Genomic DNA, 57,671 nt, shown 5'->3' with positions numbered 1-57,671 from the left:
ACAGCATCTTATCTTTCCTCTGCTTTACTCTACTTACAATTCGTTGTTGGCCTTTCCTGTAATAAATGGTCTTAAAGAAAGATTTCATAAAGAGGAGATAAAAATATCAATAGTGATATCATCAATACTAATTTTTTTATTGCTGAGCATTATAAATACCATATTGCTTTCAAAGAGCAGCACTCAAACCTCCCAGATGCCTCTTTTAAAAGTTGAAAAGAGTATTATTTTGCAGTTTATTCTTGTTACATGTGCATTTTTAGAAATACTTACAACAGTTCTTGCAAACTACATGGGACTTTGCTATTCTATCAAAAACTCAAAAGCTGAGTTTGTTATTATCATTATTTCGCTTCTTTTGGGCTTTAATCAGTTTCAGGTATTGCTGAGAAAATTGTACTCTCTCATGGGATATATAGGCCTTGGCATTATAGCAATGCTGAGCTTATCTACACTGCTCTTAAAAGATAGAAGGCTAAAATGACTGCAGCTAAGAAAAATCTGTAATATGCGAAAATTTTAAAACCGCTTTTTTTGACAATACCAAGCAAAAAATGAATTGCCAGAAAACCTACAACTGCCGATGTAAAAAAGCCAATTGCAAAGTTGGAAAACTCAGCAGACACATGATTGATGTTTTTTAAAAGCGACACAGCTCCTGCACCAAGTATAATAGGTGCTGACATCAAGAACGAAAATTTAGCTGCAGCTTCTTTTTTAAGACCAAGCAAAAGTCCTGTTGTCATTGTTATGCCAGATCGCGAAATCCCGGGGAAAAGAGCAAACGCCTGTGAGACACCAATTAGGGCTGCTTGAAACACATTCATCTTTGAAAGTTCTATTTTATTTTTTGCAATTGAGTCTACATAGTACAAGATAAAACCAAACACTGCAAGTACAATTGCAATCAAAAGATATTGTTTTCTGAAAACTTCTTCTACAATATTTTCAAATAAGTATCCAAAAAGTGCACCCGGAATTGTTGCAACTATTATAAACCAGAACAATTTTCCTTTTTCTGACTTTGGCTTTGCAATCCCTTGTACCACGATATCCAAGTAATCCTTCCAAAAATATACAAGTACCGCCAAGAGTGTTCCAAGATGCAGAGCAACATCAAATACAAGAGAGTGTTCTTTCCAGCCAAAGAGCCATGGGAAGATTATCAGGTGCGCAGAGCTTGAAATTGGCAAGAATTCTCCAAGCCCCTGCAATATTCCTAAGAAGATTGCTTGAAATGTTGTCAAAAGCCATACCCTCCTCTGTTTAAAAAAGTCTTAGACTAATCTATTATATCAAAAATATGTAATATGAAAAATTAAAATTCTATGAGAATTTGGTATAATAAAAGGGTATTAAACTTTATTCTTGGTTAAGGAGCTGAGAGATAAAAGATGCTTGTACTTGGGATTGAAACTTCATGCGATGAAACTTCTGCTGCAATTGTAGAAGATGGAAGAAAGATTCTGTCAAATGTAATATACTCCCAGATAGATATTCATTATCAATTTGGTGGTGTTGTCCCAGAGATAGCTTCTCGCAAACATGTTGAAAAAATTTCATACGTTGTTGATATGGCGTTCAAACAGGCAGGTTTGACTATAGACGACATTGATGGTATTGCTGCAACGTACGGACCTGGTCTTGTAGGTTCGCTTCTTGTTGGACTTTCTTTTGCAAAGGCACTAAGCTATGCAAAAAGGCTTCCGTTTGTTGCTGTGAATCACATTGAAGGGCATATTTATGCAAATTTTATAACATACCCTCAGCTTACACCACCACTGATTGTTCTGGTGGTCTCTGGAGGGCATACTAATCTAATTATTTTAAAAGATTTTGAAGAGTATGAGGTGGTTGGTAAAACTAGAGATGATGCGGCAGGCGAGGCTTTTGATAAGATTGCAAGATACTTAGGGCTTGGATATCCTGGCGGTCCTGCCATAGACAAAATCGCAAAGCAAGGTGATGAGGACAAATACAAATATCCTGTTGCTGATGTTGGTGGATACAATTTTAGCTTCAGCGGATTAAAATCTGCCGTGATAAACCATGTTCATGGGCTTTGGCAGAGGGGCGAAGAATTTAAAATAGAAGATGTTGCTGCGTCATTTCAAAAAACAGTTGTGAGCATACTTGTTGAAAAAACAATCAATCTATCACTTGAGACAAATATAAGAAAAATAGCAGTTGCCGGTGGCGTTGCTGCAAACTCAAAGCTAAGAAGTGAATTTTATAAAAAATGTGCCGAGCACAATATTGAATTTTTTGTGCCGGAATTTAAGTACTGTACAGACAATGCAGCTATGATTGCTTCGTGTGGATACTTTAAGCTGCAAAAAGGAATAGTATCATCTTACCGTGAAAATGCTGTCCCTTATATAAATCTTGTAAGCAAAAAAAGTTAATAGTTAATTACATCAATAATTTCCCTTTTATAATCTTGAGAAAGGTCCACAAAATAAGGAATGAGCACAGGTGGACCTTCTTTTCTTGCAACAACTTTCACGATTGGTCTTGTCTTGTTGAAAGGATTTTCTTCGTACACAATTGCAATCTCGCCAGTATTTAGAACAACAAAGCAACCCACCGGATATTTAACTACCATCTTTAAAAACTTTTGGACAATATCTTTGTCAAAATGAATGCCCGAATATTTTGTAAGATAATCTGCTGCCTTTGTTGGCACTATTTTCTTTTTATACACTCTGTCTGCTGTAAGCGCGTCGTAAACATCTGCCACTGCCACAATTTTGGCAAATAGTGGTATTTTATCACCTTTTAGTTTGAGAGGATATCCAGAACCATCAAGTCTTTCGTGATGCAAAAGTGCTACTTCTGCAACTTGTTCAGAAATCCCCTCCATGTTTTTTACAATTTGATATCCGTATATAGTGTGTTTTTTCATCTCTTCGAACTCTTCGTCGGTAAGCTTTGCGGGTTTGTTTAATATCTCATGAGGGATTTTCATCTTGCCAAAATCATGCAGAAGTGCTGCCAAAGCCAAATCTTCTATTTGTTTTCTGTCAAGTTCTAAAAGCTTTCCAATTATAGCGGCAAAAATGCTCACATCAACAGAGTGGAAGTATGTATAGTTATCCACATCTCTAAATCCAACAATTTTCAAAAATACATCTTCTTCTTCGATTATTTGAGAGACGATATCATTTACAATTTCTTTTGCGACAAATGGGTCAACAATTTCTCCTGCCTTTGCAGACAGCATCAGGTCCTGAATGGCAACAAAGGTTTCATGATAAATAACCTCTTCTTTCACATAACTTTCAGCTTTTTCATCTTCCACATAGACGCTGTCAATGTTGTGTTCTCTCAGCTTTTGAATAAATGAAAGTTTTATGATAAACCCTTCTGGAAGCAAAAGCTTGCCGTTTTCAGTAAACACATCCCGCGCAAGTTTCATACCTTCTTCGAGCTGATCAACTGTCACTTTTTTCATGTGATTTTAAAACCCCTTTATTTTTTAAAATCAGATTAAAAAGCCTTCTATATAAAATTTTACAGCAACATTTTTTGCCACGTCAATAAGATTTATATATTCTAACTCATTTTAAACTTCTGCTAAACATACCTTTTCAAATTTTTTCTGAAAAGATTAGCAAAGTAGCAAAAGGATTTTTAAAATCATTGTAGAATATCTTATTTATCGTACACAAATTTAAATCTTTTAAGTTACAAGGGGGAATGCCTGTATGAAAGATTATGCTCCGCAGTATATAAAGAATGTGGTTTTACTTGGTCACGGGGGGGATGGAAAAACAATCCTCACAGAAAGTATGTTGTTTGCCGCAAAATGTATAGACAGAATGGGAAGGATAGAAGATGGTACAACAACATCAGATTTTGACCCTGAAGAGATAAAAAGGCGAATCTCAATTTCAATGACAGTAGAACCTCTTGAGTGGCAGAACTACAAGATAAACATTCTTGACACACCGGGATACTTTGACTTTGTTGGAGAGGTATGTGAAGCATTGCATATAGCTGACTCTGCAGTGTTGGTGATCGGTGCAAAAACAGGTGTGCAGGTTGGGTCTGAGAAGGCATGGGAGCTTGCTCAAAAGCATAGTCTTCCGGTGCTTATATTTGTTAACAAGATGGATGAGGAAAATGCCAATTTTGATAAAGTAGTGGATAAAATTAAGCAAGTTTTAACGCCAAAGGCAATCCCAATTCAGTATCCGATAGTCGAAAATGGAAGGTTTGTTGGTTTTGTTGATGTGATTTCAAAAAGAGCTTATAGGTATGAAGATAACACCGCAAAGGAAATAGAAATTCCGAGCGGGTTGAGTGATAAAATTGAAGAGATAAGAAATAGTCTTATTGAGGATTCGGTCGAAAATGATGAAAATCTGATGGAAAAATATTTTGCAGGTGAAGAAATCTCTGAGGATGAAATCTACAGGGGACTTAGCGAAGGGGTAAAACAAAGGTCGGTCTTTCCGATATTGTGCGGATGTGCTACAAAGGGTCTTGGTGTTAAAGAACTTTTGGACAGCATCTCAAGACTCTTGCCGGCAGCTAATGAAAAGCAGTATAAAGCAAAGGATACGAAAAATGGAAATGAATTAAATATAAAAGTTGACAAAAACCAACCTGTCTGTGCTTTTGTATTCAAAACAGTTGCTGACCCGTTTGTTGGCAGAATTTCATATCTTAAAGTGGTAAGCGGTGTTTTAAAGCCGGAGATGACCTTGCTTAATACCATGTCAGAAAAGCCTGAAAAGATTTCACAAATCTTTATGATAAGAGGCAAAAAACAGATTCCTGTATCTGAGCTTGTGGCAGGTGACATTGGAGTTGTGACAAAGCTACAATCTACTTTGACAAACTCCACCCTGTGCGAACAGTCAAAACCTATCAAGCTTGAAGAGATTGATTTTCCACGTCCCTGGCTTATGCTTGCAATTGAGCCAAAGACAAAAGGCGATGAGGAAAAGATTTCAAACGGTCTTCACAGGCTCATGGAAGAGGACCTTACTTTCAGGATAGAAAAGAACAATGAGACTGGTCAAAACATCATCTATGGTATTGGTGAGATGCACATAGATGTGATCGTCAGCAAGCTTAAAAACAAGTTTGGTGTCTCAGTTGTCTTGTCTGACCCAAAAGTTCCTTATCGAGAGACTATCAGAAAAAAGGTAAAGAGCGAAGGAAAGTACAAAAAACAAACAGGTGGACATGGCCAGTACGGGCATGTGTTTATTGAATTTGAACCAAGCCCGGAAGAAGACTTAGTTTTTGAAGAGAAAATATTTGGCGGTGCTGTTCCAAAACAGTACATTCCTGCTGTTGAAAAGGGACTAAGAGAGTGTATTAAAAAGGGTGTACTTGCAGGCTATCCTGTTATGAATTTGAAAGCTACTTTGGTTGATGGATCATACCATCCGGTTGACTCTTCAGAGCTTGCGTTCAAAGTTGCAACATCTTTAGCCTTCAAAAAAGGTCTTGCGCAGGCAAACCCGGTGCTTTTAGAACCTATCATGAGCGTGAAGGTTGTAGTTCCACAAGACTATACAGGTGATATTATGGGTGATTTGAACAGGCGAAGAGGAAGAGTTCTGGGTATGCAGCCGCTTGACAATCACTTAGAAGAGATCTTGGCAGAAGTTCCTCTTGCTGAAATGTTCAAATATGCAACAGACCTCAGGTCCATGACACAGGGGAGAGGATATTTTTCCATGGAGTTTGCAAGGTATGAAGAGGTACCGAGCCATATTGCCCAAAAGGTAATAGAGGCAGCTAAAGCTTCATTGCAGGAGGAAGAAGAGGAGTAAAAAATTTTTAATTTGCTATTTACAAAATGCTAAAATGGGGTTATAATTAAGAAGACGTTGGTTGTTCGGCAAAGGAACAATAGGCGTCAGAAAAATCTAAATCCATGAAGTGAGGGGAATTTTAGAATGTATCAAGACAAGGTTTTAGTTTGCAAGGATTGCGGAAGAGAGTTTGTGTTCACAGCAGGTGAACAGGAATTTTACGCGCAGAAGGGGTTCAAGAACGAACCAACAAGATGTAAAGAGTGTAGGGACCAGAGAAAAGCTATGCAAAGAAGAGAAGGAAGACAAACCCAAAGACGTGAACTTTACGATGCAGTGTGCAGCGCTTGTGGGAAAGAGACAAAGGTTCCGTTCAGACCCAGAAACGACAGACCCATATACTGCAGTGATTGTTTCTCCAAGATAAAGGCAGCAAGATAACCACTGCAGGTTTTAAATAAAATGGGGAAGTTAAAAGCCGCATCAATGTGATGCGGCTTTTGTTTTAAACTGAATGGGTTTTTGTATCCTGTCAATTGTTTCAAATCTGTATCCTTGTTTTTTGAAAGTTCTGATTATACTTGGCAGAGCTTCTATTACATTCTTTTTAGAAGAACTGTCATGCATTAAAAGTACAACTTCATTTTTTTTATTAGCTGTTGAAGTTGTAATTTTTAAGATTTGATTTGGTGTAAGATTTTCATGATTTTTTATTGAGTCGCCAGTAATTGCGTTCCAATCGATATATACTATACCATTTGCATCAAGAAATTTTTTAATTTGTGGTGAAACTCTGCTTAAAGAGCCCCCAGGAAATCTATAATATTTGGGTTCTACTCCTATAATTTTATATATAGTAGCTTGTGCCTTTTTGAAGTCCTCAACAAAATGTTTAAAATCTTTATATATGCTATTATACTGATGAGAATATGAATGATTTCCTATCAAATGGCCTTTCTGATAAATTTCTTTTAAGTATTGAGGATATTTTATACAGTTTACACCTACAACAAAAAATGTAGCTTTAACTTTTTCCTTTTCCAAAATTTCGAGTATAGAAGGGGTGACAGGTGATGGACCGTCATCAATAGTAAGATAAATAATTTTTTCATTTTTTTCCTGCTTTTCAACTTGTACATCTTTATTTTGAGTATGAAGAAGATTTTTACTTTTACCATTTTTATTTAGACTGAGATTGGCTGAATTTTGATTATGTGAAGGTTTTGGTTTTTCAAAAATCTTAAGTTTCTCTTCTTGAATGTAGGTGTGATTTTGTTTTAAAATTATAGCTGAGAAAAAGTTTTTGCTAATATGCATGGATAAGAAGAAGGAAAATAACGCCAAAACTATCAAAGAGGTTACAAATACTAACTTTTTGAGGTTCAACCTTTTTTCTTACCTCTCAAACAAGCATTTTATACAAATGATTATAATATATTTGTTACATCTTAACAACAAAAAAATATTGCATTTTAAAGAAAAATGTTTTAAAATATATTTGCAAGGTCAAAGATAGTCAAAGTCAGCAAAGGTTAAAGCGGGGTGGAATTTTTATGCCAAGGCTTTCTGACATCATTGAGGAGTTCATAAAACAACTTATTGAAAAAAAAGATGGTGAGGTTGAGATTCAAAGAAATGAACTTGCAAACTTTTTCAACTGTGCACCATCTCAGATAAATTATGTGCTTTCCACCAGGTTTACTATTGAAAGAGGATATTACATTGAAAGTAAACGTGGTGGTGGCGGGTCTATTAGAATTGTAAAAGTCAAGTTTGAAAATTCTTCTAATCTGCTTGAAAATATTTTGAACAATATAAACTCACCTGTAAGCCAGCATCAGGCAAACGAAATTGTTGAGTGTTTACTTGAAAATGGTGTGATATCAAAAAGAGAAGCAAATATAATGAAAGCTGCGCTCAATGACAAGACAATACCTGTGAACCAGCCGTTGAAAGATACGCTTAGAATGTTAATTCTAAAAGCGATGATAATTTCTCTTATGAATGGGTAATATTTAAATGAGAAGAAGCTTTTCTTTTTAAAGGACGGTGAGAAATCATGCTTTGTGAAAATTGTGGGAAAAGACCGGCAACTGTTCACTATACTCAGATTATAAACGGAGTTAAGACAGAGATGCATCTTTGCGAAGTATGTGCAAAACAAAAAGGCAGTATAGAGTTTGACGCACCATTTTCTGTAACAAACTTTTTGGCAGGAATATTAGAGCCAACTTTTGGAACCCAAGTTTTGAAACCTTCTTTTGAGATTGCTCTTACATGTAAGGGTTGTGGTATGACATTTGATGAATTCAGAAGAGCTGGCAGGTTTGGTTGTGCTATGTGTTACAGCTCTTTTTCAGAAAAACTCTATCCCATTTTTCGCAGAATTCATGGTAATACCAAGCATGTGGGTAAAATTCCTACCAAGATGGGTGAAGATATAGCAATAAAAAGGGAAATAGACAGGCTCAAAATAGAGCTCAATGTGGCTATAAAGAATGAGGAATATGAAAAAGCTGCACAGATTAGAGATAAGATAAGAGAGCTTGAAAAAAAGCTTTCACGGGAGTGATTTTTCAAGATGAATGATATTGTTATTACAAGCAGAATAAGACTTGCAAGGAATCTTTCTGATGTGCCTTTTACCATAAAGATGAATGACTATGATGCCTCAAATGTTATAGACAGGGTAAGGGATGTAATTTTGAAAAACAAGCAGTATCATTTTGAGTTTTTTGAGATAAAAAAGCTACCTCTTATAAAACGGCAGGTGTTAATAGAAAAACATTTAATATCACCCGCACTTGCATCATCAAAAATAAAAAGTGCTGTGGCAATTGACCAAAATGAGAATATCAGCATTATGATAAATGAAGAGGACCATTTAAGAATTCAGGTTCTTTATAGGGGACAGCAGATACAAAAAGCATGGGAAGATGCAAACAGGATTGACGACTTTTTGGAACAGCATCTTCCTTATGCCTATGACGAAACATGGGGGTATCTTACTTCATGTCCTACAAATGTTGGAACCGGTTTGAGAGCATCTTTTATGCTTCATCTTCCTGCTTTGACACTTTTGGGATACATGAAAGGAATAATTGACACAATAACAAAGTTGGGGATTGCAGTGAGAGGATTTTATGGTGAGGGAAGTGAGGCAGCAGGAAATCTTTATCAAATTTCTAATCAGATTACCTTAGGTCAGCCTGAAGAAGACATTATAGCAAATGTAATTTCAATTACAAACCAGATAATAGAGCAGGAACAGCAGGCAAGATTGAAGCTTTTGAGCGAAAACAGAGCTTTTGTCGAAGACAAGGTTTACAGAGCATATGGAATTTTAAAATATGCAAGGAATATCTCTTCAAACGAAGCTTTAAAGCTCATATCTGATGTGAGAATGGGTATCAGTATGGGTATAATTAAAGAAACAACAATTGACAGGTTGGATGTGCTTTTGAATTTAATTCAGCCAGCCATTATCCAAGACTACTTTGGCAGGGAAATGACACCAGAGGAAAGAGACATAAAAAGAGCAGAACTTATAAGAAAAATTTTGGAATAGGGAGGGAAGAATTAATATGTTTCAAGGAAGGTTTACAGAAAGAGCTGAGAAAGCAATAATGCTTGCGCAGCAGGCTGCTGCCGAGCTTGGTCATAACTATGTTGGAACAGAGCACTTGCTTTTGGGACTTATAAGAGAAGGTGGTGGCATTGCTGCAAGAGTTTTGCAAAGCCAGGGTGTTACTGAAGAAAAGGTTATTGATGAAATTGAAGAGCTAATTGGAAGAGGCGATTATCAGCTTCCACAGCCACCGACAGGTTTTACCCCAAGGACCAAAAGAGTGTTTGAGATTGCCTTTATGGAAGCGCGAAGACTTGGCAGCAGTTATATCAGCACAGAACATATCCTGCTTGCGATAATGAGAGAAGGAGAAAGTGTTGCTGTCAGGATTTTAATGGACCTTGGTGTTGACCCGCAGAGACTTTTTGAAGAGATAATGAAGCTTTTGAACGAGGATGCAAAAAATGTTGGTGGTGTATCTCCTCAGCAGCAGATCAATTTCCAAACACAGAACACTCCAACGTTAAATCAGTTTAGTAGGGACCTTACACAGCTTGCGCTTGAGGGCAAAATTGACCCTGTAATTGGCCGTGAGAAGGAGATAGAGAGAGTTATTCAAATTTTGTCAAGAAGAACAAAGAACAATCCGTGCTTGATTGGTGAGCCGGGGGTTGGTAAGACTGCCATTGTTGAAGGGCTTGCACAAAAGATTGTTGAGGGAAATGTTCCAGAACTTTTGAGAAATAAAAGAGTTGTGGCTTTAGACCTTTCCGCTATGGTTGCAGGGTCAAAATTCAGAGGAGAGTTTGAAGAAAGGCTCAAAAAAGCTATGGAAGAGGTTAGAAAAGCAGGAAATGTAATTCTGTTTATTGATGAGATGCACACTATAATAGGTGCTGGTGCAGCAGAAGGTGCAATCGATGCGTCAAACATCTTAAAACCTGCTCTTGCACGCGGTGAGATACAGGTAATTGGTGCAACTACACTTGATGAGTACAGAAAACACATAGAAAAAGATGCTGCACTTGAGCGAAGATTCCAACCAATTTTGGTTGGTGAGCCAACACCTGAAGAGGCTATACAGATTTTAAAAGGTCTTAGAGACAAATACGAAGCTCATCATGGTGTAAAGATAACTGATGAGGCTATAAAAGCTGCTGTTGAGCTGTCTACTAAATATATTACAGATAGATACTTGCCGGACAAAGCAATTGACCTTATTGATGAAGCAGCATCAAGAGTGAGACTCAGAATGTACACACTGCCACCGCATGTTAAGGAGTTTGAAGAGAAGATTGAAAAGCTTGAAAAAGAAAAGGAAGAGGCTATAAGACTTCAGGAGTACGAAAAAGCTGCAAAGATAAGAGATGAAATAATGAAACTTCGCCAAGAGCTTGAAAAGATAAAAAATTCATGGACAAATGACCAGCAAAAGACACAGCCAATTGTTACAGAAGATGATATAGCGTACATTGTATCAAGCTGGACAGGGATTCCGGTAAATAAACTTACCGAAGATGAATCTGAAAGACTTTTAAAGCTTGAAGAGGTTTTGCACAGACGAGTTGTTGGTCAGGATGAGGCTGTTAAAGCTGTTGCAAGGGCTATAAGACGAGGAAGAGTTGGTCTCAAAGACCCGAAAAGACCAATTGGTTCGTTTATCTTCCTTGGACCTACTGGTGTAGGTAAAACAGAGCTTGCAAGGGCTTTAGCAGAAGCACTGTTTGGCACAGAGGATGCTATGATAAGAATCGACATGTCGGAGTATATGGAAAAGTTCAATGTGTCAAAGCTTATTGGTTCGCCTCCAGGTTATGTCGGATATGAAGAAGGTGGCCAGCTTACCGAAAAGGTCAGAAGAAGACCGTACTCTGTTGTGCTGTTCGATGAGATAGAAAAAGCGCACCCTGATGTTTTCAACCTGCTTTTGCAGATACTTGACGATGGAAGGCTCACAGACTCTCAGGGAAGAACGGTAAGCTTTAGAAACACTGTTATCATCATGACATCTAACATAGGAGCAAACCTCATCACAAACCCTAAAAAGTTAGGATTTTCAACTTCAGAAGATGAAAAACAAAGAACATATGAAAGAATAAAGGAAAATGTCATGGCAGAGCTTAAGAAAACTTTCAGACCAGAGTTTTTGAACAGAATTGATGAAATTATAGTCTTCCATCCGCTTGATGAAGAGGATGTTAAAAAGATTGTAGAGATAATGCTTAAAAACTTGCAGGAAAGGATAAAAGCAAGCGAGTACTATGCAGAGTTTACTTCTTCCTTAGTTGAAGCAATTGCTAAAAAAGGATTTGACCCTGTATTTGGTGCAAGACCGTTAAAGCGAGCAATCCAGAGTATGGTAGAAGACAAGATTTCAGAGGCTATCTTGGAAGGGAAGATAAAACAGGGCGATGAATTTATAGTAGACTTTATTGATGGAAATACAGAGATAATCAAAAAAGAAAAGGCATCTACATCTTCATCTGAAATGGCTCAGTCACAGTAAAAATTAAAGCGGGAGCAGTACTTTTGGTTTAAAGCTCCCGCTTTTTTTGTGATTTATACAACCTTCTTTGGAACCATTATCTTTCTGAGCTTTGCATATCGAGGAAGGCCTTTTTCGTACTTGACTTCAACTTCACCTTCAATTAGTGGCTGGATATAATTTAAAGCGTCTTCTTTTACATAGTTGCCATCATGAGAAATCCACGCAAGTGGGACAAGCTTTTCAGCATTTGCAACCTTGTTCAGCTCAACAAGTTCTGTTGAACTTGAATAAGGATTGTCACTGTCGCGTTTTATTGCTACCATGTATCCACAAGCACCTTCAACCGCATACCTTACTGCCATGCGTCCAACCATGTATGCTTCCTCAACGTCAGTTTTGGACATGATGTGAGCAGCACTTCGCTGTAGCACGTTGAATTGAATTGATTTTACTCTCTTTTCCACTTCTTCGCGGATGATATTCTCTAAAACAAATGCTGCTCCGCCAAGCTGTACATGTCCAAACGCGTCTATTCCAAACTTGTGGCTCATATCAGCAATATATTTGCCTTCTTTGTCTTTAATACCTTCAGATACAACAATGGTAATCTTTCCAGTTTTCTTGTGAATATTTCTTACATCATCCAAAAACTTGTCAATTGAAAATGGAACTTCAGGAAGATATATTAAATCTGGTGCACCTATATCTTTGGATGCCAGAGCAGATGCTGCTGCAAGCCAACCAGCATTTCTTCCCATCACTTCAATTATAGTAACAATGTTTGTCGGATACACAATTGCATCTCTTGCAATTTCCATCACAGATGTTGCAATGTACTTTGCAGCACTTCCAAAACCCGGACAGTGGTCTGTCATCACAAGGTCGTTGTCAATTGTCTTTGGAATTCCGATTATGCAGATGTCATACCCAATCTTTTGCGCGTATCGTGTTAATTTGTCAGCTGTATCCATTGAGTCGTTTCCGCCTATATAGAAAAAGTAGCGAATGTTATGCGCCTCAAATACATTAAAAATCTTGATATAGTCTTTTTCGTCATGTTCAAAAGGCTTGAGCTGATACCTGCAAGAACCTAAGGCAGAGGATGGAGTTGTCTTTAAGAGTTTTAGCTCTTCAGGGTCTTCCATTCTGAGGTCATAAAGTTCTTCATCAATAAGTCCAATGATTCCATTTTTAGCACCATAAATAGCACGAATTGGGTGCTGTTTCATAGCTTCTTCAATAACACCCAAAAGCGATGCGTTGATGACAGCAGTTGGTCCCCCTGATTGCGCAACCACGCAGTTACCTTCTTTTGGCATTCAAAATCCCTCCCGTCCGTATTTTTAGTTTATCTAAATTGTTAAACATAGAAGCCATTACTCAACTTTGTTGAAGTTATCAATATTTTCAGGTGAATCAACAATGATAGTTTTAAAGTTGTCGTATATAACAAAACCTGGCTTGGATTTAGGTGGCTTTTTTACATACTTTACAAATGTATAGTCAACCGGCACTTTTGTTGAATGCTTGGCTTTGCTAAAGTAGCTTGCAAGAAGTGCAGCTTCAACCAAGGTTGTTTGCGGGACTTCTTTGTTGTTTGTTCGAATTATAACATGAGAGCCGGGAATCTTTTGGGTGTGAAGCCAGATGTCATGGCTTGAAGCAAATCTTATGGTGAGAAAATCGTTCTGCAGATTGTTTCTTCCCACATATATGTCAAATCCATCTGAGCTGATAAAGTGGTGAGGTTTTGATTTTTGATTTTCTTTTTTCTTTTGCTGACCTACGTTTTCTACCTGAGTTTTGATATAACCTTCTTTTTCTAACTCTTCTTCTATACTCAAAAGGTCTTCTATCTCTTGGCTTTTTTCAAGCAGTGCTTCTAAACTTTGCAGAAATTCAATTTCTTTTTCAATTTCAGCAATTTCATTTTTAGCATACTCTTCAGCTTTTTTGAGCTTATTGTAAAGCTTATAATACCTCTCGGCATTTTGTTTCAAATCTTTGTCTTTTTCAAGCGGAATCTTCATAGTAGATAAATCTTCACTGTAATAATCAATAACCTCAACAAAATCCTCATTTGTTTCTCTGAGCTGGTAAAGATTTGCTAAAATTAGGTCACCATATTTTCTGTACACCTCAGCATTTTTAGCCTCTTGTATTTTTTGAATGTTCTGATCATATTTTTGACTCAGCTTTTTTACATTTTGTTCTATAATCTTCTGAAGGTGTTGACGTTTTTCAATAAATACTGTATGTTGCTCTTTTTTAAAATAGTATTCGTCTATACACAAATTTAAATTTGAAAAATGTTTTTTGGGAAAAGAAGAAAAACATTTCAGGTCAATCACATAAAAATCAACTACATTTCCTTTTTCAGTATAGAGTGTTGGAAGTATCTCCCCTTTTTCGACTATACAATATAATAATTCTTTTAAAGAATCAAAAATCCTTTTAATTGTATCCTTATTTTCAAGACTTTTTTCAAAAACTTGTGCACGCAAGATAACTTCATTAGCAAATTGTTTGCTAATTCCTGAAAGATTGTCGGTCAGTATATTTTCTGGACTTTTATTTGAGGATTTAAAAAATGATATAAATTCATCAAACGAAACTTCAATAGGATTTTTCTTTGTCAAAACTGGCGGCAATGTATATTTGACTCCGGGTAAAATTGGTCTTGGTGAATCTTCGAATGACAATCTTCTTATAGCATCAATAATTTTATAGTTGGAATCTACCAAGAATATATTGCTGTGTCTCCCCATCATTTCAAATATAAGATACTTTACTTCTGTGTCACCAAGTTCACTTTTTGTTTCAAATTCTATTTGCAAAATTCTTTCTAAACCTTGCTGATAAATTCCGACAAGCCTTGCTCCGAGCAAATTCTTGCGCAAAATCATGCAAAAATTTGGAGCAACTTCTGGGTTTTTCTTTTGCCTTTCTGTGATGTATATCCTTGGCAAAGAGGGATTTGCGGAGATAATGAGTTTTTTTGTTTTTCCGAGCTTATAAACATAAAGATTGACTTCAAACTGATTTGGCTGATATATTCTTTCAACTTTACCATCTACAAGCTCCAAAATTAATTCTTTTTTAAGAGCACTTAGAACAACTCCGTCAAATGGCATCTTTTAGCTTCCCCCATTGTTGCAAATATTGCTTTGTTCAGAAAATTGGCTTTTATCTTCTGCTGATTTGAGAGCAAACAAAAATCCCAAAAACAGCCAGAAATATGTTGTCATCATTGGGACTTCAAAAATGTTTTCAACCACGTTATGCATCAAGACTGTTGCAAGACCAATGAGCACTCCGCTTGCTATATTCTTAAGTTCTTTTGAGCGCAGATGTTTTACAGTTCTTGCAGCAAGCAAAAGCCCTACTATAAACACCAAAATCATAATACCTACTCCAATGATTCCCATTTCGACAGCACTTTTAAGATAAAAATTATCTACGTAAAACGCATTGGCTATATTTCTCTTTGCAACCGCACCGCCAAATCTTCCAAATCCAACCCCAAAGAGAGGATGCTGTGTCAAAATATCGTATGCTTTTGTCCAGCGGGCAATTCTTCCTGCCCTTGCGCTGCTTTTGGCATACTCAGAGCTTAGCATATAAAGCACTCTCATTACAATTGAAGGTGCCAAAATAGGAACTGATGTAAAGATGGCAAAGAGAATACCCAAAACTTTTTTGTCTATGAAAAAACCAAAAAGAAGCATTGAAAACAAAAATGCAAGCCATGCTCCTCTTGAAAATGTAAACCCAAGGCAGGCAATCATTGAAATTAATACAACCGAATAATAAATTCTCTTTTTAATATTTTTCTCATAAAGGACGTAAGGAAGAACAAAAGGTATTGACATTGCCAAAAGACTTCCAAGGACATTTGGACTTCCTATAATTGAAAATACCCTTGTTCTTATATACGTTTCTCTACTGCTATCAATCCAACTTGAAGGTATTTCAACACCAATAATATACTGGTATATGCCGTAGATGGATATTATAAACATCATCAGGATAAATATTGTAATAATCCTTTCAAATTGCCTTGCGTCTTTTAAAAGCCACAGTCCTACGAAAAACCATAAAGCGTACTCTGCATATACTCTAAATCCTTCTAATGCTATTCTCATATCAGGCGAATTTTTAAACAGTAAAAACACACAGACAAGCAAAAAAATCAGAATATATACATCTAAAGGGGAAAATCTCAAACTTGATTGATTTTTTATAATTGACTTTAATAAGAACGCAAAGACAATTATCAAAAATAGCGCTTCATCCCATACAGAAGCAAAACTGCTTAAAATAGAAAGTTTTCTGAAAAGAAAATCCACAAAAGCATAAAGTACAACACCATATATCAACTTAGATGGGTCTTCTAACATTATCAGCACAAGCAAAAACAGACCAAGTACAAGTATACCTAACTTTACAGAAATTAAACTGCTTGCAATTCCCAGCACAAATATCAAAAAAGAGGTGATATATAAAGATTTCTTTTCAACCATCCTATTTCACCTTTCAACAATTCTATTTTCAAGCAAAAATGTCTTTAAAGAATCTGATAATTATACTTTCTTTTGAAAACTTTTTCTTTATATCTTGAAAGCTGAAAAAATTTAAAAGTAGCAAGATTGCCCATAAAGATAAACTATTTATTGAGAGTATACCTTTTACAATTTTTCCAGCTACAAAGCCAGTGTAGAAGATAAAAGCGTAAAGAATGCAGAAAAAAACAGGTTTTCCTTTCATAAATCTTATCTGTTCACGGACAACATAAACCAAAAAACTGTGTGACAACAGACTTTTTGAGAATAGCAGCCTCCGATGCATAATATTAATAATTTGGTTATAAAAGTTCAAAAGAACCCTTAAAATAAGGGATTGTTGTATGTAGTCTTCTTTTGGCTTTTTTCTAACAAGTTCAAAAACTGCTGAGTATCTTGAAAAATAAAATAGCTTGGAAACAAGCTCATATATTCTGCTCTCCTTCAAATATCTTGCTAATAACATAGCTAATTTATAGAAATAACTTTCTTTAATCATGTTTCCACCAGCCTTATTCTTTCACAATTTTCACTCCAGTAACAACTCCAACAAGTTCTGTAGTTCTTGTCTTTACATAAAATGTCTTTCCAACTCTGACTGTTTGCTTGTCAAGCTTTATTGTTGCCCCTTGCAAAGTTACATAGCCATAGATAGTAAGATAGACATCTTTCTTGTATGGGTGGGTTGCGACAACAATTTTGCCGTCTGATGATGTTCTTTCATATATTCCATCTTTTATTTGAATGTCTTGAATGTATGATTTTGTCAAAGTGTCGCCAGTTACCAAATAATCGTTTTTGTGAAGAGACTGAGCCATAACAGGGTCAGCAAGAGGAATTTTTACATTGATGATTGCTTCACCCGGCTTGATTTCCACAAACTCATTTTCTGCTGCATTGTCGGATGATTTTGCATGTGATGAAATTTTGGCAAACCCTACCCATGCAATTGCAACAATCAGCACTATCAAAATGAGGTCAACAATATTAATGATGCCAAATAGTCTTCCCTTTTGGTCCACTATTTTCATATTTGTTTCTCCCTCCACCACAATAGTTTATCAAGACCATAGTATTACAAATTATTTAGCTTGGTCAAGAGATTTTAGAATTTTTTGTTGACTGGACTGCCAGAAATATTGTATCTTAAGATTTGTAAAAAGAGTTTCAAAAAAATTACTAAGGGACTGGGATAAAGATGATAGATATAATTTGTTTTTCAACAACACCATGGGATCCTATACCAACACGTAAACAACAGATAATGAAAAGAATGCCACAAAACTGTAGAATATTTTATTTAGACCCACCTGTGACCTTGATAGGTCCATTAAAAGACCCTAGTTTGAGACCTTACCTAACAAGATTTAGAAAGTCTCCAAAAAGAATAAAGGAGAACCTTTTTGTATTTGCTCTGCCACCAATTATTCCCTTTTATAACAAGAAAAGGTCCATCAATAAGTTCAATCAAAAAATGATAGCAAATTTTGTAAAAGAAGTTATCTATCAAAACTTTGATTTAAAGTCACCTATAATATGGACCTACATGCCAAACACTGTTGATCTTCTTGAACATCTTTCTTACAGTTTTTTAGTTTACGACTGTATAGACAAACATTCAGAGTTTCAAGGGTTTATTGACAAGGCTTTGGTTGAAAGCATGGAAGATGAGCTTGCTCAAAAGAGTAATGTAGTTTTTACAACAACCCATGGATTATATAATAAGCTCAAGTTATTAAATCCTCACACATATCTTGTGCCAAACGGTGCTGAGTTTGAACACTTTAATAAAGCTTCAAATAAACTGCCTGTACCCGATAAGATGAATAATATACCCCGTCCTATCTTTGGCTTTGTGGGTGTTATCCACACATGGATAGACACTCAGCTTATAGAATATTTAGCAAAAGAAAAAAGAGAGTGGTCTTTTGTTTTGATAGGACCTGTGGGTGCTGGTGTAAGCGTGGATAATTTAAAGAAGCTGAGCAATATTTATTTGCTTGGAAGGATTGATAACAAGGATTTGCCGCAGTATGTATCTCAATTTGATGTTTGCTTAAACTTATTCAGAACAAACAAGCTCTCAGAGAATGTAAGCCCGCTAAAATTTTATGAATATTTGGCAACAGGAAAACCAATTGTTTCAACTTCAATGCCCCAAGTAGAACAATTTTCCGATGTTGTGTATATTGGCAAAAACTATGAAGATATGCTTGTAAAATGCATTCAAGCTCTGCAGGAGGCACAAAATCCTAATATTGAAAAGATAGAAAAAAGAATAGAGTATGCAAAGCAAACCTCATGGGATAGCAGAGTAACTCAAATTATTGATATACTAAAGAGGGAAGGGATAAACATTGAATAGCGTATGTGTAATTGGCCTTGGATATGTTGGTCTTCCCCTTGCTCTTTCGTTTGCAATGAAAGGTTTCAAAGTCTTTGGTGTTGATAGCAATGAAAAATTGATTGAGGAGCTTAAAAAGGGAGAGACTCACCATTTAGAAAGTTACAATGGAAAGACTATACAGGAGATTTTAAAGGAGCAGCTTGAAAATGGAAAATTTATTCCCATGGTAAATTACAAGCTGGCACTTGAAAATGTAGATGATGTAATAGTCACGGTTCCAATACCTGTTTACGGTGGAAAACCTTACTTTGATTATCTCGTTTCGTGTGCAAAAGAGATAAGCAAAAACTTGAGAAAAAATCAGCTGATACTTTTGCGTTCAACCGTTGTTCCAGGTACAACAAGAAATATATTTTTACCAATATTAGAAGAGAGTGGTTTGAAATGTGGAGAAGACTTTTATTTAGCCTATGCTTCAGAGAGAATTGCAGAGGGGAAGGCTTTTGAAGAATTTGAAAATATGCCTACTGCTTTGGCGGGATTTTGTGAAAATAGCGTAAAAAGAGCTGTTGATTTGATTAAGGTGATTTGCAAGGAAGAGATAATTGTTGCATCTTCGTTTGAAGTTGTTGAGACAGCAAAGGTGATTGAGAATCTGCAAAGAGATATAAATATTGCGATGGTAAACGAGTTTGAGAGATTTACAAAGGCAATGAATCTTGATATATTTGAGGTGATAAAGGTTGCAAACACTCACAAAAGAGTAAATCTCTTGTATCCCGGGCCTGGGGTTGGAGGATTTTGCATCCCTAATGCATTTTATTATTTAAATGCAAAGGCACAGGAGCTGGGTATTGAGCTTAAACTTTCTAAAACCGCAAGAATGTTCAATGAAGGCATTCCTAATTATATTTCCGACCTTGTTATGAAAACTATTGAAAAATATAATTGTGATAAAAAGATTGCAGTACTTGGCATTGCGATGAAAGATTATTCTTCTGATGACAGGCTCAGCCCTGCCATTGAAATAATTAAGAATTTAAAAGTTCGAGGTGTTGAGGTTAAAGCGTTTGACCCTGCGGTAAAAACCAAATATGATTTTAAAGTTGAGAGTTTGCAAGAGGCTTTGAAAGATGTACAGCTTGTTTTGATTTTGGCAAAGCAGCACGGGATAGAATTTGAAAAAATTTTTGAGTATATATCTCCTTCTAAGGCAATTATTATTGACACCCGAAATGTGTTTTCTTACAATGATGCAAAAGAAAAAGGATTTGTGTTGGAAAAGATATAAAGAAAAAGAGGTCATGGCACCTTGCCACGACCTCTTTTTTTGGATATAGACCTTCAAAATAAAATTTGGGGGTTTTGCAGATATGATTATATAAAAATTTTTGTAAAAAAACAATATTGTCTTGTTATTAATATTAACCTGTGCTATAATATTCTCGGCTTTGTAAAAAAGCAGAGTCGGAAATCTTCGGTGGAAGGCATAAAAGGCCTTCTTATTATCCGGCTCGAAGAAAAACCGAATTGAGGGAGGTAAGACAAATGCCAGTTTTAACAATGAAACAGCTTCTTGAAGCAGGTGTGCATTTCGGTCATCAGACACGCAGATGGAATCCCAAGATGGCTGAATACATCTTTACTGAAAGAAATGGAATTTATATCATTGACCTTCAGAAGACAGTAAAGAAAATGGACGAGGCTTATGAGTTTGTAAAGTCTCAGGTAGCAGAAGGTAAGATTGTACTCTTTGTTGGGACAAAGAAACAAGCTCAAGAGACAATCAAAGAAGAAGCTGAAAGATGTGGAATGTTTTACATCAATCAGCGATGGCTTGGAGGACTTTTGACAAACTTCAGAACAATCAAAACAAGAATTGAGAGGTTAAAAGAGCTACAGCGAATGGAAGAAGACGGAACATTCGAAGTTCTGCCAAAGAAAGAAGTAAATCTCTTGAGAAAAGAAAAAGAAAGACTTTTGAAATATCTTGGTGGAATTCAAAATATGCCACGCATTCCTGATATCCTGTATATTGTTGACCCAAGAAAAGAAAGAAATGCTGTGCTTGAGGCAAGAAAACTTGGGATTCCAATAGTTGCGATTGTCGATACAAACTGTGACCCTGACGAGATTGACTACGTAATTCCTGGAAATGATGATGCAATCCGTGCTGTAAAGCTCATCACATCCAAGATTGCAGATGCTGTGATTGAAGGAAGAGAAGGTGAGCAGTTTACACCTGCTACAACTTCGTCTCAAGAAGTTGACAAAGCGTCTGAACAGGTGGAAATAGCAGCTGATGATATAGATGAAGAATAATATGTATTTTATCAAACAATTGTAGGAGGGATTTTTCATGATTACTGCTGAGATGGTAAAAGAGCTCAGAGAAAAAACTGGTGCTGGTATGATGGACTGTAAAAAAGCTTTAGAAGATGCAGGCGGCGATATGGACAAGGCAATAGAACTTTTGAGAGAAAGAGGTCTTGCAAAGGCTGCAAAGAAGGCTTCACGTGTTGCGGCAGAAGGGATTGTTGAAAGCTATATCCATGGAAATGGCAGAATTGGTGTTTTGGTTGAGATAAATTGCGAGACAGACTTTGTTGCAAGAAATGAAGAATTTAGACAATTTGCAAAGGATATTGCTATGCAGATTGCAGCAGCAAATCCAAAATATGTTTCAAGAGAAGAGGTACCTCTTGATGTAATTGAAAAAGAAAAGACAATTTTAAGACAGCAGGCTTTGAATGAAGGAAAGCCGGAAAATGTTGTTGACAGGATTGTTGAGGGTAGGCTTGAGAAGTTCTTTGAAGAGGTTTGCTTACTTGAGCAACCTTGGATTAAAAACCCTGATATGAAGATAAAAGACTTGCTCACAGAAAAAATTGCAAAAATTGGTGAAAATATTGTTATAAGAAGATTTGCAAGATTTGAAAGAGGAGAAGGAATTGAAAAGGCTGCTTCATGTTAAAATTTTAAATATGGCAGAGGAAGGGAACACTATTTTATTGAAAAGTGGTGTTCCCTTTTTTTGAGCAAAAACTCTTGATATAAGTGTATCTTTGTTTGTAAAATATTATCGTAAAGAAGGAGAAGATAAAAATGGTTAAGCCAAAATACAAAAGGGTAATATTAAAATTAAGTGGTGAAGCTTTGGGCGGTGAAAAGGGCTTTGGAATTGACTGGCAGGTTGTTGAAACCATCTGTGAAGAGATTGAAAAGGTAAGGGAGCTTGGAGTGGAAGTTGCTATTGTGGTCGGTGGTGGCAACTTCTTCAGAGGAAGAAGTGCTGAACACATAGACAGAGCAACAGCCGACTATATGGGAATGCTTGCAACTGTTATTAATTCACTTGCACTTCAGAGCATTCTTGAAAAAAGAGGCATTCCGACAAGAGTCCAGAGCGCAATCGAGATGAGACAGATTGCAGAGCCGTACATCCGACGCCGAGCAATTCGCCACTTGGAAAAGGGCAGGGTTGTGATTTTTGCATGTGGCACAGGCAATCCTTTCTTCTCAACAGACACTGCAGCAGCTTTGCGTGCTGCTGAGATTGATGCAGAGGCAATCCTTCTTGCAAAAAAAGTAGACGGTGTCTATGACAGTGACCCGAGGAAAAATCCAAATGCTAAAAAGTATGACTTTATAACTTACTTAGATGTCATCAATCAGCGACTTGAGGTTATGGACTCAACAGCAACATCTATGTGCATGGACAATGAAATTCCTATTTTGGTGTTTGAACTTGCAAAAGGAAATATTCTTAAAGCTGTTATGGGCGAGAACATAGGAACAATTGTAAATGTAAAGGAGGCAAAGTAAAATGGCAGAACCTATTCAGGTTGCAGAGGAGAAGATGAAAAAGGCAATTGAGACTTTGAAAGAGGAATTTGCCACAATCAGAGCAGGAAGAGCAAATCCTCATATTCTGGACAAGGTGATGGTGGACTATTATGGTGTTCCAACTCCCATTCCTCAGGTTGCAAGCATAACCGTTCCCGAAGCGAGAATGATTGTTATCCAGCCATGGGAAGCAAGAATGCTCAAAGAAATTGAAAAAGCTATTCAAAAATCTGACCTTGGAGTAAATCCAACAAATGACGGAAAGGTTATAAGACTTATTTTCCCTGAACTCACAGAAGAAAGAAGAAAAGAGCTTGTAAAACAGGTCAAAAAGATGGCTGAAGATGCAAAGGTGGCAATTAGAAACATAAGAAGAGAGGCACTTGATGAATACAAAAAAATGAAAAAGAACAATGAGATTACAGAAGATGACCTTAAAGATGCCGAAGAAGATGTCCAGAAGCTTCACGACAAATACATAGAGCAGATTGAGAAACTTTTGAGTGCAAAGGAAAAAGAGATTATGGAGGTATAGACTTTTAGTTACAACAGTGGGAAATTTCAAGGGTTTGGCGGGGGCAGCAACCCCGTTATTTTTTTAATCAATAAAAAGGGAGTATGGAGTCAAATGTTAGAATTTTTGAAAAGGGAAAAAATAAAAATAGAAAAAGAAAAGATGCCACAGCACATTGCAATCATTATGGATGGAAATGGTAGATGGGCAAAAAAAAGAGGTCTTCCACGTTCGGCGGGGCACAGGTTTGGTGCGCAGAAACTAAAAGAGATAGTCCTTTTTGCTGATGAGATAGGGCTAAAATATCTTACAGTTTACGCTTTTTCGACAGAAAACTGGAAAAGGCCTAAAGAGGAAGTTGAAAATCTTATGAATCTTTTGAGAGAATTCTTTGATACAGAGATAGAAAACCTCATACACAAGACCCAGATAAGAATCAGGGTTATAGGGGATATTTCAAAGCTTGATAAAGATATTCAAGAGAGAATTGTAAGTGCTGAAGAAAGAACCAAAGACAAACGTGGACTTTGTGTTGTTATAGCTTTGAATTATGGTGCAAGACAGGAGATAATAAATGCGGTAAAAAATTTGGCTTTGGACATAAAGAGTGGTAAAATTGATATCGAAGATGTTGATGAGGACCTCTTTAAAAAATACCTTTACACAAATGAGATCCCTGACCCTGACCTTTTGATAAGACCTAGTGGAGAGATGAGGGTTTCAAACTTTCTTTTGTGGCAGATATCATATACAGAATTTTGGTTTTCAAATGTCCTGTGGCCAGACTTCAAAAAGGAGCACCTTTTAAAAGCTATCGAAGACTATCAAAAGAGAGAAAGAAGATTTGGCGGTGTTAAATAGCCTTTTTGGAGGAAATAGAATGAAACAGAGGATAATCACTGCTATCTGGGGAATAGCGTTGGTTGCTGCAGCAAACTTTTTTGGTGGTATTTGGCTGAAGATTTTTGGTGCTCTTGTTGCAGCAGTTGCTTTGTATGAATTTTTCAATTTGTTTAAGATAGAAAGATATATGCTGTATTTGAGCATAGCATTGAGCTGCATTGTTGTTTTCAGCGATGTTAATATTGGTAACAAAATGTTCGTTTTATTTATGCTTCTTTTTCTACTTGCCCTCATAGAAAGCTTTAAAAACAGGATAGCTTCACAAAGCATAATTTATGTGGCATTCTCTTTTATTTATATAGTCTTTCCCATTTTGTTTTTAGTGCTTTTGGGCGAATTTAGAAATGGGAAAAAGCTAATATGGCTTCCTTATCTTGTATGCTGGCTTTCAGATACTTTTGCGTATTTTGCTGGTCTCGCACTTGGCAAAAGGAGAATATGGAGTAATATAAGTCCTAAGAAAAGTTTAGAAGGCTTTTTTGGAGCAATGGTTGGAGGTGTGCTTGCTGTTTGGTTTTATCAGTTTGGATTTTCAGGCAAAAATTTTGATTTATCAACTATGGTTATAAGTACAGCAGAAGGTATGATGCTATCTGTAGTTGCACACACAGGTGATTTGTTTGCTTCAATGCTAAAAAGACAGCAGCAGAAAAAGGATTTTGGCTCTATTTTACCAGGACACGGCGGTGTGCTTGACAGGTTCGACAGCTTAATCATGGTCACACCAATAATCTATTTTCTTGCAAAATTTGGATTATTTTAATAATTGCTTTTAAGGGAGCGAAGTATATGACAAAGAGCATTTGCATCCTTGGGTCAACTGGGTCTATAGGTGTTCAGACAATAGATGTTGCAAAAAAGCTTGGGATTAAAGTTGTGGGACTTTCAGCGCACAAAAATGTGGATCTTTTAATTAAGCAAGCAAGAGAGCTTAACCCTGACATTTTATGTATTGTAGATGAAAAGTACTACACTGTATTAAAAGAAAATTTTCCTGATAAGATAGTTGTAACAGGTCATGAAGGGCTAATTAGCATTGCAACATATCCAGCAGCAGATTTGATTGTAAATGCACTTATTGGTATATCTGGTTTGGTGCCGACAGTTGAGGCTATTTTGGCAGGTAAAAGAGTTGCTCTTGCCAACAAAGAGACGCTTGTGACAGGTGGAAAGATTATAAAAAGGATTCTTTCCCAAAAACAAGCAAAAGATTCTATCCCTGTTCTTATTCCTGTTGACTCAGAACACAGTGCTATTTTCCAGTGCCTTGTAGGTGAAGACAAAAAAAATATAAAAAAGATAATTCTCACAGCATCAGGAGGACCTTTTAGGGGCAAAAAACTCAAAGACTTACAAAGCGTCAATGTAGAAGATGTGCTGAAGCATCCTACGTGGAACATGGGTAGGAAAATCACGGTTGACTCAGCCACCCTGATAAACAAAGGCTTTGAAGTGATAGAAGCCATGTTTTTCTTTGATAAAAAATGTGATGATATTGATGTTGTTATACATCCTCAAAGTATTATTCATTCAATGGTTGAATTTATTGATGGATCAGTAAAAGCACAGCTATCTTATCCTGATATGCGTCTTCCGATTGAATATGCGCTTACTTTTCCCGAAAGAGGCAAAGCAGTAGCTGCGCCACTTGACCTTGCAAGAGTAAAAAACCTTACATTTGAAGAGCCTGATTTTGATACATTCTTTTTGCTCAAAATTGCATATGAGTGTGCAAAAAAAGGAGAAAGTTACCCGATTGTGCTCAATGCTGCCAATGAAGAGGCTGTAAAATATTTCTTGGAAGGGAAAATTGGCTTTGTTGATATTATGAAGTATGTAGCTAAAAATATTGAAAGTCACAGGGGGCAAAAAGTGGAATCCATTCAGGACGTTTTGGAAATTGATGCAGAGGCAAGGCAGAAGTTTAAAAATCTTGTGGAAGGTGAGAAAAACTAATGAATCTTATACTGGCTTTAATTGTGCTGACAATAGTGATACTTGTTCATGAATTTGGACATTTTATTATATGTAAACTTTCAGGTGTACTTGTTGAAGAATTTGCCATTGGTTTTGGTCCCAAACTCTTTAGCATCAAAGGCAAAGAGACAGAATATTCTGTGAGGACATTTTTGATAGGAGGGTATGTAAAGCCTCTTGGTGAAGACCAGGATGTTGACCACCCACGAGCACTCAATAACGCAAAGGTTCACAAAAGGATTTTGATGGTTTTGATGGGACCTGTTATGAACTTTGTTCTTGCCATAATAATCATGATAGGGATTGGTTATTTTATTGGTTTTGGAACAAACACAATTGGTAGGGTGGAGCCAAACATGCCTGCATATGAGGCTGGGATTAGAAGTGGTGACAGGATTGTTGCGCTTGACAAAAATAGAGTTTATGTCTGGGACCAGGTAAACTTTTATTTGGCTGTTCACAATATGCTCTACAAAGACAGAGAAGTAAAGATAAAAGTTTTAAGAGATGGCAAACAATATACTTTCAGGGTAAAGCCTAAGTATGACCCGAATACAAAAACAAAGCGAATAGGCGTTTTGTCAAAGATATCACGAAAAAATTTATTTGATAGCATCTATTATGGAATATTTGGGACATATGCTGAGATAAAAGAGACTATATACAGTGTTGTGCTGATGATAACAGGAAAAGTTTCTGGTTCTGAGATTATGGGACCTGTTGGTATGGTGAAAACAATTGGAGAGGCTGCGAATGCCGGATTTAAACAGAGCGTGCTCAGAGGTCTTTTGAATATTCTGTGGCTTATGCAGCTGATTTCAGTGAACTTGGGTGTTATAAATCTCATCCCATTTCCTGCTTTAGATGGCAGCAGGCTTGTGTTTTATTTGTACGAAGCTGTGGCAAGAAAACCTTTTAATAGAGAAAAAGAAGCACTGATTCACACAATTGGTTTTGTACTTCTTCTGTTTTTGCTGGTGATAGTTACCTTCAATGACATAAAAAACATAATAATGCCTGGAAGGTGAAATTATTGACAAAAAAGGTTAGAATAGGCAATCTTTATATTGGTGGCGGTGAGCCAATTAGAATTCAGTCAATGACAAATACAAAGACAAAGGATGTTGAGGCTACAGTTGAGCAGATACTGAGCCTTGAGAGTTTGGGATGCGACATCATAAGAGTTGCTGTCCCTGATTTAGATAGTGCTAAGGCCATAAGTAAAATAAAGTCAAGAATCCACATTCCACTTGTTGCTGACATTCATTTTGACTATAAGCTCGCGCTTGAAGCTATATACAATGGCGCTGATAAGATTAGAATAAATCCTGGGAACATTGGAAATGAAAGAAAAGTCCAAGAAATAGCTAAAGAGGCCAAAAGATATGGGATTGCCGTCAGAGTTGGTGCAAATTCAGGTTCGCTCCCAAAGGATATTTTGCAAAAATACAAATCTCCTGTACCAGAGGCTATTGTGGAGGCTGCAATTTATCAGGTAAAACTTCTTGAAAAGTTTGACTTTGACAATATTGTTGTGTCTGTCAAATCTTCAGATGTTTTAACTACAATTAAGAGCTATGAAATACTATCCCAAAACCTAAACTATCCTCTTCATGTTGGTCTTACCGAAGCAGGAACTTTTGTTGCAGGAACTGTTAAGTCAAGTATTGCAATTGGCTATCTTCTTTTGAGGGGAATTGGTGATACAATAAGAGTTTCTCTTACAGATAGTCCAGAGAAAGAGGTTATTGTGGCAAAAGAGATTTTAAAAAGTTTAAATCTCAGAAAAGGTGTGAAGATAGTATCATGTCCCACCTGTGCAAGATGTAATGTTGACCTTTTAAAGATTGCAGATGAGGTTGAAAAGAGAATACAAAATTTGGACTTGGACATTACAGTCGCAATAATGGGCTGTGCAGTAAACGGCCCTGGTGAGGCAAAAGAAGCTGATGTAGGTGTGGCATGTGGCGTTGGTGAAGGACTTCTGTTTAAGAAAGGCAAGATTATAAGGAAAGTGAAAGAGAATGAGATTGTAGATGAGCTTGTAAAGGAAATCTATTCTCTTTCTTAATTTTTCGATGAGGTGAAAATATGTGTAAGAAGGTGGTTTGTCTTATTCCTGCTTACAACGAAGAAAAGAGAATAGGTGCTGTGCTTAGTGTTGTAAAAAAGTGTGAACTTGTAGATGAGATTTTTGTAATTGACGATGGTTCTGAAGATAAAACAGCTGAAGTAGCAGCAAAAAATGGTGTGAGTGTCTTAAGACTTGAAAAAAACAGGGGAAAGAGCTATGCTATTTTTTACGGTGTGGAGAATACAGAGGGAGATATAATATTGATGCTTGATGCAGACCTTGTAAATCTCAAGGTTGAAGATGTTGAAAATTTAATTAGACCTTTGCTTGAAGACCAGGCTGACATGACAATTGGAATTTTTTCTGACGGCAGGTTTTCCACCGACCTTGCCCAGAAGATTTCGCCTTTTTTGTCAGGCCAGAGAGGGATAAAAAGATGGGTTTTTGAAAAAATTTTAGAGTCGCGCGAGGATATAAAAGATTTGGGGTATGCAATAGAGATTATTTTAACTGAGTATGCCAAAAAGTTTAACTTAAGAGTATTGACAGTACCACTGCCAAAGGTTTCGCATGTGATGAAAGAAGAAAAACTGGGTTTTATAAAAGGTGCTCAGCACCGGATGAAGATGTATTCAGATATAATAAAAGGTTATGTCAATCTCAAAAAAAGTAGGGATGGGCAATGAGCGAGACTCTATTTTTGCCGGTAAAGCCTGTCAAGATTGAGTTTGATAAATCAAGTAAGGACCTTAAAGTTTATGTGGAAAGCCTTGATAGTCTTCAAGGTACAGACCTTATAGGCATTGAACAAAGGTTTAAGTCTCTTTTAGAAAGTTGCAGGGATGTTGAGATAAAACTTTTCAAAACCAGAAACCTGACGTTGGAAGAACTTTTGAAGAAATATAGATGGTTTTTATTTTATAAGATTTCAAAAAGATGTAACGGTCTTAGTCATTTTTTGAGAGAATGTGAGATTGTGCCAAGTTCAAACGGCTTAGATTTTCTGGTTCCAAATGGTATAAGAGATATCCTTTTTGAAAGAAAGGTAGATGTGCTTGTAAAGCAAATACTGTCTGAAGAGTTTGGAATAGTATGCGACGTGGATTTTAAGATTAAAGACTTTTTTATCCAGTTTGACACAGACCAGGAAGTAGAAAAATATCTAAGGCTTATCGAGGAAAAGAAAGAAGAAACTGAGAAAATTACAACTGAAAAGAGTGAGGTTGAGACAGACCCGACCATTATATTTGGCAAAAAGATAGATGAAAAGAAAGAGGTAATTCCTATTTCTCTTATCAAAGTTGGTACTGATTGTGTGATTGAAGGTGAAATTTTTAATCTTGAGATAAAAGAGACTAAAAACCAGAATGTGCTCATACACAAGCTTTACATCACAGACTATTTAAATTCAACCTTTGTAAAAATTGTTGCCAAGAAAGATAAAATTCCTACTTCAATTTCTGTTGGAGATTATGTTAAGGTTGAAGGCAGGGTAGAATTTGACGATTTTGAAAAAGCGGTTGTGGTGAATGCTAAAAACATAAACAAAAGTCAAAAACCTCAGCGACTTGATACAAGCAATAACAAGAGAGTAGAACTTCATGCTCATACTAAAATGTCTGCTATGGATGCTGTGTGCTCTGCAGAGGAGATTATAAAATTGGCAGCTTCAATGGGGCACCGAGCAGTTGCAATAACAGACCATGGAGTTGTTCAGGCGTTTCCGGAAGCACAGGAGGCTAGCAAAAGCTGTAATATCAAAGTTATCTATGGGATGGAATGCTATCTTATTGATGATGGCGTGCCAGTTGTTTACAATCCTAAGGAAGGACAAGGATTTGACTCTACCTTTGTGGTTGTTGACATTGAAACAACAGGGTTTGACAGTCAAAGAGATAGAATAATAGAAATTGGTGCTGTGAAAATAGAAAACGGTCAAATAACAGAAAGATTTTCTACATTTGTTGACCCCGAAGGCAAAATCCCTGTCAGAATATCAGAGCTAACAGGCATATACCAAGATATGGTTGATAAAGCCCCAAAGCTGAGTGATGCCATTTTGGAGTTTGAAAAGTTTGCAAGCGGCAGCGTTCTTGTTGCGCACAACGCTCAGTTTGACATTGGATTTTTGAAAAAGGCGTACCAGGAATGTGGAATTATATTCGACTATACATATATCGATACGCTGGAACTTTCAAGAAGGCTTTTGACAGATCTGTCTTCTCATAAGTTAAACAAAGTTGCAGAGTTTTTAAATATAGAGTTAAAACATCATCACAGAGCTGATTCTGACGCAGAAACAACAGCTGGTATCTTTATTTCTCTTGTGGAAAGATTAAAAGCAAGAGGATACAAATGGTTAAAAGAACTTAATTCAATTGAGTCAAACGCAAAAGCAGACCTCAAATCTCACAGCTATCATGCAACTATACTTGTAAAGAACCAGCAGGGGTTAAAAAATCTCTACAAACTGGTATCGTATTCTCATTTAGAATACTTCTATAAAAGGCCAAGGATACCCAAAAGTCTTTTGATACAATTAAAGGATGGACTTTTGATAGGAAGTGCGTGTGAGTCTGGTGAAATTTTCAGGGCCTTTTTGGAAGGAAAAAGTGAGGAAGAGATAGAAAAGATAGCAGCATTTTATGATTTCCTTGAGATAATGCCGGTTGAGAATAATTCTTTTTTGATTAGAGAAGGATATTTAAAAGATGAAGAAGATTTAAGAGAAATCAATAGGAAGATTTACAATCTTGGCAAAAAACTTGGCAAGCTTGTTGTTGCGACATCTGATGCGCACTATTGTCATCCACACCAAAGAATCTTGCGCCAGATTTTGAAACATAACCAAGGATACGATGATGTTGAAAATGACCCATTACTTTATTTCAGAACAACAGATGAGATGCTAAAAGAATTTGAATATCTTGGCAGTGATTCTTGTTATGAAGTTGTTGTAGAAAATACCAATAAGATTGCCGATATGATAGAAGATGTAAAACCAATACCCGATGAGACTTTTCCACCCAAGATTGAAGGCGCTGAGGAAGAAATATACAATATGACAATGAAGAAAGCTCACGAAATATATGGGGACCCTCTTCCGGAGATTGTAAGAGCACGGCTTGAAAAGGAACTGAATTCGATAATCAAGAATGGTTTTGCAGTAATGTATTTGATTGCTCAAAAGCTTGTGTTCAAATCTTTGTCAGACGGTTATCTTGTTGGTTCGCGAGGTTCTGTTGGTTCTTCTCTTGTTGCAACAATGTGTGGGATAACCGAGGTAAATCCGTTGCCCCCACATTATATTTGTCCAAACTGCAAGTATTCTGAATTTATAACAGATGGTTCTGTTGGATGTGGTTATGACTTGGAAGACAAAAACTGTCCACGCTGTGGGGAGAAACTTAAAAAAGATGGGCACGACATTCCGTTTGAAACGTTCTTGGGATTTGATGGGGATAAAGAGCCTGATATTGACCTTAACTTTTCTGGAGATTATCAACCAATAGCACACAAGTTTACAGAAGAACTTTTTGGACAAGGTTATGTTTTCAGAGCTGGTACAATCTCAACAGTTGCTGAAAAGACTGCGCACGGGTTTGTGACAAAATATGCTGAGGAAAAAGGTTTGAGTCTTCATCCTGCAGAGATTTTAAGACTTTCTCAGGGTTGCACAGGAGTAAAAAGAACAACAGGCCAGCATCCTGGTGGGCTTATGATTGTTCCAAGAGACAAAGAAATATTTGATTTCACACCTATTCAGCATCCAGCAGATAGCACTGACAAAAGTGTTATTACAACGCACTTTGATTATCATGCTATATCAGGAAGACTTTTAAAACTTGATATTCTTGGACACGATGACCCGACTGTTATAAGAATGCTCCAGGACTTAACAGGAGTTGACCCGCGCTCAATACCACTTGACGATAAGGCTACCATGTCAATTTTTACAAGCACAGAAGCTCTTGGAATTTCTCCTGAGGACATAGATTGTGAAGTAGGGACTTTCGGTATACCTGAGTTTGGGACAAGGTTTGTAAGACAGATGTTAATTGAGACAAAACCAAAGACGTTTGCTGAGCTTGTTCGTATTTCAGGTCTTTCGCACGGTACAAATGTGTGGACAAACAATGCTCAGGATTTAGTAAGAAATGGAATTGCAACGCTCAAAGAGGTAATTTCTACAAGAGACGATATTATGTTATATTTAATTCAAAAGGGTGTTCCACCAAAAGACAGTTTCAGAATCATGGAAGATGTTAGAAAAGGTAAAGGACTAAAACCGGAGGATGAGCAACTTCTAAGAGCTCACAATGTTCCAGACTGGTATATAGAGAGTTGTAAAAAGATAACCTACATGTTTCCAAAAGCACATGCTGCAGCTTATGTAATGATGGCGTTCAGGATTGCTTATTTCAAGGTACATTATAAGGAGGCATTCTATGCAACATATTTTACAGTCAGAGCAGACGATTTTGATTATGCAACAATCCTCAAGGGGAGAGATGCTATAAGGCAAAAGATAAGAGATTTGGAAAACAGGATAAGTAGTCTTTCTCAGAAAGACAAAAACCTTCTGACAGTGCTTGAGATTGCAAATGAGATGTTAGCACGGGGTTTAAAGTTTTACCCTGTTGATTTGAACGAGTCTGATGCTGAGAAGTTCATTATAAAAGATGGAGGGCTTTTAATACCCTTTAATGCTCTGCCAAATGTTGGGGTGGCAGCTGCAAAAAGCATTGTAGAGGCGCGCAAAGAAGGAAGATTTTTGTCTGTGGATGACCTTATAAGACGTGCAAAGCTAAACAAGCAGGTTATAGAGATTTTGACTCAGTATAAAGTGTTAAAAGACTTGCCACAGACAAGTCAGCTAAGCTTTTTCTAAAAATTTATTATCAGGAAAGGGAAAAAAGACATGAAGGGTGTTATAATCTCAAATGGCAAGGTTGCAGACAAGTCATTTTATGATGAACATATGAAAGATGCTGATTTTATAATTTGCTGTGACGGTGGAGCAAACGTAGCATACAAATATGGTTTTGTGCCAAACTTGATAATAGGCGATTTTGACTCTGTAGATAAAAAAGTTTTGGAATATTTTAAAACTAATGGTATACAAATAATAGAATTTCCTTGTGAAAAGGATAAAACAGATACACAGATTGCCATTGAGTATTTAGCTGAGAATGGGTTTGACGAGGTGGTAATGCTTTCTTGCACTGGCAAAAGACTTGACCATGTTCTTGCAAACATAAGTCTTTTGTATTATCTGCTTGAGCACGACATAAAGGGCGCAATAGTAGATGAAAATAACATAATCATGATGACAAGAAACAAAATAAAAATCCATGGGAAAAAAGGACACTTGCTTTCTTTACTTCCATACACACAAACTGTAAGTGGTATTTGTACCAAAGGTTTGTATTATCCTTTAGAAGATGGTATGATGGAGTTTGGAAATCCTTATGGTGTGTCAAATGTTATTATTGAAGATGAAGCAATTGTTGAGGTAAAAGATGGGGTATTGTTGGTAATATTATCAAGTGATTAAATTCGATAAAAGTAATCATACTAATGAGTAGATGCTCCATCAAAAAGGGGGTCAAAACTTATGCTCGGATTTATAATGACCCTGATTGTTGCGGCAATTGCAGGATATATAGGCGATGCGCTGACCAAGTATAAAATGCCAGGCGGATTTATTGGAGCTATGATTGCTGGACTTGTCGGGTCTTGGATTGGAGCATATATTCCGTTTTTCAGGAAACTTGGTCCTGTGATTGCTGGTATTCCTATTATTCCAACCATCCTCGGTGCGGCAATATTTATATTTGTGCTGGGACTTTTCAGAAAAGAGATTGATACGGCAACCAAACAACAGCAGTAGTAAAATTTGGCTGATAAGGAAAGGCTCCTTATCAGCCTTTGTTTTTGGTAAGATAGTTTAGACATGTTATCTAAAAGGTTTTTGAAAAGTTTGTTTAAAAAATCAATAGTTTTTAATCGCAAATAATTGTATAGTCTATATTAGAAGAAGATTTATTACAAGTTTATATACAATACTGTGTAGGAGGTAAAAGAAAAGTGGCAAGTGTAAGATTAAAAGGTGTTTACAAGAGATATCCTGGTGGTGTTACAGCTGTTTCTGACTTTAACTTAGATATTGAGGACAAGGAATTCATAGTTTTGGTTGGACCATCTGGTTGTGGTAAGACAACAACACTGAGAATGATAGCAGGCCTTGAAGAGGTAACAGAAGGCGAAATCTACATAGGGGACAAGCTGGTAAACGACGTCCCACCAAAGGATAGAGACATTGCAATGGTTTTCCAGAACTATGCTCTGTATCCTCACATGACAGTTTTTGAGAACATGGCATTTGGTCTCAAGCTCAGAAAGTTTCCAAAAGATGAGATAAAAAGACGTGTACATGAAGCAGCTAAGATTTTGGGAATTGAGCACCTGCTTGACAGAAAACCAAAGGCTCTGTCCGGTGGTCAGAGACAGAGAGTGGCTTTAGGTCGTGCTATTGTGAGAGAACCAAAGGTATTCCTCATGGATGAGCCTCTTTCAAACTTGGACGCAAAGCTCAGAGTCCAGATGAGAGCAGAGCTATCCAAACTTCACAAGAGACTTGGAACAACATTCATCTACGTTACACACGACCAAACAGAAGCTATGACAATGGGTACAAGAATTGTTGTTATGAAAGATGGATTTATCCAGCAGGTTGATACACCACAGGTTCTGTATGAGCAACCTGCAAATCTGTTTGTTGCAGGTTTCATTGGTTCGCCACAGATGAACTTCATTGAATCAAGGATTGAGCAAAAAGATAAAAACTTATATGTTGTATTTGGAAACAACGCAATAAAACTCCCAGAAGGAAAGGCAAAGAAAGTTGAAGAGCTCGGCTATGTTGGGAAGGAAGTTATAATGGGTATTAGACCAGAAGATTTGCACGATGAAGAGATATTCCTGCAGACAGCTCAGGATGCTGTTGTTGATGCAGATGTTGATGTTGTTGAGATGCTTGGTTCTGAAACACTTTTATATGTTGTTGTTGATGGTCTTAACCTCATTGCGAGAGTTGATCCAAGGTCAAAGGCAAAAAGTGGCGACAGAATTAAACTTGCATTTGACGTTAACAGAATTCACCTGTTTGATAAAGAAACAGAGAAGGCTATTGTTCACTAAGATTAAAATTAAGCCCTTGCCATGTGGGAAAGTGTGGCAGGGGCTTTTTGTTTTCAAAAACCTTTTACAACTTCAGAGAAAAAAAGTATAATAGAGTTATAAAATACTATTGAGAAAAGGGTGAGGTATTGCGTTATGATGACACAGAAGGTTATTGATGTTTTAGAGCAGGCAAAAGACATCATCGACGATGAATTTGGATATATTGAAGCTGATGGTAGAGTTATCTACAGCTCAAATCCACTTTCTCAAAACAGAATCAACACAGTTGCAATTGACATGATAAAAACAGACACTGACCTTGAGATATTTGAGGGTCGCACATACAAGGTTTACAGAAGCCAGACAGACACCTATGTTCTTTATATAAACAACACAGAACCTCATGCTGAAAAGCTTTTGGATATGTTAAACCTTGTTGTGATGAAGGCAAAAGAGCCGGCATCTGCGTATGATAAAAAGCTCTTTATAAAAAATCTGTTGTATGACAATATTCTGCCAGGGGAGATTTACACAAAGGCAAGAGAACTTCACATTGCAACAGGTGCAACAAGGGTTGTATTTGCTATCTATATTCCAAATGCAAAAGAGATTAAAGACCTGAATATCGGTGAGATTTTGACAAGCATATTCCCAAAGAGCACAAAAGATTTTATTATCCAGCTTGACAACAATATTCTGGTATTCATAAAAGAGTTAAAACCAGGTTCAAATGATGAGGATGCATACAAGGTTGCAAGGATTATACTTGACACGCTCAACTCAGAGCTTTTGCTCAAAGCGTATATTGGAATTGGATCTGTTGTTGATGACATAAAAGAACTTTCGATGTCTTATAAGGAGGCAGAAGCAGCGCTCAAAATAGGCTACATCTTTGAAAAGGACAAGTATATTGTGAGTTATCACAAGCTCGGCCTTGGAAGACTTATATATCAGATGCCGACAAAACTTTGTGAGATGTTCTTGGAAGAGGTCTTCAAGGATGTAAAACTTTCTGATTTTGACCCAGAACTCATACAGACTGTTGAGATGTTCTTTGAATGCAACTTGAATGTCTCAGAGACAGCAAGACAGCTTTATATTCACAGAAATACCTTGGTTTACAGACTTGACAAGATAGAAAGAATGATAGGGCTTGACCTTAGAAAGTTCGAAGATGCTATTATCTTCAAAATGGCTATGCTTGTAAATCAGTATTTAGAGTATACAAAGGGTAACATTACATTTTAAAAAACATTGCAGGTGAACAAAGAATGGTAAAGTTTATAAATGTGAGCAAAAGATATCCAAATGGGGTGCTTGCGCTCACAAATATCAATTTGACCATTGAAAAAGGTGAATTTGTATTTTTGGTTGGTTCAAGCGGGGCAGGAAAATCTACAATCGTAAAGCTTCTTTTGAAAGAGATTGACCCAACTGAAGGAGAGATTATTGTTGGTGAGTACAAGCTCACACAGCTTCCAAAAAGGGAGATACCATATTACAGAAGAAAGATTGGAATAGTATTTCAGGATTTTAGACTTCTTCCCAACAAAACTGTATATGAAAATGTGGAGTTTGCTATGCAAATAACAGGAGCACCTGCAAAAATCATCAGAAGACAGGTTCCTTATGTTCTGTCTTTGGTAGGGCTTGCGCACAAGGCAAAATGTTACCCGCACGAGCTTTCAGGCGGTGAGCAGCAGCGGGTTGCCTTGGCGCGAGCAATTGTAAACAAGCCCACCTTGCTTGTGGCTGATGAGCCAACAGGTAACTTAGATCCTGATACATCATGGGAGATAATGAGACTTTTAGAAGATATTAACAAGAGAGGAACAACTGTGCTTGTTGCAACACATGCTAAAGAGATTGTTGATAGCATGAGAAAAAGGGTTGTGGCGATTGACTGTGGCAGAATTGTAAAAGATCAGCATAGAGGAGTTTACAGCTATGAGTCTTCAGACAATCAAGTACTTTTGCAAAGATGGATTTAAAAACATTTTTTTAAATAAGACCATGGCTGCTGCTTCTATTTCTATAGTGGTGGCAGCCTTAACTGTGGTTGGGATATTTATTGCAATCGGGATTAATCTGGAGTATATCTCACAGCAGATAGAAAAGACGGTTGATATAAGGGTGATACTGCAAAAAGGTCAGGAAGAAAAAGTGGTTGTGATTGAGGAGTATTTGAGGAAAAATGCTTTGGTTCGAGAGTTTAATTACATAAGTCCACAGATGGCTCTTCAAGATTTGAAAAATAAGCTTGGTAAAAATGCGTTTTTGCTTGAAGGACTTGAAAAAGACAATCCTCTGCGGGGATACTTTGTAGTAAAGCCTGTAAAGATTGAATACACTAAAAAACTTGCTGAAGAATTAGAAACCTTAGATGGTGTTGCTCAGGTTTATTTTCCTTCTGAGACGGTTGAAAAGCTTAAAAGGATTTTGAAGATAATAAATCTTTTTTGCTTACTTTTAATTTTGGGTCTTTATATAGTTGCTATATTTATAATTGCCAATACTATCAAAATAACCCTCTTTGCAAGGCGAAGAGAAATCTCAATTATGAGATATATTGGTGCAACTAACAGGTTTATAAGCGGACCTTTTGTGGTTGAAGGATTTATTATAGGCATTTTAGGTTCGATTTTAGCATATGCCATTGTTCTGTTATTTTATCACTATGCAATAAGGTACCTTTCACAAACTATTACCTTTGTTGATTTTGTCAACATTTCTATTTACAAGTACAAAATATTAGGAGTGTTTATATTTACAGGAAGCATGGTAGGCATACTGGGAAGTTTAATTTCTCTAAGAAGGTACTTAAAAGCCTAAAAATCAAGCCTCTTTTGTCTTTTGTAAAAGAGGGGGTTTGCCTGTTGAAAAATAAACTAAAAATTTTCTCTATTTTGCTTGTATTTATTATTTTTTTTGAAACTGCTGTATCAAATACCTTAAAAGAGTATCAAAGCAAGCTAAGGTCTATTGAAAAGAGCAAGCAAAAGACACAGCAGAAGATAGTAGAAGTTAAAAAACAGCAAAAGCAGGTCTTATTACAAATAGATAATCTTGACAAAAAGATTGATAATGTAGAAGAAAAAATAAGAAATTTAAAAGCAAACATTGCATCTGTTGAAAACAAGATTTTGCAGACAGAGGCTGAACTTAATGAAGAAGAAAAAAGAAAAGAAATGTATTATGAAAAGTTTAAAGATAGAATAAGATGTATTTATGAGCTAAATACTGTCTCTGTATCGTATATTGAAATGCTACTTGACTCTCAAAACCTTTCAGATTTTTTTACAAGAATGTATCTTTTTAACGATATAATTGAATATGATAAGCAAATACTAAATGAGTACACAAAGAGCATTGAGACTATCAAAAATAAGAAAGAAGAACTTGTACTGCTAAAGGAAGACTTAAATAGAGAAAAGAGGGAGCTTGAAAACTACCAAGCTTCTCTTTTGGCGGAGCAAAATGAAAAGAAAAAACTTTTGTTGGAACTTGAAAAAGAGCAAGATAAATTGGAAAAGATGCTTGATGAACTTGAAGAGATTTCAAATGAGCTTTCCAAGAAAATAAAGGAGATTTTGGCAAGACAGAAGACAAAACGCATATATAAAGGTGGCAAACTCTTGTGGCCGCTTGAGGGGTATTATGGGATAACATCATATTTTGGTATGAGATTTCATCCAATTTTGAAGAAAAACAAAATGCACACAGGGATAGACATTGCAGCACCATATGGAGCAAGTGTTTTAGCAGCAGCAGACGGTGATGTGATTTTAGCCGGATGGGTGTCTGGTTATGGTAAGACTATCATTATAGATAATGGTAGTGGTATTTCAACTTTATATGCTCATCTTTCTTCAATCAACGTAGCTGTGGGTCAAAAAGTGAAAAGAGGCGAAAGTATTGGCAATGTTGGTGCAACTGGGTATGCTACCGGTCCGCACCTTCATTTTGAAGTTAGAATAAACGGCGATGTTACTGACCCGCTTAATTTCCTAAGATAAGGAGCTGAAAAGAGAATGAAAAAAAGACTTCAAACTTTTGCAATAGTTCTCATAACTGCAATTGTAACATATATTGCGACCACTTATGTCTATTTTGGAAGTCCTATATATACAAACAAATTAGTAACTAATCCTAAATTATCTAAGGTTATATGGCTTTTGAAAAAATACTACTATGAGCCTAAGGATATAAGTGACCAGAAAATTGTAGACGGTGCAATAGATGGGATTGCCGCAAGTGTTGGTGATCCGTACACTGAGTATTTTACTAAAAAAGAATATGAAGAGTTCATGATACAAAGTAAAGGTACGTATTTTGGGGTAGGAGTAACAATAGAGCCTGGCGAACATTATATCGAAGTTGTAACACCCTTTGAAGGTTCTCCGGCGTACAAGGCGGGGATAAAACCAGGGGATAAGATTATAAAAGTAAATGGAATAAGTTTGACATCAAAAGATATAGAAAAGGCTGTAAGTTTGATGAGAGGGCCAAAAGGAACAAGCGTGACAGTTACAATTTTGCGCGATGGCAGCTCAAAGCCTATTGACCTTAAGATTGTCAGAGACGAGATAAAAATAAAGACTGTATCTACTTCCATTTTTGAAAACAACATAGGTTATATCAAAATCACTAACTTTGATGAAAATACTCCTCAGGACTTTTACAATAGCTATGACAAACTCAAAAGCTCTGGCTGCCGTGGACTTGTCATTGACCTGAGATTTAACCCTGGTGGGCTTTTAGAGTCTGTTGTTGACATTGCAAGCAATTTTCTCAAGAAAGGACAGCTTATAGTGTATCTCAAGGACAGATACAATAACAAAGAGTATTTCAAATCATACAAAAATGGTGACACGGTAACACCGCTTGTGGTGCTTACCAATAAGTATTCAGCGTCAGCTTCAGAGATATTAGCTGGATGTTTAAAAGACCAAAAGAGGGCAAAAATTGTTGGTGAGAAGACTTTTGGCAAAGGCGTTGTTCAGCAGGTATTTGACCTGGGAGATGGGTCTGCAATAAAAATAACAGTAAGCCAGTATCTTTTGCCAAGTGGAGCATATATTCACAAAAGAGGAATAAAGCCAGATATTAAAGTAGTTCAACCCAAAGAGTATCAGGACAAAATGAATGTTCCAATGGATAAAGATTTGCAGCTGAAAAAAGCTATTGAGATATTAAAGAGTGAAATTTCAAAGAGCAAGTTTTGAAATTTGAGGTGCATATAATGTTAAAGTTTTTCTGGCAGATATTTGAACTGACAGGACTTAGTATATTTCAACTTCTTTTTAGCTGGAACTTCTGGGTGGTAGTAATCTTGATTTCTTTTTTGTACAGAAGAGAACAAGAATTTGAACAGGCTGTGATTGGACACAACCGAGTCAGCCTTCTATACAAGGTTGTAGAGTCTTCTATCGCGGGACTTGTAGGAGGTTATATAGTTAGTTTAATTACCTTATTTTTTGGCATAGTAGTGGATGTGGATAGTTTTATGTATCTTTGGTATATTGCTTTGATTCTTGCACTAATAAATCCAAGATATCTCTGTTTTTCATATGCTGCCGGAATTATTTCGGTGATATCTCTCATCTTCAAAAAACCAATTGTTGATATCTCAGGAATATTGGTAATTGTGGCAATACTTCATTTTGTTGAAAGTCTTCTAATTTTCTTGGATGGTTTTCGTGGGGCGATACCTGTTGTGATTGAGAGAAGAAAAAAAGAAGGCATTTTTTCAACCTCAGGTGCTTATCTTATGCAAAGGTTCTGGGCTATACCGATGGTAATAATTGCGTATAACTATCAGACTACCGCGCAGGTTGTCAAAATTGAGCTGTTTGAACCTTCCTGGTGGCCTCTTTTCAAGCCACAGAATCTTTTGCCAAATGCTATGCTTCTTATGACTCCTATTGTGGCTGCACTTGGATACGGAGATTTGGCGGTAGAAGATGAACCTGCTGTGATAAGCAAAAAAAGCGCTGGGATTTTAAGCATTTTCAGCGTTGTTTTGTTTGCTATGAGCGCACTTTCATACAAGGTCTATGCTTTTAAGTGGGTGGCAGCTTTGTTTGCCCCAATGGCTCATGAAGGGATTATACTGTATCAGCAGAAGAGACAAAAAGAAGGAGATTCAATATTTGAAGCAGAGGAAAATAAAATAAAGGTGTTGTATGTCGAAGAAAATAGTGTAGCAGCCAAGATGGGAATAAAACCGGGTGATGTTATTCTTTCAATAAATGGTATTCAAGTTCAAAAAGAAGAGGATATAGAAAGAATATTTTCTGATGCACAGATTTACCTATGGGTAAAAGCTATGGACAAAAGAGGAAAGATGAAAGAGCTATATTATCAGGACTATGAAAATGGAATAAGAAATCTTGGAATAATTGTTATTACTAAAAATGTGAGTGCTAATTATCAGCTTGAGTCTGATGGATATTTTATGTTTATAAAAAGTATAGCAAGAAGAGTAAAAAATTTTTTGTTCAACAGAAGCTGAACTCTGGTAAAATTAAAGGGCGAAGCTATTGAGTCTTTGCCCTTTAATTTTTTGTTTTTGAAAGAAAGTCCACCAAGATTGCTGCACCCAGTCCTTCAACGAATATGTAAACAGAATTTTGCAAAAATCCTTGGGCTAAGATTTTTAAGTCTATTTTGTCTGATACATAGTGCAGCGACAAAATATAAAACTTTATTCCAATTAGTGCCATCACAATAGAAATAAGGCTTATCACAAGCAAAATTTTTTTTGAATAGATAGAAATTTTTTGAATAAAACTTTTCCTGCTCTTTTCTTTTTCCCTTTCTCTTTCCACTTCTCTGCACCTTCTTTTTGTTCTTAAATCTTGTTTTGTAAGGTTATGATATCAAACTGCAGGGAAATATTCAAAGAAAATTTATGGATATCAATTTCTATATATGTATAAACAAAGCAATGGATGGCAAAAATACTTTTATAGAAGGAGGTGCGAAGGTGAACAAGAAAAACTGGAAAGAAAAACTTTTAGACTTTTTTGACACTAAAGGTTTTTATATTATCGTAGCTGTATGTCTGCTGGTAATAGGATTTTCAGTTTATACCATTGCCACCACAGACTTTACAAAATATGAAGTTGAAGAAAGTCAAGGTAGTAACCAATCTTTAGAAGGACAAACCAAACCTGCTGAAATACCAGTGCCACAAATTACCACAGAAGAGGTAACCAAACAGGATAATTTGAAAAAGAATGCCTCTAAATCTTCCACTATAAGCTCACAAGAGAAAAATGTAGCCCAAAATAGTGGTAAATTAAATGTCAATGAGCACTCTACGAAATCCAGCAGTAATTCAAAAAGTGGTAGTTTAAAAAATAAAAGATCTTCTGCTTTACACCAAAAGCACGAGAGCCAAAATCAAAGTGCAAACAAAAATATTCAGATTGGAACTGATACCGGCCAGGATGATGTTGAGGTTATAAACCCTGTTGACTTCAAGCCTATCTTTCCTACCATTGGGAAGGTAATAAGAGAGTTTTCTGACCAGTCGCTTGTATACTCAAAAACTCTTGATGAGTGGACAGAACACCCTGGAATTGACATAGAAGCTCAGGAAGGTAGCGCTGTAAAAGCTTGTTTTGATGGTACAGTTATTGATTTAGGAGAAGACCCTCTTTACGGGAAATATGTTGTAATAGACCATGGAGATGGATATATCTCAAAGTACTACAATCTCAAAGACTTAAAGGATATTCAAATAGGAGACATTGTAAGGCAGGGAGAGAAAATAGGAGAGGTTGGAACAAGTTCTAACATAGAGTATATGGATCCGCCGCATCTTCATTTTGAGATAATTTACAATGGAGAAAATCAAAATCCTCTGAAATTTTTACCCAAAACAAATTAAAAAATCGAAGGGGAATGGGTAGTTTACAGGACCATTCCCCTTATAAATTCTGCAATGTCGAGTGACGAGTTTGGCTTTCCCAAAAACGAACAGGCAAGTTTCATATGCTCTAAACGTTGGGGATTATTTAATATCTGACTAAATACTATATCAAAGTTTTCGGTATTTTTTACATATGCAGCTGCTCCATTGTTTATGAGATAAAAAGTGTTTCTTTCTTCTTGTCCAGGAATGGGCGATATCAATATCATGGGAAGTTTGCATGACAGTGCTTCTGCACAAGTCAGTCCCCCGGGTTTTGTGATGAGAATATCACTTATTGCCATGAGTTTGTCTATGAAATCAATAAACCCGTATACTATTATCTTTCTTCCAAAATCTTTTTGTTCCAAAGAATTTTTGAGGGCCTTGTTTTTCCCAGCTACCACAATTATTTGATAGTTTTCATCACAATTTGAACACACTTTTTCAACTATCTCTTCTATATTACCAAGTCCTAAGCTACCGCCCATAACAAGGATGGTAGGCTTATCTTCCAGGTTTAAATTTTTAATGACCTCTTTTTTGTCATATGTTTGAGCAAACGAAGGGTTAATAGGAATACCAAGTGGCACTACTTTATCTTTTTGAGCACCTTTTTTTATCGCTTCATACACAAGGTTTTGATGATGAACAATAATATAATCGGCAAAATGGTTTATCCAGTATGGATGAATAGTGAAATCAGTAACAATACTTATAATTGGCACATTTATATTACCTCTTTTTTTGAGCTGGGCAACCATGTCAACTGGTGATGGATGAGTACCAATTACTATATCCGGCTTGAAATCTGAGATAATATTATAAAGTTTATAAAATGCGAAGTAGAACTTTTCATACAAAGCTCTACTCCATCTGGTTGGAGGTTCTTTGTCAGTAGAGTCATATACAAGACCATAAATAAATGGCACTGACTTGATTGCTTTTAAATACGTTCCCACGGCAAGCTTGTCAAGTACAGGACTTATAATTTTTAGTGTATCTACAATTTCAACATTTGAGTCAGGATATTTTTGTAAAATGGCAGTTTTTAATGCATTTGAAGCAGCAAAATGTCCACCGCCTGCGTCAAGGCTTAGTATCAAAACCTTCATTTGTTTTTTCCTCCACCCTTGCAAGTCTTTAAGTTTATTTTACCGCTAATTTTGAATAATAAAAATGAGCTTACAAAAAATAATTTTAGAAAAATTTATATTTGGGGGTTTGAAGCATGAGTAAAATCTTAAAAAGATATTCATTTTTTCTCCTGCTTCTTTTTATAAGTTTTATCCTCAGCATTTATTCTGCAAAACTTATTTATGATATAAAAAGGTCAAGTTACGAAAAAATTGAGAAAAGACTTGAAAAGGCATTGGAAAGTACTGACAAAGAAGTTTTAAACCAATCTATTGAAACACAGAGTTCAACAAGCTACCAAAACAAAGATTTATATCTTTTGGCCAGAGTTATAAATGGTGAAGCAAGAGGAGAACCTTATATAGGTCAGGTTGCAATTGGTGCTGTAATTATAAACAGAACAAAACACCCTGGATTTCCAAAGACAATCAGCGGTGTAATCTATCAGCCGGGTGCCTTTACTTGTGTATCTGACGGGCAGATTAACGCAAAACTTGAACCGACAGCTTTGAAAGCCGCAAGAGATGCGTTAAATGGTTGGGACCCGACAAACGGTTGTATATATTACTACAATCCTGCAAAGACGACAAATAAATGGATTTGGAGCAGAAAAGTTATGCTTGTCATTGGCAAGCACAGATTTGCAAAATAAAATCAATAAACTAAAGAGGTGAGATTATCTTGAGTATTTTAGGTGGATATAAAGAACTTAGGGAAAGACTAAAAAGTGTAAGACTTTGGAGTGTGATGGCTATTACGCTTGGTATTTTGGTGATTGTAGCGCTTTGGGGAGTAAATCAGTATAGAGGCAAAGCAAACTTCCATAACTATCTTACCAATATGTGGCACAGAGCATTTTTCGACATGGTAGGTTATGTTCAAAACATCCAATCACTTCTTTCAAAAGCTGAAGTGTCAGGTGATGACAGGCAAAGGGCAATATTATATACCGAGGTGTGGCGAAACGCTTTTGCAGCGCAGGAGAACCTTTCTCAGCTTCCTATTGAGAACAATGTTGCACTTGAAAAAACAGCAAAGTATCTTACTCAAGTTGGAGACCTCAGTTTTTCACTTTCAAAACAGCTTATGAACGGCAAAAAGGAGACATTGCTTCAGCAAAAGCAGCTCAAAAAACTTCGAGCGTATGCAGATAAGCTCAGTAACAACCTAAATGAGCTTGCAATTGAGATAAGTCAGGGAAGGCTGAGGTGGGGCGAGGTCAGAGTAGTTGGAACGTCAAAGCTCAAGAGGATATCTCAGAATGTTACAAGCAGCAGGATGCTGGCAGTTGAGGCAGGGTTTAAAGACTACCCAACTTTGATATATGACGGACCTTTTTCTGACCACATCAGCCGCCAAACTCCAAAAGGGCTTCCAGAAAAACTTATAAGTAAAGAACAAGCCAAAAAGATTGCGCTTGGCTTTTTAAATCTTAAAAGATCTGATATAGTCAATTATTTAGGACTTTCAGGAGATAGAATCAAGGTTTATACTTTTGAGATAATTCCTGACAGAAGAATTCGCGACAGGACAATCACAATAGCTATTTCTAAAAAAGGCGGCAAAGTAATTTGGATGATTGACAACAGGGCTTCCTCTTCCCCAAAAATAGGTGTTGCAAAAGCAAAGGAAAATGCTAAAAAGTTTTTAATTGTAAAAGGTTTTGCTAACATGATTGACACCTTTTATCTAAAACAGGACAACACTGCCCTGATAAATTATATTCCTCTGCAAAATGGTGTTAAGATATATCCCGATATGGTGAAAGTTAGAGTTGCTCTTGACACAGGGCAAATAGTAGGGTTTGATGCAACAGCATATTATATGTCTCACACTTCAAGGAATATTCCTAAACCTGCAATATCTGAAAGGCAAGCAAGAAATTTTATTAGCAAGAATTTTGATGTACAAAGCGTATCCCTTGCTATAATTCCACTTGATTCTGGAAAAGAAGTCTTCACATATGAATTTTTAGGCAAATACGATGGCAAATATTTTGCTGATTATATAAATGCAATCACTGGAAAGGAAGAAAATATCTTGGAGATAATTAAAGACCCTAATGGCATTTTATCAATGTAAGCAAATGGATAATAAATTGAATAGTTTTTGAACAAACTAAGATATGCGGTGAAAAAGCCGCAAGGGGGGCGATTGGCTTGGCAAGGCAAAAGATTATGTCAGAGGAGCTTAAAATGGAGATAGCAAAAGAGCTTGGAGTGTACGATGTAGTTTCTAAGTACGGTTGGGGAGAAGTAAAATCGCGCGACTGTGGTAACATCGTCAGAAAAGCTATTGAGATGGCAGAAAAAGCCTTGAAAGAAAAGCAATAACCCCCCTGAAAATAAAAAGAGGGGGCTGCAAGAGTATAATCTTGCAGTTCCCTTTTAACATACATTTTTGGTTAAATGAGCTCAAAAGTGAAAACAATAATTTGTAAGAAGAAGTTTCAAAGGAAAGGTGGGAAATAAAAATGTTTAAAATTCAAACAGACCTTGCCCTTGAAACAAGAGAACTTGTCCAAAAAGGGCTTGGAAGAGAGATAGAAGGTGTTGAGGTTGAAGAGAGAAAAGAGTTTGACGATAAAATTAAAATCACTAAGGTCAAGGTTAACTCTATAAAAGGTGAAGCAATCTTGCAAAAGCCTATGGGCAATTATATCACAATCGAAGCTGATGGGCTGCGCGATGAAGATTTTGAGGTCCAGGAACAAGTATCAAAGATACTGGCAAACGAGCTTGAAAGCTTGATAAATGTGTCGCAAAAATCTACCGTGCTTGTTGTTGGACTTGGTAACTGGGATGTTACGCCCGACTCTTTAGGACCAAAAGTTGTCTCAAAGGTGTTGATTACACGTCATTTGTTTGAGTTTGTGCCAGAAAAGATAAAAGATAGGCGAATACGTTCTGTTTGCGCGATATCGCCAGGTGTTATGGGCATAACTGGAATCGAGACTAGCGAAATAATAGGCGGTATAGTTCAGAGAATACATCCTGATTTAATAATTGCAATTGACGCACTTGCTTCAAGAAGGCTTGAGAGGATATCAACTGCTATCCAGATAGCAGATACGGGTATTGTTCCTGGATCAGGTATTGGAAATGAACGAAAAGGTATCACAAAAGAAACAGTTGGTGTGCCTGTTGTGGCAATTGGTGTTCCTATGGTGGTTGATGCAGCAATTATTGCAAATGATGCCATAGACCTTCTACTCGAAAGACTAAAAAATGAAACGGATAGGTCATCGCCGCTTTATATGCTTTTAGAGAGTATTCCTGATGAGGACAGATTTAATCTTATCAAAGAGGTTATATTCCCTTACTATGGGAATCTCTTTGTAACGCCGAAAGACATTGACAGGATTGTTGAAAATATTTCGACTGTGATAGCCGATGGAATAAATAAGGCAATTCATCCGGAGGTAAAAGAGAATGAAGAGTATAGATATGTGAATTGAGTGAGTTGTAATAAAAGGGAGGCTTGAAGAATAAGAATTTTAAAAAGAAAGTTTTTAAATAACATCAAGAGTTTTTAAAAGGAGTTTTTAATGATTTAAAATGGTTAAGGTTGTTGATTTTAAAAAGGTAGTATTGGTAACTACTATACTTTTTGTGGTTGGTGTTGGCTTTTTAGTTGAAAGATTAGTTTTTTCAAATCAAGTAGCCACAGCAGTGCTTTTCAGCTATTCAAAAGAGATTATTTCATTTAATATACCAATTTTTTCTGACCATTTTGCAAACAAGATTATTAAGATTGAAAATATAGTAAGGTTTTCTTATCCGATGTTTGCTGGAACAAACTTTCAAGAAGTTGAAGGTGTACCTTTATATGAAGACGATGCTATTATGATAGATTATAATCAGCAGACCCAAGAAGATAAGAAAAATGTTCAATCAGAAAGCCAGAATGAAAATATCGAATTTCAGAAATACTTTACAAATAGTACTCAAAAAGTTGGGACCTGCAATAACATAGAGATTATGAATCAGACAGATTATAAAATTGATGCTAATATCCTTTTGAAGACAAATTTCAAAATCTTCAATGGAAAAAAACCGTCCATTTTAATTTACCATACTCACACAACAGAAAGCTACAATTCTTTTTCTCAAAACCTTGTATACACTCCTGGCACAACAGACAGAACACTTGACTTTAACTACAACGTTGTGAGAGTAGGGGAGGAGTTAAAAAGAATCTTAGAAAAACAATATGGTTATAAAGTTTATCACAGCAAAGATGTAAATGATTATCCAGAATACAAGGGTTCTTATTCGCGGTCATTGAAGGTAATAGAGAAATATAAAAGTGAACATCCTGATATAAAAGTCTTTATAGATTTACACAGAGATGCTATTGGAAATGGTTCAAAAAAAGTAAAGGTTTCAACAGTTGCGTTTGGATATGAGGTTGCAAAGGTAATGCTTGTTGTAGGGACAGACAAGCTTGGGCTTTATCATCCTTTTTGGCGACAGAACCTTCTGTTTGCTGTGCATCTTCAAAAAAATCTCAGCAAAATATGCCCTCAGATTACAAGACCTATAAACCTCTCTGCTGCACGATACAATCAACATGTATCACCATATGCTATAATCATTGAAATTGGTAGCAATGGGAATACCTTAGAAGAAGCCTTAAGGAGTTGCCAGATTGTTGCAAAGGCATTGGATGATACTATCATGGGAAGGTGAGTTTTGGTTTGAGAAAAAGCAGATACAAAAGATATTGTGAATATAAAAATTTTATCAGAAAAATAAGAAGAGGCCTAATTTTGATATTTGTTATCTTTTTAATCATGATTTTCATTGTTGAGATAAGCAAGCAAAGGATGTTGCCACACGACGAGTACATTCTCAAAATACTTTTTAGCTATGACAGTATAAATTTAAAGTTTGCGGGTGGAAGATTTTCAGTCAAATTTAGCAAAAATTTGCTCAACCACTTTTATAAAAAGACAAACTTTATCATTTTTAAATCAAAGGGGTATCTATTTTCTTTGGGAGGGAATAATTAAAAAAAGATTAACATATCATTTTACTATAAAATTTGCAAAAGAGAAGATAACAATGAAGACAAAAATAAAACTTTTAATTGTATCTATTTCTGTTTTATATCTTCTTAGTATGTTTTTTGGCATAAGATTTTTCTTGGGAATGAACGCAAATCAGAAAAGTCAGCTTTCTAACTTTGTGGTAATTTCAATAAATATGGCAAAACAAGGAAACAAAGACTATTGGAAAAATGTTTTGATTTTCTCATTAGGAGTAATACTGTTTTGTCTTTGCATATGGGGGCTTTCTAACCTTCATAGATACATGCAGCTTTTGAATATAGGAATTGTAGTATTTAAAGGGTTTTCATTTGGGCTTGCTACTGCTGTCTTTTTTTACGTGTATAAGATAAAAGGGTTTGCATTCTTTCTATCGTATATACTATTAAAGGAATTGATTGTTTTTATATTTTTGATTATACTTATTCTGTATTCATTTATAATGTTATTCTTTAAAAACAAAATGGCAAGAATAGACAAAAGCTCATTTGCAATTATTGGAATGATTATAATATTTTTAATGTGCGGGATATTGGTGATTGACAACATGGTAGCAAAACTTGCTTGCAGGTTAATATAAGATTGATATAAGCTGGCAGGAACTTATTTATAGATATAAGGGGATTTGGGTATAGATGAGTATCATAGAAGCGTTTGGTAATTACCTCCAGAGACAGAATAGATTTTCACAGAATACTATAAGTTCGTATTTACGGGACGCTAAAAAATACATAGAGTTTTTAGATGACATAAAAATAAAACTTGAAAATACTTCTCAGACAACATTGATAGCATACATTATCAGTATGCAAAAAGGTGGTAAATCAAACAGTACTATTGCACGTGCAATTGTTTCACTAAAAGTCTTTTATGAATTTCTAAAAATTCAGGATATTGTTGATATTGGAAAGATTGAGATTGAACCTCCAAAACTTGAAAAAAGTCCACCTCAGATACTTACAAGAGATGAGGTGGAAAGGCTTCTTTCATGTCCGAAAGAGGATGATATTAAAGGAATCAGAGATAAAGCAATGCTTGAGCTTTTGTATGCAACAGGTATCAGGGTAAGCGAGCTTATAAATCTCAATCTTGACGACATCAATCTTGAACACGGATATATTATTTGCAAAAACAAGAAAAGAGACAGAGTTATTCCCATTGGTTCATATGCCATTTCGGCAGTGGAGAAGTATTTGCGTCATTCACGACCTTACCTTGCAAAAAGTAAAGATGAAGAAGCTCTTTTTTTGAACTTTAGCGGTGAAAGAATGACAAGACAGGGATTTTGGAAGATAGTAAAGTTTTATGCACAAAATGCAAAGATAGATAAAGAAATAACACCGCATGTGCTCAGACACTCTTTTGCCACTCATCTAATTGAAAATGGTGCGGATGTGAGAGCTGTTCAGCAAATGCTTGGCCATGCTGATATTTCCACAACACAGAGATACCTTCAAGTTGCAAATGTTAAGCTAAAAGAGGTGTATCAAAAAACCCATCCACGTGCATAAATAAGATTTTTATTTTGAAAATACGTGGGGCAAGGCAGTGCCTTGCTTTTTTGTATTTTTACAAATCTTTTCAGAAAGTAGGAGATGAGATAATTGGAAAATATAAGGCTTTACATTGCCATTTTGCTGGGGATGATTGTTAAGCTTATGCTGAAGCTTTGTGGGAAAGATGCAACAAGCGCACCAGGTAAGATTGCCCTGAAAATTTATCCAAGGATTATAAAAGAGATTGATAAAAGGTGCAAATTGAAGATACTTATATCAGGTACAAATGGTAAGACAACCACAAACAACATAATAAACTGGTTAATTGCGGACGATAGAGTTGTGCTTTCTAATTTGAAGGGGTCAAACATGGCAAACGGGATTGTAAGTGCTTTTATAAATAATCTAAGGTCAAATTATGATATTGCATGTTTTGAAGTTGACGAAGGCTCACTGCCAATTGTAACAAGATACTTAAAACCAGACATATTTGTTACAACCAATGTGTTCAGAGACCAGCTTGACAGGTACGGTGAACTTGACAGGGTAAAAGATCTGATTTTAGATCATATTGGACAGGCTTTAGCTATAATAAATGCAGACGATCCAAACTTGGCAAGTTTTAGTGGTGAAAAAAAGGTGTTTTATAGTGTTGATGAAAATATGTTTAGTCGAAAAACCAATGTTACGTTGGATTCACGTTTCTGTCCTATTTGCAATGCCAAGCTTGAATATTCGTTTTATAATGTTGGACATCTTGGTAAATATGAATGCTCAGTTTGTGGTTATAAAAATCCTGAAAGCAGGTTTATCATCACAAATATAAGAGAAGATTTGACAGGGTTTGTTTTTGATTTTGTTGACAGAGAAACAGGTATAAATATTGAGAATATTAGATGGAAAATGGGTGGTGTTTATAATCTGTACAATGTATGTGCAGCTATTTCGGTAGCAATGCTGATTGGCATTGAAAAGGAAAGAATAAAAGAAAGAATTGAAACATTTGAAAATAAACTTGGAAGGTTAGAAAAGAAAGAAGTTGGCGGTAAAAAAGTGATAATATCACTTGTAAAAAACCCCATAGGCATGAGCGAGACACTAAGCGTAATTAGCAAGGACCCTGACCCTAAGGCAATTGTTTTTATCCTTAACGACAATGCTGCAGATGGCAGAGATATTTCATGGATTTGGGATGCTGATTTTGACATCTTGGGCAGGATAGAAAACATCAAAGCTTTGTACTTTGGCGGCAAGAGGAAAGAAGATATGGCCTTGAGAGTAAAATACAGTGAATTTGTACTTTCTAATTTTGAGTTTATTGACTACAAAGAAGATTTAAACAGGGTTTTTGAGCTAAAAGATATTGAGAAGGTCTATATTCTTCCAACATATACAGCTCTCTTTGAAGTAAAGAAAATAGTAGACGTTCTTTCAAAAAGGATGGGATGAAAAGTGGAGATAAATATTGTGAATATGTTTCCAGAAGTTTTAAACCTATATGGAGATAGAGGCAATATTATCTGTCTGCAGAAAAGATGCGTTTGGAGAGGCATAAAAGCAAACATTTTTGAATACAATTTAGGCGCAGGCCAAGAAATCCTAAAAAGTGCAGATATAATTTTGCTTGGTGGGGCATCAGATAGAGAACAGTCTATTGTATATTCACATCTTATAAATTTGAAAGGGCTTATTAAAAGTCTTATTGAAGATGGGATTGTAGTACTTGCAATCTGTGGTGGCTATCAGCTTTTAGGAGAGGCTTATATCGATGCAAGCGGAAGAGCAATAAAGGGTCTTCATCTTCTGGATTTTATAACAAAAGCTGAGGGGAAAAGACTTATTGGTAACATTATAATCGAAACAAGCTTGGATGTTTTTCCAAAAACAGTTGTGGGATATGAAAATCATGGTGGTAGAACATATCATGATTATCAACCTTTTGGCAAGGTTTTAAAAGGTCATGGCAATAACGGAAAGGATGGATTTGAAGGACTAATTTATAAAAACGTGATAGGTACTTATCTGCACGGACCTCTTCTTCCAAAAAATCCGCATATTGCAGACTTTATGATCAAAAAAGCTCTTGAAAGAAAGTATAATTTGGATAGCTTAGAGTTTCAGAAATTAGATGATACATTAGAGTATTTAGCACACAACAGGGTAAAAGAATTGTATATGTAAAACAAATATTTAGAAAAAAGGCTGCAATTTAGAGGCAGCCTTTTATAATTATAATTCACAAATTTATAAATTTTCATATTGACTTTTTTGAATAAAGATCATAAAATAGTAATGTCAGATGTCAGATGTCAGATGTTAGATGTCTGACATCTAAAAAATACAAAAGGAGGTTTGCTTTTTATGAAGAGAAGCTTGTATGCGGTTTTAAGTCTTGTTGTGATTGCTGCTCTTTTATTAAGCTTAAATGTATCTTGGAACATGGCAAGTGGGTCTACATCCCAAAAAACTTTTAAGGTAGGGCTTGTCACTGACGTTGGTGGTGTCAATGACAGAAGTTTCAACCAGTCTGCATATGAAGGACTGAAAAGAGCTGAAAAAGAACTAAAAATCAAAACAACTCTCATTCAGTCAAAGCAGATGACAGACTATGTTCCAAACTTACAGAAACTTGCAAAAGCTAATTACGATTTAATTATTGCAGTTGGTTTTTTGATGCACGACTCGGTTGTGACAGTTGCAAAGCAGTTCCCAAAGGCAAAATTTTTAATTATCGACTCTGAGATTTCTGACCTTCCTAATGTTGCCTCAGCTATGTTTAGAGAAGAACAAGCAGGCTACTTAGCAGGAGTTGCTGCAGCTTTGCTTGAGAAAGCTAAGTTTGGTAAAACAACTGGAAAGAATATATTTGGAGTTGTAGGTGGCATGAAGATTCCACCTGTTGACAGATACATTGCAGGTTTTAAAGCTGGCGTCTTGAGCGAGATTCCAAAAGCAAAGGTTATAATCAAGTACACTGGCAAGTTTGATGACCCGGCATCAGGAAAACAGGTAGCTCTTTCAGAAATTGCACAGGGTGCTGACTTTGTGTTCCAAGTTGCAGGGCAGACAGGTCTTGGTGTTATCCAGGCTGCAAAAGAAAAGGGAGTTTATGCAATCGGTGTTGACTCAGACCAAAGCTATGTTGCACCAGCCACTGTTGTTACCTCTGCAATGAAGAGAGTTGACGTTGCAACATACAGTGTTATAAAAGATACATTAAATGGGAAATTCAAAAGTGGTATCATTTACTTTGATTTGAAAAACAATGGCGTTGGACTTGCTCCGTTTATGAAAGGTGTTCCAAATAGTGTGAGTGCAAAAATAAACAAGGTAATTGCTGATATAAAAGCTGGTAAGATAAAGATACCAACAGAAGTAAAGTAGTACCATTTAAGTTTTAAAGGCCTGCTGGGCAATATCTAATATCACAGCAGGCCTTTCAACAATACACAAGTTTATAACACAAATAGAGGGGAGTACTAATCCATATGATAGGGATAATAGGTGGTTCTGGATTTTACTCTTTTTTGGTAAACTTTGAGGAGATTGAGATTGAAACACCTTATGGCAAACCAAGTGATAAAATAGCAATCTCCAAGGTGGGAGGAAAGGAAGTTGCGTTTATTCCGAGGCATGGGAAGAAACATATTTACCCTCCTCATAAAGTGCCATATAAGGCAAATATATATGCATTAAAAGAACTGGGTGTTGTGAAGATTATTTCAACAACAGCATGTGGAAGCTTAAAAAAGGAGATTATGCCGGGTGATTTTGTAATTGTTGACCAGTTTATTGACAGAACATGGGGACGAGAGGACACATTTTCGGATATTGGAAATGTAAAGCACACCTCAATGGCACAGCCTTATGATGAACAGATGAGAGAAATTGCAATTAATGTTTTAGAAGAACTTGGATATAGATTTCATAAAAAAGGTACATGTGTAGTTATTCAGGGACCGCGATTTTCTACTTTAGCAGAAAGCAGATGGTATTCCAAGATGGGGTTTGACGTTATTGGAATGACCCAGTATCCCGAAGTAGCTTTGGCAAATGAGCTTGGAATAAAGTATTTAAATATAACTCTTGTGACAGACTATGATGCGGGGTTAGAAGATGACCCAGATATAAAACCTGTTTCGCATGAAGAGGTTTTAAGAGTGTTTTCTGAAAATGTAGAAAAGCTCAAAAAGGTTATCATTGAAATAATAAAAAGAATATAAAGACAGGTGGGACATGATATGGAGTACATTTTGCAGGTAAAGGATATTTCTAAAAGATTTGGTAATATTCAAGCAAATGATAATGTGTTTTTGGATGTCAAAAAAGGTGAGGTACATGCCATACTTGGGGAAAATGGTGCTGGAAAGTCTACTTTAATGAATATCATCTATGGTCTTTATACTCCTGATTCTGGAGAGATATATTTTGAAGGTCAAAAACTTGAAGTCAAAGGACCTCATGAAGCAATTGAAAAAGGAATAGGAATGGTTCATCAGCATTTTATGTTGATACCTGTATTTACCGTGGCTGAAAATATTGTTTTGGGATTTGAGCCAAAAGGTTTTAGGTTTAATGTTCAAGAAGCTGAGAAGAAAATTCTTGAGATTTCGAAGAAATACAATTTAGAAATTGACCCAAAGGCAAAAGTTGGAGATTTAAGTGTAGGTATGCAACAAAGAGTAGAGATATTAAAGGCTTTTTACAGAGATGCAAGGCTTTTGATACTTGATGAACCAACAGCAATGCTAACACCCCAAGAGACAAGGGAACTTTTTAAGATTATAAATAACCTGAAAGCTCAAGGGATATCCATATTATTTATAAGCCACAAACTTGATGAGGTTATGGAAATTTCAGATAGAGTAACTGTTATGAGAAGAGGAAAGACAATAAAGACCTTGAACACCAAAGAAACAACCGAACAGGAACTTGCAAATTTGATGGTCGGAAGAGAAGTTAAACTTGTTGTTGAAAAGACTGAACCGCGGTTAGGAGAGACTGTGTTAAAGGTTGAAAACCTTTCAGTCAAACTGAAAAACGGTGTTGAAAAGGTCAAAGATGTAAGTTTTGAAGTAAGAAGAGGAGAGATTTTTGGTATAGCAGGTGTTGATGGAAATGGACAAAATGAGCTTGTAGAAGCTATTGTTGGACTTATTTCATCAACAGGGAAAATAATCTTCAAAGGAGAGGAAATTCAAAACCTTCCCACCCGCAGACGTTACGAAAAAGGGATTGCTTATATTCCAGCAGACAGGCAGCAGGACGGGCTTGTTTTGAACTTTACAGTGGCAGAAAACATTGTGCTCAAAAGGTACTATAAAAAGCCATATTCTAATGGAGGTTTTTTAAATTATAAGGTAATAATCTCAGAAGCTGATAGACTCATACATGAATTTGATGTGCGTCCACCTGATTACAAGTTATTTGCAAAGAATCTTTCAGGTGGCAATCAGCAAAAGGTAATCTTGGCAAGAGAGTTTTCAAGCAGTCCAGACCTTTTAATTGCTGTTCAACCAACAAGAGGAATGGATGTGGGAGCTATAGAGTACATCCATAGAAAACTGATTGAACTTCGGGACAGTGGTAAAGCAATACTACTTGTTTCTTTAGAACTTGATGAGATTTTGAATCTTTCTGACAGGATTGCTGTGATGTATTCGGGCAGGATTATGGATATTTTGGAAAGTAAAAATGCAACAAAAGAAGAGATAGGACTTATGATGATAGGCAAGAAAAAGAAGGAGGCCTAAACGGTGATGATAAAAAAGATTTTGCAGAGTATTTTAATGCCGCTTATTGCTATTTTTATATCCATGGTTGTAGGTGGGATAGTAATATTAATCACAGCAAAGCAAAATCCTATTTATGCGTACATTGCTCTTTTTAGTGGAGCATATGGGAATTTAATGAACTTTGCGACAACTCTGACAAACGCAATACCTCTCATAATAACAGGCCTTGGAGTTGCAATAGCATTTTCTTCAGGACTTTTTAATATTGGTGCTGAAGGACAGTTTTGGATAGGCGCAATTGTTGCAACTTATCTTGGGTATCAGATAAAGGGTCTTCCATGGTTTTTACACATTCCATTGATAATAATATGTGCTATGATAGCGGGCGCACTTTGGGGCGGACTTGTTCCAGGGTTGGCAAAAGTTTATACTGGTGCTCATGAGGTTATCACAACTATGATGATGAGCTATATAGCCATTTATTTTAGCCATTATTTGTTAGAAGGCGGTCCGATGATGGACAAGGGAACAATACCCCAATCACCGGTGATTCAAAACAGTGCAAAGTTAAGTACTTTGGTACCAAATACACAACTGTCAAGTGGACTTTACATTGCAATTTTGGCAGTTGTGGTAGTATATATTCTCATGTACAAAACAACCATAGGTTATGAACTCAGAGCAGTAGGGTTTAATATCAAAGCTGCAAAGTATGCTGGCATGAACGTTGCTCAAAAACTTGTTTTGGCAATGGGGCTTTCTGGTGCATTTGCTGGTCTTGCTGGTGCTGTTCAGATAATGGGTGTGCAGCACAGACTCTATGATAGCTTTACTTCGGGTTATGGTTATACTGCTATAGTTGTTGCGCTTCTTGCGAATAACAATCCAATTGGTGTTGTAATTGCAGCAATTTTCTTGGCAGGACTTTCAACAGGTGCCCAGGAGATGCAGATGCAAACAAATATTTCTGGACAGCTTGCTGATGTTGTGGTAGGACTTATAATATTCTTTATTGCAATTGAAGAACTTTATAGGATTGTTATGGAAAAGATTAAAACCAGGAAAACAAAGTTGCAACCGGTAGGAGGGCAAGAGTA

55 protein-coding genes (2 of these 55 only partly in view) are annotated in these 57,671 nt (G+C 36.3%); 45 read left to right on the top strand and 10 right to left on the bottom strand.

What is annotated here, in order from left to right; all coding sequences use genetic code 11:
* A protein-coding gene (locus ATHE_RS09225; protein WP_015908223.1) for a hypothetical protein crosses the window boundary here: on the top strand, positions 1-484 show its 3' end. It extends 497 nt beyond the left edge of the window; 484 of the gene's 981 nt are visible here — the last part of the coding sequence; its start codon lies beyond the left edge, outside the window; it ends in the stop codon at positions 482-484.
* Here the strand turns inward: ATHE_RS09225 and uppP are convergent.
* Complete coding sequence (gene uppP, locus ATHE_RS09220; protein WP_015908222.1) at positions 450-1,247, bottom strand: undecaprenyl-diphosphatase UppP; 798 nt, start codon at positions 1,245-1,247, stop codon at positions 450-452. The genes ATHE_RS09225 and uppP overlap by 35 nt on opposite strands.
* Before the next feature lie 147 nt (positions 1,248-1,394).
* Between uppP and tsaD the strand changes: the two genes are divergently transcribed.
* Positions 1,395-2,405, top strand: a complete 1,011-nt coding sequence (gene tsaD / locus ATHE_RS09215; protein WP_015908221.1) for a tRNA (adenosine(37)-N6)-threonylcarbamoyltransferase complex transferase subunit TsaD — start codon at positions 1,395-1,397, stop codon at positions 2,403-2,405.
* On the opposite strand, the gene ATHE_RS09210 is transcribed toward tsaD, so the two are convergent.
* Complete coding sequence (locus ATHE_RS09210) at positions 2,402-3,454, bottom strand: HD-GYP domain-containing protein (RefSeq protein ID WP_015908220.1); 1,053 nt, start codon at positions 3,452-3,454, stop codon at positions 2,402-2,404. The two genes, tsaD and ATHE_RS09210, sit on opposite strands and share 4 nt — an antisense overlap.
* Positions 3,455-3,707: 253 nt before the next feature.
* Here ATHE_RS09210 and fusA point away from each other — a divergent pair, with 253 nt between their 5' ends.
* Complete coding sequence (gene fusA / locus ATHE_RS09205; RefSeq protein WP_015908219.1) at positions 3,708-5,792, top strand: elongation factor G; 2,085 nt, start codon at positions 3,708-3,710, stop codon at positions 5,790-5,792.
* Positions 5,793-5,918: 126 nt separating this feature from the next.
* On the top strand, positions 5,919-6,215 hold the full coding sequence (locus tag ATHE_RS09200; protein WP_013290922.1) for a zinc-ribbon domain containing protein: 297 nt from the start codon (positions 5,919-5,921) through the stop codon (positions 6,213-6,215).
* Between the two features lie 42 nt (positions 6,216-6,257).
* Here the strand turns inward: ATHE_RS09200 and ATHE_RS09195 are convergent, their stop codons facing one another.
* The gene (locus ATHE_RS09195) at positions 6,258-7,160 is read right to left on the bottom strand and encodes a polysaccharide deacetylase family protein (protein ID WP_015908218.1); all 903 of its coding nucleotides are present in this window, start codon (positions 7,158-7,160) and stop codon (positions 6,258-6,260) included.
* Between the two features lie 167 nt (positions 7,161-7,327).
* Between ATHE_RS09195 and ATHE_RS09190 the strand changes: the two genes are divergently transcribed.
* From ATHE_RS09190 to ATHE_RS09175, 4 genes are read left to right on the top strand one after another with little or no spacing between them, the layout of a single operon-like run.
* Complete coding sequence (locus ATHE_RS09190) at positions 7,328-7,786, top strand: CtsR family transcriptional regulator (protein ID WP_013429898.1); 459 nt, start codon at positions 7,328-7,330, stop codon at positions 7,784-7,786.
* A 47-nt stretch (positions 7,787-7,833) separates the two neighbouring features.
* The gene (locus tag ATHE_RS09185; RefSeq protein WP_015908217.1) at positions 7,834-8,346 is read left to right on the top strand and encodes a UvrB/UvrC motif-containing protein; all 513 of its coding nucleotides are present in this window, start codon (positions 7,834-7,836) and stop codon (positions 8,344-8,346) included.
* Between the two features lie 9 nt (positions 8,347-8,355).
* A complete protein-coding gene (locus ATHE_RS09180) occupies positions 8,356-9,342 on the top strand; it encodes a protein arginine kinase (RefSeq protein ID WP_015908216.1) in 987 nt (328 codons plus the stop codon).
* 16 nt (positions 9,343-9,358) lie between these two features.
* Positions 9,359-11,848: an ATP-dependent Clp protease ATP-binding subunit gene (locus ATHE_RS09175; RefSeq protein ID WP_015908215.1), complete on the top strand. Its 2,490-nt coding sequence runs from the start codon at positions 9,359-9,361 to the stop codon at positions 11,846-11,848.
* A 53-nt stretch (positions 11,849-11,901) separates the two neighbouring features.
* Here ATHE_RS09175 and ATHE_RS09170 read toward each other — a convergent pair whose 3' ends face one another.
* The 5 genes from ATHE_RS09170 to ATHE_RS09150 are packed head-to-tail and all read right to left on the bottom strand — an operon-like array spanning position 11,902 to position 17,423.
* The gene (locus tag ATHE_RS09170; RefSeq protein WP_015908214.1) at positions 11,902-13,149 is read right to left on the bottom strand and encodes a 6-phosphofructokinase; all 1,248 of its coding nucleotides are present in this window, start codon (positions 13,147-13,149) and stop codon (positions 11,902-11,904) included.
* Between the two features lie 57 nt (positions 13,150-13,206).
* A complete protein-coding gene (locus ATHE_RS09165) occupies positions 13,207-14,964 on the bottom strand; it encodes an Rqc2 family fibronectin-binding protein (RefSeq protein WP_015908213.1) in 1,758 nt (585 codons plus the stop codon).
* A gap of 3 nt (positions 14,965-14,967) precedes the next feature.
* On the bottom strand, positions 14,968-16,353 hold the full coding sequence (locus ATHE_RS09160) for an O-antigen ligase family protein (protein ID WP_015908212.1): 1,386 nt from the start codon (positions 16,351-16,353) through the stop codon (positions 14,968-14,970).
* A 28-nt stretch (positions 16,354-16,381) separates the two neighbouring features.
* The gene (locus ATHE_RS09155) at positions 16,382-16,891 is read right to left on the bottom strand and encodes a hypothetical protein (RefSeq protein ID WP_015908211.1); all 510 of its coding nucleotides are present in this window, start codon (positions 16,889-16,891) and stop codon (positions 16,382-16,384) included.
* Positions 16,892-16,904: 13 nt separating this feature from the next.
* Positions 16,905-17,423 carry a DUF4330 domain-containing protein gene (locus ATHE_RS09150; protein ID WP_015908210.1) on the bottom strand — a complete coding sequence of 173 codons (519 nt, stop codon included), beginning with the start codon at positions 17,421-17,423 and terminating at the stop codon, positions 16,905-16,907.
* Positions 17,424-17,590: 167 nt separating this feature from the next.
* Between ATHE_RS09150 and ATHE_RS09145 the strand changes: the two genes are divergently transcribed.
* From ATHE_RS09145 to ATHE_RS09035, 22 genes are all read left to right on the top strand, one after another.
* Complete coding sequence (locus ATHE_RS09145) at positions 17,591-18,757, top strand: glycosyltransferase (protein ID WP_015908209.1); 1,167 nt, start codon at positions 17,591-17,593, stop codon at positions 18,755-18,757.
* The gene (locus tag ATHE_RS09140) at positions 18,750-20,030 is read left to right on the top strand and encodes a nucleotide sugar dehydrogenase (RefSeq protein ID WP_015908208.1); all 1,281 of its coding nucleotides are present in this window, start codon (positions 18,750-18,752) and stop codon (positions 20,028-20,030) included. The genes ATHE_RS09145 and ATHE_RS09140 overlap by 8 nt, the downstream gene beginning before the upstream one ends.
* Positions 20,031-20,287: 257 nt before the next feature.
* The gene (gene rpsB, locus ATHE_RS09130) at positions 20,288-21,061 is read left to right on the top strand and encodes a 30S ribosomal protein S2 (RefSeq protein WP_015908206.1); all 774 of its coding nucleotides are present in this window, start codon (positions 20,288-20,290) and stop codon (positions 21,059-21,061) included.
* Positions 21,062-21,098: 37 nt separating this feature from the next.
* Positions 21,099-21,713: a translation elongation factor Ts gene (tsf, locus tag ATHE_RS09125; protein WP_015908205.1), complete on the top strand. Its 615-nt coding sequence runs from the start codon at positions 21,099-21,101 to the stop codon at positions 21,711-21,713.
* A 131-nt stretch (positions 21,714-21,844) separates the two neighbouring features.
* Complete coding sequence (pyrH, locus tag ATHE_RS09120) at positions 21,845-22,564, top strand: UMP kinase (protein ID WP_015908204.1); 720 nt, start codon at positions 21,845-21,847, stop codon at positions 22,562-22,564.
* Between the two features lies 1 nt (position 22,565).
* A complete protein-coding gene (frr, locus tag ATHE_RS09115; RefSeq protein WP_013402856.1) occupies positions 22,566-23,120 on the top strand; it encodes a ribosome recycling factor in 555 nt (184 codons plus the stop codon).
* 93 nt (positions 23,121-23,213) lie between these two features.
* A complete protein-coding gene (locus ATHE_RS09110) occupies positions 23,214-23,960 on the top strand; it encodes an isoprenyl transferase (protein ID WP_015908203.1) in 747 nt (248 codons plus the stop codon).
* Positions 23,961-23,979: 19 nt separating this feature from the next.
* On the top strand, positions 23,980-24,765 hold the full coding sequence (locus tag ATHE_RS09105) for a phosphatidate cytidylyltransferase (RefSeq protein WP_015908202.1): 786 nt from the start codon (positions 23,980-23,982) through the stop codon (positions 24,763-24,765).
* A 26-nt stretch (positions 24,766-24,791) separates the two neighbouring features.
* Positions 24,792-25,958 (top strand): 1-deoxy-D-xylulose-5-phosphate reductoisomerase, encoded by a 1,167-nt coding sequence (locus ATHE_RS09100; protein WP_015908201.1) that lies wholly within the window; start codon positions 24,792-24,794, stop codon positions 25,956-25,958.
* Positions 25,958-27,007 carry a M50 family metallopeptidase gene (locus ATHE_RS09095; protein WP_015908200.1) on the top strand — a complete coding sequence of 350 codons (1,050 nt, stop codon included), beginning with the start codon at positions 25,958-25,960 and terminating at the stop codon, positions 27,005-27,007. Before ATHE_RS09100 ends, ATHE_RS09095 begins: the two co-directional genes overlap by 1 nt.
* A complete protein-coding gene (gene ispG, locus ATHE_RS09090; RefSeq protein WP_015908199.1) occupies positions 27,004-28,050 on the top strand; it encodes a flavodoxin-dependent (E)-4-hydroxy-3-methylbut-2-enyl-diphosphate synthase in 1,047 nt (348 codons plus the stop codon). Before ATHE_RS09095 ends, ispG begins: the two co-directional genes overlap by 4 nt.
* Before the next feature lie 20 nt (positions 28,051-28,070).
* Entirely contained in the window at positions 28,071-28,739 is a 669-nt protein-coding gene (locus ATHE_RS09085) for a glycosyltransferase family 2 protein (RefSeq protein ID WP_015908198.1), read from the top strand.
* Positions 28,736-32,944: a PolC-type DNA polymerase III gene (locus ATHE_RS09080; RefSeq protein WP_015908197.1), complete on the top strand. Its 4,209-nt coding sequence runs from the start codon at positions 28,736-28,738 to the stop codon at positions 32,942-32,944. The genes ATHE_RS09085 and ATHE_RS09080 overlap by 4 nt, the downstream gene beginning before the upstream one ends.
* A gap of 30 nt (positions 32,945-32,974) precedes the next feature.
* Complete coding sequence (locus ATHE_RS09075) at positions 32,975-33,610, top strand: thiamine diphosphokinase (protein ID WP_015908196.1); 636 nt, start codon at positions 32,975-32,977, stop codon at positions 33,608-33,610.
* 60 nt (positions 33,611-33,670) lie between these two features.
* Positions 33,671-33,946, top strand: coding sequence for a GlsB/YeaQ/YmgE family stress response membrane protein (locus ATHE_RS09070; RefSeq protein ID WP_015908195.1), 276 nt, complete (start codon positions 33,671-33,673; stop codon positions 33,944-33,946).
* Between the two features lie 197 nt (positions 33,947-34,143).
* Positions 34,144-35,256 carry an ABC transporter ATP-binding protein gene (locus tag ATHE_RS09065; RefSeq protein ID WP_015908194.1) on the top strand — a complete coding sequence of 371 codons (1,113 nt, stop codon included), beginning with the start codon at positions 34,144-34,146 and terminating at the stop codon, positions 35,254-35,256.
* Positions 35,257-35,391: 135 nt separating this feature from the next.
* Entirely contained in the window at positions 35,392-36,486 is a 1,095-nt protein-coding gene (locus ATHE_RS09060) for a PucR family transcriptional regulator (protein WP_015908193.1), read from the top strand.
* A 23-nt stretch (positions 36,487-36,509) separates the two neighbouring features.
* Positions 36,510-37,229 (top strand): cell division ATP-binding protein FtsE, encoded by a 720-nt coding sequence (ftsE, locus tag ATHE_RS09055; RefSeq protein WP_015908192.1) that lies wholly within the window; start codon positions 36,510-36,512, stop codon positions 37,227-37,229.
* Positions 37,186-38,070: a permease-like cell division protein FtsX gene (gene ftsX, locus ATHE_RS09050; RefSeq protein WP_015908191.1), complete on the top strand. Its 885-nt coding sequence runs from the start codon at positions 37,186-37,188 to the stop codon at positions 38,068-38,070. Before ftsE ends, ftsX begins: the two co-directional genes overlap by 44 nt.
* Positions 38,071-38,114: 44 nt before the next feature.
* Positions 38,115-39,254 carry a murein hydrolase activator EnvC family protein gene (locus ATHE_RS09045; protein ID WP_015908190.1) on the top strand — a complete coding sequence of 380 codons (1,140 nt, stop codon included), beginning with the start codon at positions 38,115-38,117 and terminating at the stop codon, positions 39,252-39,254.
* A gap of 15 nt (positions 39,255-39,269) precedes the next feature.
* Positions 39,270-40,463, top strand: a complete 1,194-nt coding sequence (locus ATHE_RS09040) for a S41 family peptidase (protein WP_015908189.1) — start codon at positions 39,270-39,272, stop codon at positions 40,461-40,463.
* Between the two features lie 17 nt (positions 40,464-40,480).
* Positions 40,481-41,752: a PDZ domain-containing protein gene (locus ATHE_RS09035; protein WP_015908188.1), complete on the top strand. Its 1,272-nt coding sequence runs from the start codon at positions 40,481-40,483 to the stop codon at positions 41,750-41,752.
* Positions 41,753-41,795: 43 nt separating this feature from the next.
* Here the strand turns inward: ATHE_RS09035 and ATHE_RS09030 are convergent, their stop codons facing one another.
* A complete protein-coding gene (locus tag ATHE_RS09030; RefSeq protein ID WP_013429923.1) occupies positions 41,796-42,068 on the bottom strand; it encodes a hypothetical protein in 273 nt (90 codons plus the stop codon).
* A gap of 158 nt (positions 42,069-42,226) precedes the next feature.
* Between ATHE_RS09030 and ATHE_RS09025 the strand changes: the two genes are divergently transcribed.
* Positions 42,227-43,135, top strand: a complete 909-nt coding sequence (locus tag ATHE_RS09025; protein WP_041727398.1) for a M23 family metallopeptidase — start codon at positions 42,227-42,229, stop codon at positions 43,133-43,135.
* A gap of 23 nt (positions 43,136-43,158) precedes the next feature.
* Here the strand turns inward: ATHE_RS09025 and ATHE_RS09020 are convergent, their stop codons facing one another.
* Positions 43,159-44,271 (bottom strand): MGDG synthase family glycosyltransferase, encoded by a 1,113-nt coding sequence (locus ATHE_RS09020; RefSeq protein WP_015908186.1) that lies wholly within the window; start codon positions 44,269-44,271, stop codon positions 43,159-43,161.
* Between the two features lie 116 nt (positions 44,272-44,387).
* Between ATHE_RS09020 and ATHE_RS09015 the strand changes: the two genes are divergently transcribed.
* The 14 genes from ATHE_RS09015 to ATHE_RS08950 all read left to right on the top strand — a co-directional run.
* Positions 44,388-44,945, top strand: coding sequence for a cell wall hydrolase (locus tag ATHE_RS09015; protein ID WP_013429926.1), 558 nt, complete (start codon positions 44,388-44,390; stop codon positions 44,943-44,945).
* A 29-nt stretch (positions 44,946-44,974) separates the two neighbouring features.
* Positions 44,975-46,375 (top strand): germination protein YpeB, encoded by a 1,401-nt coding sequence (gene ypeB / locus ATHE_RS09010; protein ID WP_015908185.1) that lies wholly within the window; start codon positions 44,975-44,977, stop codon positions 46,373-46,375.
* Positions 46,376-46,452: 77 nt separating this feature from the next.
* Positions 46,453-46,626: a small, acid-soluble spore protein, alpha/beta type gene (locus tag ATHE_RS09005; RefSeq protein WP_013429928.1), complete on the top strand. Its 174-nt coding sequence runs from the start codon at positions 46,453-46,455 to the stop codon at positions 46,624-46,626.
* 140 nt (positions 46,627-46,766) lie between these two features.
* Positions 46,767-47,750, top strand: a complete 984-nt coding sequence (gpr, locus tag ATHE_RS09000; protein WP_015908184.1) for a GPR endopeptidase — start codon at positions 46,767-46,769, stop codon at positions 47,748-47,750.
* A gap of 100 nt (positions 47,751-47,850) precedes the next feature.
* Complete coding sequence (spoIIP, locus tag ATHE_RS08995; RefSeq protein WP_015908183.1) at positions 47,851-48,984, top strand: stage II sporulation protein P; 1,134 nt, start codon at positions 47,851-47,853, stop codon at positions 48,982-48,984.
* Between the two features lie 8 nt (positions 48,985-48,992).
* Positions 48,993-49,307, top strand: coding sequence for a hypothetical protein (locus ATHE_RS08990; protein ID WP_232421984.1), 315 nt, complete (start codon positions 48,993-48,995; stop codon positions 49,305-49,307).
* Between the two features lie 52 nt (positions 49,308-49,359).
* The gene (locus tag ATHE_RS08985; protein WP_015908181.1) at positions 49,360-49,923 is read left to right on the top strand and encodes a hypothetical protein; all 564 of its coding nucleotides are present in this window, start codon (positions 49,360-49,362) and stop codon (positions 49,921-49,923) included.
* Positions 49,924-49,978: 55 nt separating this feature from the next.
* Complete coding sequence (gene xerD / locus ATHE_RS08980; protein WP_013429933.1) at positions 49,979-50,854, top strand: site-specific tyrosine recombinase XerD; 876 nt, start codon at positions 49,979-49,981, stop codon at positions 50,852-50,854.
* A 93-nt stretch (positions 50,855-50,947) separates the two neighbouring features.
* Entirely contained in the window at positions 50,948-52,288 is a 1,341-nt protein-coding gene (locus tag ATHE_RS08975; protein ID WP_015908180.1) for a Mur ligase family protein, read from the top strand.
* A gap of 18 nt (positions 52,289-52,306) precedes the next feature.
* Positions 52,307-53,020 carry a type 1 glutamine amidotransferase gene (locus tag ATHE_RS08970; protein ID WP_015908179.1) on the top strand — a complete coding sequence of 238 codons (714 nt, stop codon included), beginning with the start codon at positions 52,307-52,309 and terminating at the stop codon, positions 53,018-53,020.
* Between the two features lie 180 nt (positions 53,021-53,200).
* Positions 53,201-54,223 (top strand): BMP family lipoprotein, encoded by a 1,023-nt coding sequence (locus ATHE_RS08965; RefSeq protein WP_015908178.1) that lies wholly within the window; start codon positions 53,201-53,203, stop codon positions 54,221-54,223.
* A 104-nt stretch (positions 54,224-54,327) separates the two neighbouring features.
* The gene (gene mtnP / locus ATHE_RS08960) at positions 54,328-55,062 is read left to right on the top strand and encodes an S-methyl-5'-thioadenosine phosphorylase (protein WP_015908177.1); all 735 of its coding nucleotides are present in this window, start codon (positions 54,328-54,330) and stop codon (positions 55,060-55,062) included.
* An 18-nt stretch (positions 55,063-55,080) separates the two neighbouring features.
* Positions 55,081-56,592 (top strand): ABC transporter ATP-binding protein, encoded by a 1,512-nt coding sequence (locus tag ATHE_RS08955; RefSeq protein WP_015908176.1) that lies wholly within the window; start codon positions 55,081-55,083, stop codon positions 56,590-56,592.
* A gap of 6 nt (positions 56,593-56,598) precedes the next feature.
* Positions 56,599-57,671, top strand: partial view of an ABC transporter permease gene (locus tag ATHE_RS08950; protein ID WP_015908175.1) — the 5' portion only. Its footprint extends 1 nt past the window's final position; the window shows 1,073 of its 1,074 coding nt (coding positions 1-1,073); it begins with the start codon at positions 56,599-56,601; the stop codon is cut by the window's right edge — 2 of its three bases fall inside, at positions 57,670-57,671.

The organism is Caldicellulosiruptor bescii DSM 6725 (assembly GCF_000022325.1).
Lineage (GTDB): Bacteria > Bacillota > Thermoanaerobacteria > Caldicellulosiruptorales > Caldicellulosiruptoraceae > Caldicellulosiruptor > Caldicellulosiruptor bescii.
Note: the sequence above shows the minus strand (reverse complement) of the source record. Positions and strands in the feature narration are given on the sequence as shown.

Bases quoted from the DNA above. Each gene is read 5' to 3' on its own strand.
- ATHE_RS09075 (WP_015908196.1), top strand. From the start codon at position 32,975: ATGAAGGGTGTTATAATCTCAAATGGCAAGGTTGCAGACAAGTCATTT.
- ATHE_RS09110 (WP_015908203.1), top strand. From the start codon at position 23,214: ATGTTAGAATTTTTGAAAAGGGAAAAAATAAAAATAGAAAAAGAAAAG.
- ATHE_RS09150 (WP_015908210.1), bottom strand. From the start codon at position 17,423: ATGAAAATAGTGGACCAAAAGGGAAGACTATTTGGCATCATTAATATT.
- gpr (WP_015908184.1), top strand. From the start codon at position 46,767: ATGTTTAAAATTCAAACAGACCTTGCCCTTGAAACAAGAGAACTTGTC.
- ATHE_RS09180 (WP_015908216.1), top strand. From the start codon at position 8,356: ATGAATGATATTGTTATTACAAGCAGAATAAGACTTGCAAGGAATCTT.
- ATHE_RS08955 (WP_015908176.1), top strand. From the start codon at position 55,081: ATGGAGTACATTTTGCAGGTAAAGGATATTTCTAAAAGATTTGGTAAT.
- ATHE_RS08965 (WP_015908178.1), top strand. From the start codon at position 53,201: ATGAAGAGAAGCTTGTATGCGGTTTTAAGTCTTGTTGTGATTGCTGCT.
- spoIIP (WP_015908183.1), top strand. From the start codon at position 47,851: ATGGTTAAGGTTGTTGATTTTAAAAAGGTAGTATTGGTAACTACTATA.
- ftsX (WP_015908191.1), top strand. From the start codon at position 37,186: ATGAGTCTTCAGACAATCAAGTACTTTTGCAAAGATGGATTTAAAAAC.
- ATHE_RS08985 (WP_015908181.1), top strand. From the start codon at position 49,360: ATGAAGACAAAAATAAAACTTTTAATTGTATCTATTTCTGTTTTATAT.
- ATHE_RS09170 (WP_015908214.1), bottom strand. From the start codon at position 13,149: ATGCCAAAAGAAGGTAACTGCGTGGTTGCGCAATCAGGGGGACCAACT.
- ATHE_RS09035 (WP_015908188.1), top strand. From the start codon at position 40,481: ATGTTAAAGTTTTTCTGGCAGATATTTGAACTGACAGGACTTAGTATA.
- pyrH (WP_015908204.1), top strand. From the start codon at position 21,845: ATGGTTAAGCCAAAATACAAAAGGGTAATATTAAAATTAAGTGGTGAA.
- ATHE_RS09040 (WP_015908189.1), top strand. From the start codon at position 39,270: ATGAAAAAAAGACTTCAAACTTTTGCAATAGTTCTCATAACTGCAATT.
- ATHE_RS09020 (WP_015908186.1), bottom strand. From the start codon at position 44,271: ATGAAGGTTTTGATACTAAGCCTTGACGCAGGCGGTGGACATTTTGCT.
- frr (WP_013402856.1), top strand. From the start codon at position 22,566: ATGGCAGAACCTATTCAGGTTGCAGAGGAGAAGATGAAAAAGGCAATT.
- fusA (WP_015908219.1), top strand. From the start codon at position 3,708: ATGAAAGATTATGCTCCGCAGTATATAAAGAATGTGGTTTTACTTGGT.
- xerD (WP_013429933.1), top strand. From the start codon at position 49,979: ATGAGTATCATAGAAGCGTTTGGTAATTACCTCCAGAGACAGAATAGA.
- tsaD (WP_015908221.1), top strand. From the start codon at position 1,395: ATGCTTGTACTTGGGATTGAAACTTCATGCGATGAAACTTCTGCTGCA.
- mtnP (WP_015908177.1), top strand. From the start codon at position 54,328: ATGATAGGGATAATAGGTGGTTCTGGATTTTACTCTTTTTTGGTAAAC.
- ATHE_RS09105 (WP_015908202.1), top strand. From the start codon at position 23,980: ATGAAACAGAGGATAATCACTGCTATCTGGGGAATAGCGTTGGTTGCT.
- tsf (WP_015908205.1), top strand. From the start codon at position 21,099: ATGATTACTGCTGAGATGGTAAAAGAGCTCAGAGAAAAAACTGGTGCT.
- ATHE_RS09185 (WP_015908217.1), top strand. From the start codon at position 7,834: ATGCTTTGTGAAAATTGTGGGAAAAGACCGGCAACTGTTCACTATACT.
- ATHE_RS09080 (WP_015908197.1), top strand. From the start codon at position 28,736: ATGAGCGAGACTCTATTTTTGCCGGTAAAGCCTGTCAAGATTGAGTTT.
- ATHE_RS09165 (WP_015908213.1), bottom strand. From the start codon at position 14,964: ATGCCATTTGACGGAGTTGTTCTAAGTGCTCTTAAAAAAGAATTAATT.
- ATHE_RS09085 (WP_015908198.1), top strand. From the start codon at position 28,071: ATGTGTAAGAAGGTGGTTTGTCTTATTCCTGCTTACAACGAAGAAAAG.
- ATHE_RS09145 (WP_015908209.1), top strand. From the start codon at position 17,591: ATGATAGATATAATTTGTTTTTCAACAACACCATGGGATCCTATACCA.
- rpsB (WP_015908206.1), top strand. From the start codon at position 20,288: ATGCCAGTTTTAACAATGAAACAGCTTCTTGAAGCAGGTGTGCATTTC.
- ATHE_RS09100 (WP_015908201.1), top strand. From the start codon at position 24,792: ATGACAAAGAGCATTTGCATCCTTGGGTCAACTGGGTCTATAGGTGTT.
- ATHE_RS09190 (WP_013429898.1), top strand. From the start codon at position 7,328: ATGCCAAGGCTTTCTGACATCATTGAGGAGTTCATAAAACAACTTATT.
- ATHE_RS09155 (WP_015908211.1), bottom strand. From the start codon at position 16,891: ATGATTAAAGAAAGTTATTTCTATAAATTAGCTATGTTATTAGCAAGA.
- ATHE_RS09210 (WP_015908220.1), bottom strand. From the start codon at position 3,454: ATGAAAAAAGTGACAGTTGATCAGCTCGAAGAAGGTATGAAACTTGCG.
- ftsE (WP_015908192.1), top strand. From the start codon at position 36,510: ATGGTAAAGTTTATAAATGTGAGCAAAAGATATCCAAATGGGGTGCTT.
- ATHE_RS09060 (WP_015908193.1), top strand. From the start codon at position 35,392: ATGATGACACAGAAGGTTATTGATGTTTTAGAGCAGGCAAAAGACATC.
- ATHE_RS09015 (WP_013429926.1), top strand. From the start codon at position 44,388: ATGAGTAAAATCTTAAAAAGATATTCATTTTTTCTCCTGCTTCTTTTT.
- ATHE_RS09070 (WP_015908195.1), top strand. From the start codon at position 33,671: ATGCTCGGATTTATAATGACCCTGATTGTTGCGGCAATTGCAGGATAT.
- ATHE_RS09175 (WP_015908215.1), top strand. From the start codon at position 9,359: ATGTTTCAAGGAAGGTTTACAGAAAGAGCTGAGAAAGCAATAATGCTT.
- ATHE_RS09095 (WP_015908200.1), top strand. From the start codon at position 25,958: ATGAATCTTATACTGGCTTTAATTGTGCTGACAATAGTGATACTTGTT.
- ATHE_RS09160 (WP_015908212.1), bottom strand. From the start codon at position 16,353: ATGGTTGAAAAGAAATCTTTATATATCACCTCTTTTTTGATATTTGTG.
- ATHE_RS09200 (WP_013290922.1), top strand. From the start codon at position 5,919: ATGTATCAAGACAAGGTTTTAGTTTGCAAGGATTGCGGAAGAGAGTTT.